Origin of the sequence: Roseibium sp., assembly GCF_051016195.1 — a bacterium.
Classification (GTDB): Bacteria; Pseudomonadota; Alphaproteobacteria; order Rhizobiales; family Stappiaceae; genus Roseibium.
Genome location: NZ_CP134616.1, coordinates 5,427,038 through 5,484,708, shown reverse-complemented (window position 1 = coordinate 5,484,708; position 57,671 = coordinate 5,427,038). Strand labels below are relative to the sequence as shown.

The window sequence follows — 57,671 nt, the reverse complement described above, 5'->3', positions numbered from 1 at the left end:
GTAGGAACGCGGTCCTCTCTTGATAGCCCGGCCGAGCGACAGAATTACAAGGGACAGCGTCGTTGCAAAGGGTTTTCAGTTGATATTTGGTGGCCCGCCACATTCAGAAGATTCGCTGCGCGAGTTGGTGAGTTCAAAGGCACCTTTGCGGAAGGTTATCCAATTGCGGTGATGGTCCGACAGACAATAATTAATCAATATCAGAAATAGATGCGTGTATCTGGCGCTGAATGGCGTGTACCGCCAGTTTAAAGCGTGCAGCAACGGAACTTATAGAGTATATTAGCGGTTGTGAAGGCTGCATCCGCCGTACTTTTGTGGCTGCCGTGAAGCAAGCTGCTGCCAATACGGGAAATAGCTAAAATTTTACTGGAATTTAACAGTCTTCATTTTCCAAATAAGTTCCAATTTATGGTAAATTCGCAGTTTTTTTCTAGTCAAAACAGCGAATAGGGAATAATACTGTGTCTGTGAGGTCCGGAACGATCCTGTTTCAGGATTAGAGTGGCTTCTGGTGTCGGCTCTCCACGGAACACCGTTAGGAATATCATCCTGTTCATTTCTTGCTGATCGCAATGATGCGGACCTGCGACTTTACGTAATTGGGGGGTTCCTTGGGACCTGAAGACGTTTCGATCTTGTTCAATGCGTATTCAGCATGCCGGGCCAGGCTCTACGGGCTTGGTTGCACGGCCCGTGTTCTGCGGGATTTCAGTGAAGTCATTCCGGCGCTTGAAAAATGCGGCAAGGATGTCACGCCGTTTTTCCAGACCAGGTTCTTTGACTTCAACGGTCACAACGGTTTCTGCCATGTGGCCTTTGCCGACGAGGAACCCGTCTCATTTTATTGCAGCCAGCTCTTCGACACCGGAGCAATGCAATACCTTGACTATCACAGGGTGCAACTGTCCCGGATTTACGGACCGGAGTACCCGGTCGACGAATCCTGGATATGCCCGCCGATGAAGGAAATCCAGGGCAAGGTCATTTATTCCGGCGATGCGCTCAATGTTTCAGGACACGGATCGGCCAGGTTGTCGCTGGAACGGTTGGCGCTTATCGCCAGAATGAACCTTTATCTCGGCCTGGCCACGTGGCACGACGCCAATGCATGTGTCGGCCTTGCAAGGGCGGACAGGGTGCGAAAGTCGCTTGGAGACATTTATGGTGCGTTTCACAGGTATCCATATGCAACGCGATGGCTCAAGCCGCCGGAGGACAGGAAGCAGGACGACATGTTCCTGTTCAACTGGCCGTCAGACGTTCTGTATCTTGCAAAAATAGATGCTCATGAAACTGTGCCGACGTCGGCAGGGTGAGGTTCACCAGGACCGGCTTCGGCGTACCGAGCCATAGCCGTTCGATCAGACGGTAATAGCTGACCGGAATGTTGGTGAGCGCGCCGGGAGGCGTCACCTCCATTTCGACGAGTTCGAAAACCCTGTCACCCTGTGCAGCTCTTGCGAACCCGCCGGCAACGGCCTGGTCGAATTTGGGGTCCTGGCTCCGGATGGCCGACGCGAAATCGCTGCCGAACTGCCCTTCCATGACTTCCTTGATGTAGCTGCTCTGGCCGACATATCCAATCTGCGGGATATGATCGCCATTGGCGGCAATCGATGTAAAAACCACGCGATGAAACTGTGGCATGTCCGGCCGGAAGGATCCGTCCGTTGCCCTGAGGAACGCTTCAAGCTCCTGTATGTGCTGACCCGCCAATCCTCTCATGTTCGCCGGATCGACGCTCTTGATATGCATTCAGTTTCCTCCGCGTGTCACCGGAAATTCGTCGGCCCGTGACAACTCAGAACGATCCGCTGGATGCCTTGTCGGCAATGCTCTTTTTATAGACCTTCACCGCAGCATTGGAAGCCGTGCGATGAAGTCACTCTTAATATAGCCATTTTCGATCAAGTTTGCATCAATATCGGATGGAGTTAAGAAAGCGAAGTCTGCGGCATCGTAACGTTATGGGAGGCCTTTAATTCCATTTTGGCCGCGCTGAAGCCGGAATTGCACGGGCCTGACGTTGATCGGTCTGATTCACCGGACAAAAAGACCACGGAAACCGGACGATTTTGTGCCGACCCGTTAGCGAGCGTCGACGACCTCGACATTGCGTGCATCGATCCCGTCGCGAAAGTCCGATTCATGCACTATCAGTTTGCCTTCGCCGTCGCCCTCCCTGGAAACGCGTATACCTGTATCGTCTCCGTCGTCGTTTCCTTCCGTCGTTGCCCTGTAGACATTGACCGTGACGGTTCCCTGGTCCGCCTCGTCAAACCGGAGACCATTCCCGCCGTTTTTCCAGGCGCCGACTTCGTACACAAATGCGGTCAGGTCGCCCGGGCCCGATTCTGACGTGCGAAAACCGTCATCCGTGTTGTGATCGGCAAACGACCTGACATGGGAGATGACGGCGTTGCCCGCGTCTTCCTCGTCCAGATCGACACCCTCGTCGAGATTCCCGGTGATTTCACTATCCGTCATAGTCATGACTAGATCGCCGTCACCTGCTTCATCGATGTCAATACCGTCATCGAGATCGATGGAGAATTCGTACTCTTCGACGGATCCTGACCCATAGAGCGAGACTTCGCGCTCAAAACACCGGTCGTCCGGTGAACCCGTCACGTTCGCCGGGAGGCCCGCTTCGTTCATCTCACCGTCATCGAATGCGCCGTCCGGTTCATCGGGAAGAAAGGTATGCAGGATTTTGGGGTCGCAATAATCGCCATTGTCCAGAAACCGGTTCTCGATCGTTCTGGCACAAACGCTTCCGGCATCGACCTCATCAAGCTCCACACCGTCCGCGCCTACCTTGCGGAAGACGGAATTGAACGAAGCGAACGCGATGTCTCCGTCGCCCCGTTCATCGATCCGGATCCCGTCGGCGTCGAATGCGCCGAGGCCGACCCTCTCGATACTGACATTCGTAAAACGCGCTTCGATGGAAGCCGGAGCACCATCGCCGCCACCGCCACTGCCGCCACCGCAATCGTCGGCGAGGTCGCAGTCCGACACGTGGATGCCGTGATAGGCGACACCGGAAACGGTGACCTTTTCGAGAACCAGACGCACGACCCCGGTCTGATCGTCTCTCACATCAACAAAAATCCCTTTTCCGCCGGAGCCCTCCCTGTCTCCCCGATTCTCGATGCTGAAGCCTCCGGGTCCTTTGAAATGGAGTTTCGAAACGGTGAGGTCAGCGCTCTCGGAGATTGCCAGGAGCGTCACATTTTCACGTGCATGAACCGTCTGACCGTTGCCGTAGATCTCAAGTGGCGCGCGCCCCGAGTAGACAAGAGATGTATCGATGTCGATTTCATCTCGCGTCACGACGAAGATCGATCTTGGCTGCCAGTCATTCGAAGCGGCCTCGAGCGCCGCGCGAAACGACCCTTCGCCGGAATCGGCACCTGACGTGACCAAGAGTGGCGAAGCGGAAGATGACGGCGATGCGGCGACCGTAAGCAAGATCGGCGCTAGTGCGGTGAATTTGAAGTTCGCATCATTGCTTCTGCAGACTCCGAAGCGAACTTCAAATTCGTAAACCGCACTCGAAACATAGACTGGCTAGTCACCTTCTTGAATCTGAAGTTCGTTCGAAGACCGCTGCAAAATGAGTCGAACTTCAGATTCAGGTGACTAGGGTTCTGCCAGCGTTGGACAACAGGCGTTCTTTCATTGTGGTCACGACGAAGGCTCCTTTTCCATGTCACCAACCTTATCCGGCGAATGCCGCTGAACAGACCGGGCTTGGCTTGGTCATGCATCGGCTGTCGCGGCGTCGGTTGAAACAGCCTACACCACAGTCCCTGGCAGCACTAACCTGCGTTGCTTTGACAATTCCGCGTTGCAGGCGATTCCATTGAGCGAAGCTTGCAGTTCACGCTTTTGGCAACTGGCGCATTAACCATAAAGCATAGAGAGACGCCGCGTAAGGTTGGCAGAGGTCTGAAACCCGTTGACACATCAGCCACTAAGCAGTTACGAAGCGACGGAAATGATAAAAACTTTAATCAAAAAAGAGATATTTTGATGCTTGGAAATATGCACGCTGCGATTGCGGCAGGGTTTTTGTTCGCGAGTTCGGTCTCCGTCACTGCGGCACCGATGTGGACCACGGTCGGATCCGGCGGCTTCGACAACGGTTATGCGTCATCCATTACGTATGACGTAAACGCAGCGCGCGGTAGCGCGAACGATCGCGGCAACGCACAAAATGCACTCGGTGCGGCCGACACTTCCTTTTTCGAAATTGGCTTTGGCAGCTACATTGATCTGACTTTCGGAACACTCTTCGACACGAGCGTGTCCGTTTTCGAAATCACGTTCGGAAATGTCTTGAGCTGGCCCGAGTCCGCCGGGATCTTCGTGGGTGATGGCATCGACTTTCAACTCATCGCGTCCATCGACAATACCGATGCGCAAGGCGGCGGGGTCTTTCCGATATCACTGGTCGGCACGTTCGACACGGTACGCATCAAGGATACGTCCCCGACCCGCGGCCTGTCGACTGGCGGTTTCGACGTCGACGCTGTGCGTGTGACACCTGTACCGCTGCCGGCTGCCTTGCCGCTTCTGGGAGCCGGGCTGGCGGTGCTTGGCTTTGTCGGCTGGAGGCGGCGCCAGGCTGCATAAGCCGGCGTTTCGGTCGAAAATTCGGACCCGCTCGGTCTTGTAAAGCCGGGCGGGTCTTTTCTTTGCGCGGTGGGTCGTCCGCTCTGGATGGAGATATGCGCACAGGGGCGATGTCCGGACCCGAATGCGCTGACATGGTCTCTGCGTAAAGCGGTTGCTAGGTTGGGATTTCCCTGTCGTCAGGCTTCAATTCGAAAACCTCGATAGCGTCATCGTAACCCTTGATATGAGCTTCGCCCGCCGAACGCACCGCAATGCGGCCTTCGACCCGTTTCGCGAGCTCTGCGCTGATCAGAATGCTGGTCTTCTTTTCCCGGTTGAGGCCTTCGAGCCTGGACGCAAAATTGACCGTATCTCCAAGGGCCGTGTAGTTCAGCCGGTCCGAGCTGCCGACATTGCCGACAATGGCCTCTCCGGCATGAAGGCCTATCCGGGTCCTGAGCGGCAGAATATCCTCGTCCGACCAGGAATCCGTTTCGGCCTTGCAGGCATCGATCACCGCAAGCGCGGCACGGCAGGCTTTCACCGGATGATCGTCAACAAGGTTCGGCGCATTCCAGAATGCCATGACGGCGTCACCGATAAACTTGTCGATCGTCGCTTCGTGCTCCAGAAGCGTCTGGGTGACGACTTCGAAATACCGCGACATCCGGTTCATGACCTCTTCAGGCGGGAGCTTCGACGACATGGCGGTGAAGTTCTCGATATCCATGAAGAGGACAGTCACGTCGCGCTTTTCGCCCCCGGGCTCGGGCGTCTCCTGCCGCTTGATCATCTGTTGAACCAGGGCCTTCGGCACATATCTGCCGAAGGTAACGAGCGAGGTGCGCATCTGGTCCAGGGCGGTTTCAAGCTGGAAGACTTCGTTGACGACGGACGATTGTGAAAACGGCTTGTCGAGATCGAAGTTCCGGATGCGCCGCGTTCCTTTCGCGAGCGTCTTGAGCGGACGCGACAGGGAGCGCGAGACAAGCCAGATGACGGGAATGCTGCACAGCGCGATGAGAATGGAAACAAGGATCGTTCGTTGCGATGCGCGGGTTATTTCTCCGATCACCTCGCGCGAGGGCATGGCGATCGCCAGGTTTTCACGTTCACCGGCGCCAAGCCCGATTGCGGATATATGCGTCATCCAGGGATGGCCGCTCACTTCGACGGTCTTGATCTTGTCGCGGTCCGGGTTGCGCACCTGTTCCTGCAGGGCGGAAAGGGCAGCGTAACGGTCATCACCCTCGGGATTGTCTTTCAGGGAGGAATGCGCGAGCAGTGTGCCTTCATGGCTGATGATCGCCAGAACGCCGGATTTCGCCTGGGGTTCGGAATCCAGAAACGAACTGAGGTCCGACAGGGTGATATCGACGCCGACCACGCCGCGCGCATGCCGTTTGCTGACTGTCAGGCCGGGTCTTTTTGAGCCGGTGAAGAGATAGACGTCCGTCCGCTCCACAAGCGGGCTGTCGATGGCCTGTTCGTACCAGGGCCGCTCCCGCGGATCGTAGGTGATCTCGTCTTCGTTTGAATTCGTGTGCAGCGTGACACTGTTCTCGTCCAGAAAGCGTTCGATCTGAACCGGACGGTCACGATCGCCCCGCAATATGATCTGCTCGCGGAAGACGGTGCCTTCCGGTGCGCCCATCTCCTGCAGCCGGGCTTCGGGCAGGGTGCGTGTGGCACCGACAAGGTAGTTGCTGCCGTCCTCGTAGCCGATATAGATGTTGGCGATCTGCGGCATCGCCGAAAGAAACGAAATCAGCCGTTTGCGCGCCGGATGGCCACTCGCCTTGGGTTCGACATTGACGTCGAGCCAGTCTCCCGAATACTGCGCGATGGCGTTGATCGGCTCGATCAGGGACGCCGTCTGCAGCCGCACGACTTCGGCGGACCGTTCCATGAGTTCCCGGCCGGCTGTCAGCGCAGAGGCCCGGTTGGCATAGTGGGTGTAGGAAATGATCGACGCCGCCAGCGCAAGGGCAATGCTCAAGGTGACCGTGAACAGGCTGACGGTTATGGAAAATCTTGAAAGTGGTTTCATCGCCCCCGATCACCGCCCCACGACGCACACCCGCGTCTGGCGAGCCCTGTCGAAGCTATTGGCCTGACAACACCTTTGCAAGGGCGGGACGGGGGATAAACGGCTCAAGCAACAGGAGATGTCATCTGTTTGCTGTTAGATGCCCGACCTGAGACATAGGTGACAAAGCGTTCCGGACACATAGGTAACACTTTCCTTTTTTCGGGAGGTGTCGATGCCGTGGATGGAAGTGTCCATTATGGAGGAACGTCTTCGGTTATCATAGAAGACTGAATGAATTCAGCAGCTTATCGCAGTCTACGATCTTCCATTCGCTCCTGCAAGACCAAAACATCTTCCTCTCACTTTGCACCTGTTGTGCCAACAGTGTGCCAAAGGTTAGAAAGCATACAACCTGTCCCCCCAATCGGTCGAAATTTGTCTATTCCAGGAGTAAAGATGGGTGGAGATGTTGCCACTCCGGGGGTAGGGAATATCGAATATTCCCCCGAATGAATTTCGGTGTCCAATACCGGCGAAATCCACAATATGCGACACATATGTGAAAATTGACGTAACGTTAACTATTTTCTTGCGTCGCGAAATTGCAACTGTTAGGGTTATTTCTAGTTGTGTTGTTCAATTGGGGGGGGGGGGCTCATTTAAATGACTTTTAGCTTAGATTATATGCAACAAACTTTTCGTCCGATTACAGGTGCCTTACTCGGAGCTCTGATTGCGGTTTCAAGCACCAGTGTCATGGCCAGCACCGTAAATGGTGGCTCGCTACTTTCCAGTTCAGATGCGGACCAGCTAGAAACATGGCTAGGTGTGGGCCCGCAAGACTTCACGAACATCTGGTCTGGCGGAATCGGTGCAACGGCTGCCAGTTTTCACGCTGCTGCTGACGACGCAGGGCCGACAATTTCGATTTACAGCATCACACATAATCAGCTCGGCAATATGAGGATAGGCGGTTACACCACACAAAGCTGGGGGTCTGATTTTGCGATCTACAAAAGTGACCCTGATGCATTTATTTTCAACCTGGATAGCGGAGAAATACAGAGACCAACCGGAGTTTATAACGATTTATATGCGATACTCGCTTACGAAGATTATTTTCCTACCTTTGGTGGCGGGCATGACTTATATGGAGGCCGGGTTACATTGGGTGGTAGCACCCCTTATTCTTATTCGTACACATATGATACTAGTCAAGGCCAGATTACTGTTGCCGGGGATAGCGGTGCCTACCAGGGCGACAGTGGGTACAGTTACTATGGTTGGAGTGTAAACTCGCTTGAGGTTTACACATTTCAGTCAGCTTCAACCGTCGTCCCACTCCCATCAGCCCTGCCTCTCCTTGCAGGTGCGCTCGGCATCGTTGGTTTCATGGGATGGCGCAGGAAGCGCTCTGTAGCTTAGGTCTCTCAAGAGTGCGAAGGTTTACGAGGCGGTCCTAAGGGGCCGTCTTTCTCTTTTGCCGTCGAGTGCTTGGGTCAGTCAAAAGTTGTAAGGAAATCACTTGTAGGGTGCCATCGCTTTCTTCCCGAAATCTGTTCACAGGGTTGCCGTATAGTGACATTCGTCCGAGTTCGTCAGCAACAAAACAACCTACATGTTTTTTGAAAATCACTCCCAGCGTCCGTTTACATGAATCCGATACCCTATCCACTCAAGCACTGTCGTGTTTGCCACCGTTCTTCACCTTGTCGTTCACGAAATCCCCTCTACGCTGAGGTTCATCTGACGTGAACTTGATACTATCCGTTGCACTTTCTGATAGAAGCCATGATTGAACCTGCTGTGCCAAGAGTGTGACAAGCAGCTTTGTCCAATCGGAATTCTATGATGCAGGAAGAGTAAAATAGACAATTTATTCAACTGTCTAGAATGGTCGGGCAGGCCGGATTTGAACCGACGACCCCTTCACCCCCAGTGAAGTGCGCTACCAGGCTGCGCTACTGCCCGAACGGGTTCTACCTATCTTGTTCGCTTTCCAAGCGCAAGCGGCTTGTTGGGGTCAGGTCCGGCTTTGTCCACCCGTCCCGTACCCTGCTGCGAAATCGGCGCGGGATCGGCGGGTCTCGAGCCTGTCGGCTGCAATCATCCCCCAGGCGAGGCCGTAGAGCATGTACATGTGCCGCCAGCGGTCGGTGTCGATGATCACCGACAGGATCAGGTGGGCGACGAAGACGGCGAAGACGCAATGAAGGAAACCGGTCCAGGGGCGGGACTTGAAAAGAAGCGGGACCATGGCCGCAAGGGTCCACAGCGCCAGCACGATATAAGTGACGCCGCCGAGCCAGCCATACGAGGTGAAGCTCTTGAGGTAGACATTGTGGGTGTCTTCCGGGAAGTAGTTCCTGAACCCGAGCGGCCCGAGGCCGAGCGGGTGTTCCATCACCAGCTGAAATCCGAGTGCGTAGCGGGCAAATCGGCCGAGCCGGGCGCTGTCATAATCCTGTACAAGGCGGGCCCGCTGTTCGAACATCTGGGAGACCGTATCGACCGAAAGCGCGGCTGCCAGAAGGGCAAAAACAGCCAACACGCCGGCAAATCCCAGCATGATCAAACGCAGTCTGCGCCGGTTGCTGCGCTCCGTGACCAGAGCAAGGAAATAGATGACCAGCGTGCCGGCAAAAAGAACGCCCCAGGCGCCCCGGGAAAAGCTCAGGAAAATGCCAAGCAGGAGCACCGTGAGCGGTATCAGCAAAAGGACGTTTTTCAGAACCGAGTCGCGCAGGAGCTTTTGAATGATCAGCAGCGTTGGAAGAACGAGAAACGGCCCGAAGACGTTCGGGTCCTTGAAGGTGCCGCGCGCCCGGTCATAAAGCGTGAAATAGTCTGCGCCCGGGAACAGCTGTAAATAGCCGGCAATGCCGATCAGGGACACCAGCACCGCACTCACCGTGTAGCCGTTCTGGATGATGCCGAACCGCTCGGGCTTTTCGGCCAGGATCGCGGCATAGAAGACGGCGGTGATCGCCAGAAACCCCGACACCGCCATATACATGGCTGCGTCGCCGAAATCCTTCGCGATCGGGATCGAGGCAATACCGCCGGTGATGTAGAGCATCAGGCAGATGATCAGCGGTCCGAACTCGCGGCGCAGCTTCAGCCCGCATGCCAGCCAGACCACCGTAAGCAGTGCCATGTAGAGTTCATAGGGCGCCGGTTCCTCGATCACGAAACCGGACAGGAACGCCGCGAGCCAAAGTGCGCCGTTGCCCAGGCTCTTGACCGGCAGGCCGATCGGCGCATGTTGTCCGAATGCGCCAGCATATCCGGCGGCCGCGCTCAATAAGCGTTCTCCGTATTGAGCAGGCGGAACGGTGTCAGCAACAGGATCTTCAGGTCAAACAGGATCGACCAGTTCTCGATGTAGTAGACATCGCATTCGACCCGTTTTTCGATTTTTTGCTGCGTATCGACTTCACCGCGCCACCCGTTGATCTGCGCCCAGCCGGTCACGCCCGGCTTGACCTTGTGACGGGCGAAGTACCCGTCGACCACATCGTCCCAGGTGGTGTTGTCGGTATGCGCGTTGACCGCGTGCGGCCGCGGGCCGACAAGCGACAATGTGCCTGCCAGGACGTTGAAGAGCTGCGGCAACTCGTCGATCGAGGTCTTCCTGATGAAACGGCCGACCCGCGTGACGCGTGGGTCGCCCTTTGTCACGACCTGTTTTGCATCGGGATCCGACATCTCGGAATACATGGACCGGAACTTCAGGATCTCGATGATCTCGTTGTTGAAGCCGTAGCGTTTCTGGCGGAACAGGATCGGCCCTTTGCTGTCCAGACGGATCGCGATCGCCGCCGCGACCATGAGCGGGAACAGCGCCACGATCGCCGCCGAAGCGAACACGAGATCAAAGATGCGCTTGCCGACCATGTCCCAGTTGGCAATCGGTTTTTCAACCACATCGACAAAGGGCACCGTGCCGATGAACGACGTGCCGCGATTGCGAAAGCGCACCTTGTCCGTGTGTGCCGACAGGCGGATGTCGACGGGCAGGATCCAGAGCTTCTTGAGCAGCTGCAAAACGCGCTTTTCTGCGCGCAAGGGAATACAGACGATCAGCATGTCGATCCGGGCGAGACGGGCAAACTCGACAAGGGCGCTGATATTTCCGAGTTTCGGATATCCGGCGACAACCGGGGGAGACCGGTCGTTGGCGCGGTCATCGAAAATTCCGCAGATCCGGATGTCGTTGTCTGGCTGGGCCTCGATCTCGTGGATCAGTTCCGCCGCTGCCGTTCCCCCGCCGACGATGATCGCGCGGCGTTCGAGCCGTCCCCGGGTCATCCAGTGGCGGACAAGGGAATAGACGACAAAGCGCGACAGGCACAGCCCCGTCAGCCCCAGCGCGAACCAGGCGCCGATCCAGGGGTCGGGCAAACCTGTGCCGATCCCGGTGGTTGAACGCAGCAGCGCAAACATCGCGAACACGAGTGTCCACCCGGCCGCAACGCGTCCGAGTTGAGACAGTCCCTGCCGCATCACCGAAACCTGGTAGACATCGGCGGCCTGGAAGAAAGCGAGGGTGAAAAGAACGGCGGCGATTGTGGAAAAGACACCGGACCAGCCGACCGAGAGTTCGCCGCCGCCCGCAAAGCCGGCCACTGCCGCACTTGCCATGATCAGCACGACATCGGTCAGCCTGACGAGACCGGTCAGGACGGGAACGGAGATCCCTTTTCCGCCGAGGCTCTGGGCAAGCTGCAGCGCGGCGACGGAAAGGCCGTTCTCACCTTTGGGCAGGCCGTGAAAGTTCTGCGGCCCGATCGCGTCGTTGACGCTGTGCCTGAACTGCTTTTCCAGGTTCTGCCGCAGATCGATACCGGCATTGTTCTCCGCTTCCCGGGTGTCGATCTCGGAGCGTTTGAAGGCTGGATTGCTCATTATCGGTTGCTCGATCTGGCATAAACGGATTGAGGCCTTGCGCGCGCCGCGACAGCGTCATTCGCACCTGAAACAGATACGTCCTGAGGTTTGAGGCCCTTGAGCTCCTGATAGAGCGTTGTGATCCGGTCGCTCATGAGCTCAACGGAGAAGGTCTCTGCGAGGCAGTTTCGAAGCTCCCTGGCATCGGCGGCCATTCTCTCTGGTTCCGACAAGGCGTTCTCCATCGCGACCGTGAGCTTGCCGATATGTCCGGGTTCGATCAGACGGTCGGCATATTTTCCGAAAACCTCCGGAATGCCGCCCACACGCGTTGCGATCAGGGGGCGTTGCGCGGCCACGGTTTCCAGAATGATATAGGGCATGGCTTCCGCGCGTGAAGGTACCACGACGGTTCTCGCGAGCTGGAAGGCCGCAGATGCGGGCAGGGCGCCGTGAAACGTGATGGACTTCTCCAAACCGAGCGAGGACACCAGTTTCCGGTAACGTTCCTCGTCCGGTCCCTCGCCGACGATATGGGCGCTGGGCGCCGTACCGGTTTTCAGGCGGATGTTGTAAAGGGCCTCGATGAAGAGATCGGGTCCCTTGAGATCACGCAGCATGCCGATATAGAGAAAGTCTCCCGCATCCGCGCCAACCGGGACCGGAGTGAATTCTGCGGGCGTCAGACCGTTATAGACCATGCGCGTCTTGGCTTTCGGCAGGCCGACCTTGCTTTCATACGCCGCCGCTTCGTAATCGGACACGAAGACGATCCCGTCGGTCAGGCGGCCGAGGAGATTTTCCAGGGTGTGATAGACACGGCCCTCGAACCGGTTCGGGTCGTAATGGAGGCTGCCGCCGTGCGGGCAATAGACGCGTGCAACCTTGTTGCCGCGCAGCCGCAACACCGTGCCGATCAGCCGGGCGTAGGCTCCGCCCTTCGCGCCGTGCCCGTGTAAGACGTCGGGTCGAAGATCGCGCACATGCCTGTAAAGGGCCAGTGCCGCGGACATGTCCTGGATTGTGAGCTGCCGCTGCATTGGAAAGCGAGCCAGGCCGAGTGAAAGTCTTGGCCGGATCTCTTCCACGAGCCTGTTGTCGAATTCGCTGCCCGTACTGCTGTCACAGATCACGCCGACATCGTGTCCGGCTTCCGACTGCGCGGTTGCCAAATCGCGTATATGACGGAAAATTCCGCCAATAGGCGAACGGACACAATGCACGATCCGCATTGGGGTCGTTGTCATGGTGCAGTTTCCCTGTTCTTACCCCCGGGTTTCTTTTTGAACCCGTAAGGTATTGAGGCTGCACCGTATCAAACGGAGATGAGTCCACAGTTAATGGGGGGAGCTTTAGAAATAGCGTTCCCGAACGTAAATGGTGTCTCCGGGGCGGATCGGGTCCGAAATGGGAACACGTCCGTTTAGAATTTCACCATTAAGCTGCCGGGTGATATCCACATTGGTTTGCTGCGCTCTTGAGCTGAAACCGCCCGCCGTTGCAATTGCATTCTGTACGGTCATGCCGGCCACGTAGTTGTACTGGCCTGCGTTTTGCACCTCTCCCATGATGAAGATCGGGCGATAGGTGTCGACCTCCACGGATACGTCCGGATTGCGGATGTATCCCTGCCTCAGTTTGGCGGCGATTTCGGACGCGAGTCCCTGCTGGGTTTTCCCTCTGGCGGCAACGCTTCCGACAAGCGGAAACGAAATATATCCAGCCTGATCAACGACATAGGTATTTGAAAGGTCGTCCTGACCAAACACGATGATGCGCAGCCTGTCGCTGGAATCCAGGCGATAGGGCTGTGTCAGCGTTTCATGAAACGCCGTTGGCGGCTGTCTGTATCCACTGCACGCGGCAAGGCCCAGGCACAAGGCCAGAACAACAAGCGCTCTCGTTCGCATCAGCGACTCTCCTACAATTCCGGGACAGCATCGCGTGTTATGGTTAATTGAGCGTGAAGAGCGTTCCGCACGGGTCTTGTCAAAACAACCGGGTCCGACGCAAAGATTAACGCCGGCGAACATGCAATTGCAGAAAGCTTAACCGATCGCTTACCCTAATTCGCGATAGTTTGCCGGAATGTGGAGACAAAACCCAATGAATGCTGATCGGCAGACACATCCCGAAGACGACATGGCGCTTGATCTTGGCGGATTGTTGCGTGCGATCGGCCGCGCTTTGGGATGGCTTTTGCCCTTGACGCTTCTCGTGGCGGCTGCCGTTTTCGTCGGATTGCAGTTTGTCGCTCCCAAGTACAAGAGCGAAGCCAGGGTCCTGATCGAGAGCACCGACAACAAGTTTCCCGGTGCATCGCGCGGCATTGAAGAGGAGCGGGCGCTTCTGGACGCAGAAGGTGTCGCCAGCCAGGTCCAGTTGCTCATGTCCGCGGATCTCGCCCGCAGGGTTGCCTCCAAGCTGAACCTCGCAGCGATTCCCGAATTCGACGCCAGGGGAGACGGATCTCTTGTCGGTGATCTTCTGACTGCCATCGGATTGAAAAGCGACTCGTCCGGCAACAGCGCGGAGGAGCGGGTTCTCAAGCACTTTTATGAAAACCTCGACATCTACCAGCTCGAGGGCTCGCGGGTCATCGCAGTGGATTATTCCGCGCAAAATCCCGTCCTCGCAGCCAAGATCGCCAACACCATTCTGGACGAATATCTTTCGTTGCAATCAAGCGCCAAGCGCGAAACCACGGAGCTGGCGTCTGCCGCGCTGGAGCCGCAGATCATCGAACTGCGCAAGGAGGTTCAGGCAGCACGCCAGGCGGTCGCGGATTTCAGGGCGCGTGCGGATCTTCTGATCGGTGCCGACAACATCCCTTTGAACCAGCAGCAACTGGCTGAAACCAGCAGTGACTATTCGGCAGCGCAGGCCACGAAGGCTGAGGTTCAGGCGAAAGCGAATCTGCTGAGAGAGCTGCTGAATTCCGGGGGATCGCTTGAAACGGCGAGCGACGTGCTCAACTCGACCCTGATCCAGAGGCTGCGGGAACGGCAGGTCGAGATCCAGTCGAATATTGCCGAATTGTCGATCACGCTTTTGCCGAATCATCCTCAGCTTCGATCCCTGGAGTCTCAGCTCGCCGACTATGACCGGCAGATTCGCTCGGAGGCCGGCAAGATCCTTCAGGGCCTGGAGAATGACGCCAAGGTTGCCAACCAGCAGGCGCTCGCCCTGGAAGCACGGCTGGAGGAACTGAAAAAGGCAGCGGCCCGGAGCAATGCCGACCAGGCACGGCTCAGCGAACTGGAGCGGGAAGCGAACGCCAAGGCCGCCCAGCTTGACCAACTCATGCTCAGCTTCCAGGAAGCCGACTCCCGGCTGCGTGCACAGGTGCTGCCGGCCGATGCACGCATCATTTCGCGGGCTAGCGTTCCCGTGGAGCCTTATTCGCCCAAGATCATTGCGACCACGATCATCGCCGCCCTCGTGACCTTCATACTGGGCTGCGCCCTTGTGCTGATGCGCGCCTTTCTCTCGGGGGAAGCACTTTACAGAGTCAATGCCTCCGGTGCCCCGGTATCGCGGCAAATGCACGGCCAGCCGGATCGGCGGGCGCCCGCCATGGAACCTGCGACGAACGGGCAGTTCATGAGTGCGAACCTTTCCGCGCGCGATCCATTGGGGTGGTCGCCGGGATATGGTGTTGGCTCGGCAAGTTATGACCTTTCTCCGGAAGTGCGGCGTGAAGACCGGAGCGAACAGGTGCCGGGATCAGATCGTGTCGTTGAGCTTGCAGATGTTCCGCCGTCACCTCTTCGGACACGTACGCGCCACCAGGGCGAACCGGTCGATGCGAGGAGTGACTACGATCAGGACGTGTCGCCTGACTGGCTGGAAAATCTTCGTGGCAAAGAAGACGAGCCTTCGCAAAGGGATGAGCCCAGGCGAGCGATTGACAAGGAAACCGCTCTGGAATCGCTGGCAGACAAGACACCAAGCATCCCCTGGAAAAAGCAGCCCAAGGCTTCTTTTTCAAAGGATATCGATGTCACCGGACGGATCGTCGTATTGAGCGTTGACGATGAGAGCCTGTCGCACGACCTTGCCTTTGATCTTGTGCGCAAGGCGGCAGGCAACGGGGTGTCTTCCCTGGTTGTCGAAGTCTTCCCCGATCAGGCCGACAACCGGGCCGCGGAAGGGTTCTCGGATGTCGTGTCCGGCCGAATGCCTTTTGCAAAGGTGGTTTATCGGGACGCGGTGTCGAAGGCGCATATCATCGAATCCGGCCGTTTCGCCATCACCGACGACATGGTCAGCTCCGATCGCTTCAGGCTCGCCCTTGATGCGATCAAGTCGACCTACGAGGTGGTTGTCGTCGATCTCGGCGCGATTGACGGGTCGCTTGCAAGTGCCAGAATGCTGAGCTTTGCAGACCGCGTGTTCATTGCCGCCAGCGCACCGGACCACGGTCATGAGCTGCAAAGCGCTGCCAATCTTCTGGCGCACAACACGGGTGCCAGGGTGGAAGTCCTGATTGCAGGGGACATGAGCCCGGACCCCCGCCGCAACGGTGACGGTCACGCCGCATGAGTGGGGTGCCGCTCTGACATTGCGTGCCATCGGCAAGACAGCCCACGCCTGCGGCGCGATGCGTTGAGGTCAAGGCAGGCAGGAAGCCGGCCGGTTTCCCGGGAACTTACGATCCCCCACTGGTCGATTTCCAGCGTCGCATCTGCCGCACCAGCGGCCACAGGACTTCTGAGTTCCGAACTGCCGATTTCGCCTGCATTCGAAGGGCTTCCAGGCTCTTTTTGACATTGCCCTTTAAGGATACGGCCAGTCGGCTGTCCTTGAGAGACACCGGTTCGGCCCAGGACGTCTTGTACCGCTCTTCACCCAGTCCGAGGTCGAGTTCCGTCGTCTTCGGGTCGGCACATGCGTGCTCGATGATTTCCTTTATCAATACGAGGCCGGGGCTGTTGGGCAACAACTCGTCATGTGCCACGCTGTTGCTGTAGGCGTGTATCGTGCCGCCGTCCTTTGCACACAGGTATGTTGACCGGATTTTTCCGTCGGCCTCCAGGAACCAGAGATCCAGTTCCTCGTGGGCGGGCTCGGCAATCGTCAAGCCGAGGAGTCTTTCCAGGAACTGACGCGCAGCGTCCTTGGCAAATACGTTCGGGATTCCGGCCTCTTGCGCACGTTTTGACCTTTGCTCGATGAAGGCTTCAAATCCTTTGCGACGGTCGATTTCGGTTTCCGCCCTGACCACACGGTAACCGTTGACCGATTGCAGGTGCCTTTGCTTGCGCACCAGGTTCTTGCGCGACGATTTGCTGTGCGTCTCACGAAAGAGCGCGTCGAAGTCGTCGGGAAGGCGGCGCGAGAAGATGGGGCTTGGGCTCGATGTCGCATCCGCGAGGACAAGCGGATGCGGTCGCCCGTGCCACGTTTCCGGGACGTTTTGCAGAAGCAGCAGATCGGCTTGCGCGTCTTCGCAGATTTGCGAAAGGATTTCCGAAATCTGCTTTTCCGTCACGGCCAGGTAGAAATCGCGGTCCCAGATTGCCGTGTTCTGATTGCCGTTCTGATGTCCGAGGAAAGACAACGTACTCGTGCCTGCCGCGGTTTGAAGTCCGAGTGGAAGAACAACAACAGGTTTTTCTTTCTCCATCACGGTCACGATTACAGGCGTGACACCCAGTTCCTTGCCGATCGTTTCGCTCCAGGCGGAGAGCCAGCCGGGTGACTGATAAGGATTGCTGAAAGCACCGGCCGCCATCTCTTGCCAGCTTGATGCCGAAGCTTGAATGTCGTCCGACAGAACGATCTGCAGATCAGGAGATTGCCGCGCGAATTTGCCTTCAGCTTCAGAGCTTGAGTTGGTCGCATTTGCCGCTGACATACAGGTAATCCAATTTAAACGAACATTGACGAAAGCTTTGGGTTGTGCTGGTCGACACGTCTCAGGCTCGGTAGACTTAACAACAATTGTTAAAGAATACGTGCCTTAATGGCGCTTAATTCATGAATGGGCACCGCCGCCATATGGGCATTCGTCAAAAAGCTGTTTCACGTGCATTCCGGGTCCTGAAGGGGTCTGGCCTCGGGCGTGCGATGGCGCCGCTGACCCAGGGGTGCGGAGCCGTTTTCATGATGCACCACGTTCGCCCGGCACGGGACGAGGATTTTCAGCCAAACGCCCATCTGGAAATCACGCCGGAGTTTCTCCGTCTCGCGGTCGAACGGATCCGTGCAAACGGCTATGAAATCATATCGCTGGACGAGGCGGTTGATCTTCTGAAATCGGGCTACGGTCACCATCGTTATGCCGTTCTCACCTTCGACGACGGCTACAGGGACAATCTCAAGGTCGCCTATCCGGTGTTGAAGGAGCTGCAGGCACCGTTTACGGTCTTTGTCACCACCGGGCTGGTCGAGCGCACCAGCGAACTCTGGTGGCTGGCGCTTGAACGGATTATTGCGGCGAACGAGTCGGTTGAATTCACCCGGGCGGGCGAGCAAAGCGGTCTGCCATGTGCCTCGACGGCAGAAAAAAATGCCTGCTTCGACCGGATTGTAGACTATCTGACGCTTGAAATCGGGGAACTGGACCAGCGGAAGATCATTCGGGCGCTTGCCGGGAAATACAACCTCGATCTTGTGGACCTTGCGGACGAGCAGATGATGACCTGGGACGAGGTTCGTGAGCTGGCCGGCGATCCCCTCGTCACCATCGGGGCGCATACGCATGACCACTTCGCGCTTGCGCGGCTCGACAGCTCATCGGCGCGTGCCGATGTCACCAAGGGTGTCGGGATTCTGGAGAAGGAACTCGGCCGAAGGCCCAAGCATTTTGCCTATCCATATGGCAAGTCTCACGCGGTCAGCCTGCGCGATGCCGAATTACTGCGGGATATCGGATTTTCGTCTTCGGTGACCACGTTGCCGGGGGTATTGCAGTCAGTGAATGCACGCGATCCCATGATGTTGCCGCGCGTCTCGCTGAACGGGCGCTTCCAGGATCCGGCTGTTGTTGATCAGTACCTGACAGGCGCCCCTTTTGCGCTTTATCGGGCAGCCCGCTGGGCCGCGTCCGGATTTGGGGTCAGGTCCGGGTTTTCCCGCCTTTTTCCATCCACCAGATAATGGCGCCTGCCGGGATCACCCATAAAAGGCCGGCAATCGCAAAGTAGATAAAGCGGACAAGGTTCGAGGCCTGCTGAAGTTTCAGGTCCCCGATCACCATCGCTGCGAACGCGTAGACGATCACGAAAGTAACAAGAAAGACCATGCCAACAAATTTACGAAACGAGGGAACCATCGTCGGGTGTGTCCGTTTTAGCGACTGATCGGCGCGGAATTCGAGACTGATTGACGCAAAATGTCTCAGTCCGCTTGCCGTTGTGTCATTGCACCTATATCTCCGCACACCAAAGGTCAAATCGGCGATGCAAATAACCGGGACGGTTTTATGAACGTGATTGCAAACGGCGAGGGCGTGGCCAGCGTCCATATTCCGCCCGCAAAGCTGGAACGGATCAGACGTAGCCGGACAATGATCCGCTGGTGGCTTTATTTTGTGTGCCTGCTCATCCTGGCGATGGTGGTGGTTGGCGGCGCGACACGATTGACCGAATCCGGGCTCTCCATCACCGAGTGGAAGCCGATACATGGCGTCATCCCGCCGTTGAGCGAAGCGGAGTGGGAAGAAGAGCTCGAAAAATACCGCCAGATTCCCGAATACCAGCTCATCAACAAGGGCATGAGCTTGGAAGAGTTCAAGTTCATCTTCTGGTGGGAGTGGGGGCACAGGATGCTCGGCCGCGTCATCGGGGTTGCTTTCTTCGTGCCCATGGTGGCGTTCTGGGTTGCCGGCCGTGTCGAACCATGGCTGAAGCCACGGCTCTTGCTCGGGCTCGCGCTCGGAGGCCTTCAGGGCTTCGTCGGCTGGTGGATGGTTGCGTCCGGGCTCGTGGACCGTGTCGACGTCAGCCAGTACCGGCTTGCAACTCACCTGACGCTCGCCCTGGTCATATTCGCTTATCTCTTCTGGATCGCCCGGCGACTGACGCCCCTTGAAGACCCGTTACCGGAAGAAAAAGACAGGTTGACCGGCTTGAGCACGGTCGTTCTTGCCATTGTATTTGTGCAGATGTTCCTGGGCGGCCTCGTCGCCGGACTGAACGCGGGGATGACTTTCAATACCTGGCCCCTGATGGATGGCCAGTTCATCCCTGACGGCCTGTTGCTGCTTCAGCCGGTGTGGCTGAACTTTTTCGAAAATGTTCTGACCGTGCAGTTCCAGCACAGGATGACGGCCTATCTTCTGATTGGGTTGGCACTGATCCTGACGTGGTCAACATTCCGGGTGAGCGGGCGCAGTTCCCTGCGCCGCGCCGGCGCGCATGTGGGGGGCTTTGTCGTGCTGCAGGCGGTCTTTGGTATCCTGACGCTGATTTGGCAGGTTCCGTTGTCGATGGCACTCGTTCACCAGGGCTTTGCCGTCTTTGTCCTCGCCGCCTCGGTGGATCACCTCGCGGTTCTGAAAGGCACCTATCCGGTCAGAGCCTAGCGATCAGAACTCGAAATAAGCCGCACAAGACCGCGTCAATGCAGGACGTGACCCTGCAACCCTGCCTTGGACTCTCATCCCTTTTTGGCTTCAGCAACGAAGCGGCGTATTTCTGTCTGTTTCCAAGTCGGGGATACGGAATTGTTTCCAGGATTTGTCGTCCCGTTTGCCGGTTAAGCGGCAAGGCCGGGATCCAGTAGCCACCGTGGCCGGAGGGCATAAGAAAACGGTGGATCAAGTGGTTACCGGGTTCCGGCCTTCCGCTGTGCTTCAGCCGGAATGACAAGTCTTCTGATTTGAAATGGTTCTACCTAGGCAGATTTCGGGAAAGGGGAGGTCTTCAACGCGACGGACGGTTCCGCAACAAAAAATGCCCGCCGGTGAGGCGGGCATCTTGCATTGGCATCCTTGGTCTCAGTCGGACAGCGCCTGATCCAGATCGGCGATGATGTCGTCGACCTCCTCAAGGCCGACTGAAATACGCACGACGTCCGGCCCTGCGCCGGCTGCCGTCTTCTGGTCATCCGTCAGCTGTCGGTGCGTTGTGGAGGCGGGGTGAATGATCAGGCTGCGCGTGTCGCCGATATTGGCGAGGTGCGAGAACAGTTCGCACTTGGAAACAAGCGCCACGCCCGCATCGTAGCCGCCTTCGACACCGAAGGTGAAGACGGCGCCGGCTCCCTTGGGCATGTACTTCTGCTGGAGTGCGTGATGCTTGTCTTCCGGCAGTGCCGCGTAGGAGACCCAGCTGACCTTGCTGTGCCCGGACAGATGCAGGGCAACCTTTTTGGCATTGTCAGAGTGGCGCTGCATGCGCAGCGGCAGCGTCTCGATGCCGGTCAGGATCATGAACGAATTGAAAGGCGAAATCGCCGGTCCAAGGTCACGCAGCCCGAGCACGCGGCAGGCGATCGCGAATGCGAAGTTGCCGAAGGTTTCGTGCAGGACGATGCCCTGATATTCAGGTCTCGGCTCGGACAGGAGCGGATACCGGCCGCCGGCTGACCAGTCAAAGCTGCCACCGTCAACGATGATACCGCCCATGGAGTTGCCGTGTCCGCCCATGAACTTGGTCAGCGAATGCAGCACGATGTCGGCACCATGCTCGATCGGGCGGCAAAGGTATGGCGTTGCCATGGTGTTGTCGACGACCAGCGGGATGCCCTTGGCCTTGGCGAGCGCGGAGATCGCCTCGATGTCCATGACGATACCCCCGGGGTTCGCCAGGCTCTCGATGAAGATCGCCTTGGTGTTCTCGTCGATCGCCGCCTCGAATGTGTTGAGATCGTCCGGGTCAGCCCATTTGACGCTCCAGCCGAAGCTCTTGAAGGAGTGGTTCAGCTGATTGATGGAGCCGCCATAAAGCTTGTTGGCTGCGACGATGTTGTCGCCGGGCTGCATCATGGTGTGGAAGCAGAGCAGTTGCGCGGAGTGGCCGGATGCGGTCGCAAGCGCGGCTGTGCCGCCTTCCAGGGCTGCAACCCGCTCTTCCAGAACGGCGGTCGTCGGATTGGTAATGCGCGTATAGATATTGCCGAAGGCTTGCAGGCCGAACAGCGAGGCCGCGTGATCGACGTCGTCGAAGACGAAAGATGTCGTCTGGTAGATCGGGGTGGCGCGTGCGCCCGTGGACGGATCGGGTGCGGCACCGGCATGAATGGCCAGCGTGGAAAACCCTGGAATATTTTCGCTCATAAACAACCTCCCTTTGGAATTTCGCGCAGTTTGACCGAACCTTGAGGGGAGGTCAAAGCAGGATTTTTCGAATTGAAGCGCCTCAATGGAATACCGATGTCAAAGGCTTGAGCGTGCCGCAGCGTCTTTTCTGATCATCCGGCAGGGTCAGCTTTCGGTCTTGCCGGTCAGCCCGCGATGCTGGAAACCCGACTTGAGCGTCGGGCGCCTGGCGGAAATTGTCTTGGAATTGACGCCGGCCCAGCCGATCTCGCCGGAGAGCCGCCCGTATTCGATTTTCGGACAACGATCCATCACGACCTTGATGTCGGCATCCTCGGCGCGCTTCGCCGCCTCGTCGTGGCGAACTGTCAGCTGCATCCAGATGACTTTCGGCAGTCTGCCGCTTTCAAGAACATGATCGACAATCTGTCCGGCAGCTTCCGAGTTACGAAAGATATCGATCATGTCCGGGACGTCCGGAAGGTCATCCAGCGAGGCGTAGACGACCTGGCCGAGTATTTCCTTGCCCGCCTGGCCCGGATTGATCGGCCAGACGTCATAGCCTTTTGAAAGCAGATATTTCAAAACGAAATAGGACGGGCGCACATTGTTCGCCGACGCACCGATCATCGCAACGGTTTTGACCTCATCGAGGATGCCCTTGATGTAGGTGTCGGAGTAACTGTCGTGATTCATGCTTCGTGATCCTGAGAAAATGTGCGTCATCCAATGTCAGTTAAATTGGCGATGCAAGCCCCCAACGCGAAAATTCTGAACCTTGCCCAAGTCGGGGCAGCACGATTTTGATGTATAAACGTAAGGGTTGTGAAGTCATGAGGTTCTATCTGATCAAGAGCGCTTCAACTGAAGGCGCGCGAAGAAAGTAGGTTGAGCAAAAAAATGTTTGTAAGATTTGTTCGCGCGAAAAAACTGAGTGGCGGCGCAGCCAGAGAGGGGTTCCTCAGCGCAGCCTATGACCTGCATGCCGACATACATCTCGATCCGCTCGCACACGCCAGGCTCCAAGATCTGCTGAGCTGGTTTAGCGACCATGTTCCTGTGCCAGACAGGTTCAATAAAACCAGCTCAAAAGGATGGTATCGAATAAAAACAATGGGATTGAGTTGGTTCAAGCCTACTGCTCAAGACGCATTGTCAAAGTCTTTTGAACTCGTGCACCTTTTGCGGGACAACGGTCATTTTACCGAGGTCATCCGCACTGACCGTGTTGGCTACGTCGTCTACGAAGACAATGTTCAGGTCATCGCCGAGCCCTACAGCGACACACCCGTGTAAGTGCCGCTGCTCAGCTGTCCGTCCAGTCGGGCTTGCGTTTTTGCAGGAACGCGGAAATGCCTTCTTCGGCATCATTCGCCAGCATGTTTTCCACCATTGTCTGCGCGGCGAAATCATAGGCTTCGGACAGCGGCATTTCCAGTTGGCGGTAGAAAGCTTCCTTGCCGATCTTGAGCGTTTTCAGGGACTTGGAGGCGATCGTTTCGGCGTATTTCTGAATAACCTGATCCAGGTAGTCCCGCGGCACGATCCTGTTGATCAGCCCGAATTCCTTAGCCGTCGAGGCGTCGATGCTCTCTCCGGTAAGCAGCATTTCCATGGCGTGTTTCGGGGCGACATTACGGGAAAGCGCAACCATCGGGGTGGAGCAGAAGAGGCCGATATTGACGCCCGGCGTGCAGAAGGTGGCGGTATCTGTTGCAATGGCGAGGTCGCAGGAGGCAACCAGCTGGCAGCCTGCAGCCGTGGCAACCCCGGTGACGACCGCGATCACGGGTTTGGGCAGGCGGACGATCTGCTGCATGAGGTCGGAACATTGGCCCATGATCCGCTGATAGATGGCCTTGCCTCCATCGGCTTCGGCGCGGGCGGCGGTCAGCTCCTTCAGATCGTGACCAGCACAGAAAACCTTGCCTTCGGCTCCCAGAAGGATCACCCGCACGGCCGGGTTCTGGGCGGCTGCGTCAAGTTCCGCCGACAGCGCCGCCATCATCTCCGAGGAAAGTGAATTCATGCGGTCGGGCCGCTGCATGACGATCCAGTAGACACCTTCATGCAGAAGCGTGCCGAGCATCGGCTTTTCGGTTTGGTCGTTCGCGGCAGTTTCAGACATGGCCGGTTCCTGAAGCATTGGTTTTGCGGTTGTTATAGCTGAACGCAGCGCCAGCGCGATAGCTGAAAGTGTCTCCGGGCCGAATGTTTCACGCAGCCTTTATCGACCATCCGAACCTCTTCGCTGCGAACCGCCGTGTTTTCAGGTAAGATGAAGGCATGTGGAGAGCGGCACGCACACCCTTCCTGTTTTCCGCCGCCCTTTTTGGGGCGGTTTTCCAGTCGCAGGCGAATGCACAGGAACAGGTTGACGTTGCCCTCGTGCTGGCCATCGACGTCTCCCGGTCCATGTCCCAGGAGGAACTGGAACTCCAGCGCAGGGGCTATGCGGCAGCCATTGCCAGTCCGGAAGTGATCAGGGCCATCGACCTCGGCGCGCGCGGCCGGATCGCGCTCATGATGTTCGAATGGGCAAACGACAACCATCTGCGCGTGATCGTGGACTGGACGCTGATCGACGAAGCGGCCGACGCCCGGGCCTTTTCAGATCAGGTACTGGCGGACATGTCCTTCAGCCAGCGCCGCACGTCCATATCCGGCGCGATCACCCATGCCGCCGAGTTGCTGGAAGATGTGCCGTATCGGGCCGACCGGCATGTCATCGACATTTCCGGCGACGGTCCGAACAATCACGGCCGGGCTGTCACGCTCGCCCGGGACGCGGCGCTGGAAAAGGGGATTACAATCAATGGTCTGCCGTTGATGACAACGGGCGGGCCGGGCTCGCAGTTCAACATTCCCGATCTCGATGTCTACTATCGCAAATGCGTCACGGGTGGCCCTGCAAGCTTCGTCATACCGGTGACTGACTGGGCCCAGTTCCCCGACGCGGTGCGCCGCAAGCTGATCCTTGAGATTGGAGGTTACGAGCCGGAACAGCCGCGCGTCCAGCCCGTGCAGTTCACCTTCGAGGAACCCTATGACTGCATGATCGGCGAAAAGATCTGGGATCAGCTGCGCGAGCAGTTCTTTCTCGATCCCTGACAGCGGCAATCCCGGATCTACGTGGATCGCCGAATTGGCGCGGCCCCGGAACATCGTCAGAATGGCCGGATGAATGCACCGGACAAAACGGGGGCAGGCAGGCTCAAGCGGACGCTATCCTTGCCCTGGCTGGTCTTTTATGGCGTGGGTGTCACGATCGGCGCAGGAATCTTCGCCTTGATCGGAGAGGTGCTTGCGCTCGCCGGCGACCGGGCGCCGCTGGCCTTTCTGCTCGCAGGTCTGATTGCGGGCGTGACCGGCGTTTCCTATGCATCGCTGATCAAGCGATTTCCAAAGGCAGGCGGCGAGGCCGTGTTTGTGAACCGGGGCGTCAGCGGTGCATTCGCGCGCTTTGCCGGCTACGGCGTCGTCGCGACCGGCACGATTTCAAGCGCCGTCATCTCGATCTCTTTCGCCGGGTATATCCGTGAATTCGTCGACTTGCCGGAGTTCGTCCTGGTGGGGCTGGTCATCTGCGGCCTGTCGGCCGTGGCCTGGTACGGCGTGCGCGAAAGCGTCGTCTTTGCAGCGGCGGTCACGCTGATCGAACTGGGAACGCTTCTGGTCGTCATCGCGTTCGGAGCGCCGTTGCTCACCGATCTGCCTGAAGTGGCACGGACGTTGTCTCCAACCTTCAATATCGCCGTCCTGAGCGGCATCCTTTCCAGCAGTGTGCTCGCGTTTTTTGCCTTCATCGGTTTCGAAGACATGATCAACATGTGTGAAGAGACGGTTGCGCCCGAGCGAACCGTCCCGCATGCGATCTTCTGGACGCTCGGTATAACGCTCTTTGTCTATGCGCTGCTTGCCATCATTGCCGCGCTGGCCGAAGGGAGAGAGGCGATCGTGGCGTCGTCCGCGCCGATGGCACGCGTCTTCGAGGCCGTGTCGGGACTGTCGGGAAAACCAGTAGCCGCCGCAGCCTCCATTGCCATGGTCAATGGCATCCTGGTCCAGATCGTCATGGCGAGCCGCGTGCTCTACGGCATGGGAAACGAGGGACTTGCACCCAGGTGGTTTTCAAATGTCGATCCGGAGCGGCAGACCCCTGCAAGGGCAACGGTCTTCGTTGCTGCGATGGTGCTGGTGCTCGCGCTGCTCTTTCCGCTCGTGCAGCTTGCTTCGGCGACCAGCCTTGTAACCTTGGGAGTCTTCGCGCTGGTCAATCTGGCGCTCTTCAGGCTGGGCACAAGTGAGGCGGCAGGGAACCTTCATGATCGGCGCTGGTGGGGATTGGCCGGAGTGATCCTGTGCCTGAGCATTGCCGGTTTCCAGCTTCTGATCGGGGTAACCGGCGGCCATTGAGCACACCGCCCCGGGCCTCGCTTCTTATCCGCGCCTGCGTCTGCGCCGGCGCTCGCCGCCACCAGCTTCGTCCGCGACCGGGGCCTTGCGTTCAGGCAGGTCTACCGAGGCGCGCAGATGCGGGAAGGGATCGACCTTGTTGGGCAGGGCCATCGCATTGACGAAATGTTCCTGGAACTTCGGTTCCAGCGCCGTTTCGATTTTTTCGATGTCGCGCACCGTCTGTTCGATTTCGCGCCTGTAGCCCCGGTTCAGGAGCGCCATGCGCGCGCCCGTTCCGGCGGCATTGCCGACACCCGTGACCCCGTCGAGCGGGCAATCGGGAATAAGACCAAGCACCATGGCGTATTGTGGATCGATGTAGCTGCCGAAGGCGCCCGCCAGCCGGATGCGATCAAGCGAATAGGTGCCGAGCTTGTCCTGAAGGAGCTTGACGCCCGCATAGAGCGCGCCCTTGGCAAGCTGGATGGCGCGGATATCGGTCTGCAAGATCGAGATTTCGACATCCTCATCCGCGATCAGGTAGGAAAAGGTGCGCCCCTGGGCCTGGACACGCGGTGTGCGGGCAGCGAGGGCTCCATCAATGACCCCGTCTTCGGTGATGAGGCCCGCCAGGTACATTTCCGCAACCGCTTCGATGATCCCCGAACCGCAAATGCCGGTCACGCCGACGCTGTCGATCTTTTCCGCAAATCCCTCTTCGTCGGACCATTCGTCGACACCGATGACCTTGAAGCGCGGTTCCAGGGTGTCCTTGTCGATGCGGATACGCTCGATGGCCCCCGGCGCTGCACGCTGTCCGGAAGAGATTTCGGCGCCTTCAAAGGCGGGGCCGGTCGGCGAGGAAGCGGCCAGGAGCCGGTTTTTGTTGCCGAGAACGATTTCCGCGTTCGTGCCGACATCCACGAGCAGTGTGATTTCGTCGTGGCTGTAGGGGCTTTCGGACAGCGTGGCCGCCGCCGCGTCCGCCCCGACGTGCCCGGCGATACAGGGCAGCATATAGACCCGCGCGCCGGGATTGAGTTCCAGTGACAGATCGCGCGCCGTCAGCACCATGGCGTCGGAGGCGGCAAGCGCGAAAGGCGCGCCGCCGAGTTCGACCGGGTCGATTCCGAGGAAGAGGTGATGCATCACAGGATTGCCGACAAAAGTCGCGTCCAGGATGTCGGATCTTTCCGCGCCGACGTCGCCGACGAGTTTGCCAACCAGCGCATTGATCGCCTCGCGCACGGCCCTGGTGAGGTCCGGCAGCTTCGACGGGTTCATCTGGACGTAGGACACCCGCGACATCAGGTCTTCGCCGAAGCGGATCTGCGGGTTGGAGGTTCCTGCCGACGAGACGGTACGGCCGTTCTTCAAATTGCACAGATGTGCTGCGATGGTCGTCGAGCCTATATCCACCGCAAGGCCATAGACCGCTTTCTTCTCGCCCGGCCAAAGGGCCGTTATCGTCGGCTGCAGCGCTTCATCGGCATAGACGGCGGCGGTGACTGTCCATTTGCCTTTGCGCAGGACCGTCTGCACTGATGGCAGCAGGATCGAATCGACTGCAAGATCGGTCAGGCCGGCTTCGCTTGCGAGCGCTTCGCGCAACCGGTCGATGTCGCCGCGCGGCGTCTCCATGTCCGGCTCGTCAATGGAAACGGTGATCAGCGAGATGGCGCTGTCGGCATCGATATGTTTTGCCTCAGCGCGCTTTCTCACCACCTGGCGGTTGGTCTGGGCATCGGTCGGAACGTCGACCACCAGGTCGCCGAGGATCTTCGCCTGGCAGGAGAGCCGCCGGTCGGAGGCAAGGTTGCGCAGCGTTGCGTAGCGTGTTTCCGCTTCCGTCGCGCCCTCGAGATGATCGGCGGAACTTGTCAGGTTTTCCTTCGCATAGGTGCCTTCTGAAACCGAAATCTGACAGCGCCCGCAGATCCCGCGTCCGCCGCAGACGGATTCGACATAGACACCCAGCGACCGTGCAGCGTCGAGCAGCGGCGTGCCGACCGGAAAGGATCCCCGTCGCCCGCTTGGCTGAAAGACGACTTTTGCAAGTTTGGCCTGTTCGTTCATGCTTTCGCTTCCGTGCCACAACCCCTCCTCACGAGGGGGAGGGGATTGGGGTGGGGTAAAGGACCCGCGCCTTCAAGCAGCTCCCATTTGGTTCAGAGCGGCGGCAACAAACACCAAATCAGTTATCCCGCAGACCTTCGCGCAGCACGGCCACCCCTGCGCCGTCCACCGCCGGAACCGCCGGCCGCTTCCGCGGGCGCTGGGGCTGCGCCGCCGGCTGCGGGCTGGTGATCGCGATAAGTCATGATCCACTCCTGGCAGTTCGGGTCGGTTCCGTTCAGAACGTTGGCGGCGCGCACGGCTTCCATTTCCTGCGGGCGGCACGGGTTCATGATGGCGGATGTCATGCCTGCGCCGATGACCATCGGGATGAAGCCGGCATTGATGCCGTGCCGGTGCGGGAGACCGAACGAGACGTTGGAAAGGCCACAGGTCGTGTTGACCTTCAGTTCGTCGCGCAGACGGCGCACCAGCCTGAACACTTGCTGACCGGCCGTGCCCATGGCTCCGATCGGCATGACCAGCGGGTCGACGACTATGTCGTGCGACGGGATGCCGAAATCGGCCGCGCGCTCGACGATTTTCTTGGCGACCGCGAACCGGACGTCCGGATCTTCCGAAATACCGGTCTCGTCGTTCGAGATCGCAACGACCGGTACGTCGAATTTCTTGATCAGCGGTAGGATGGCTTCAAGCTTTTCTTCCTCGCCGGTCACCGAGTTCACCAGCGGGCGGCCTTTGGTCACTTCAAGACCGGCCTTGATGGCTTCGGTCACCGATGAATCGATTGATAAGGGAATGTCAGTAAGCTCTTGAACGATCTCGAGAGTCTTGACCAGAAGCGGCGGTTCGGTCTCGTTCGGATTGACCGCCGTCACTCCTGCATTGACATCGAGCATCGTTGCGCCTGCGGCCACCTGCGCGAGTGCGTCCGACTTCACGGTTTCAAAATTGCCTGCAACCATTTCTGCCGCAAGCTTCTTGCGGCCGGTCGGATTGATCCGTTCGCCGATGACACAGAACGGTTGATCGAAACCGATCACGATTTCCCTGGTGGCGGATGCGACGACTGTGCGTGTCATTTAGGCGCTCTCGTTGGCAGTCATGGATGATGAGGATTGAAAAGACCAGCTCCCGCGGCCATGCAGCCAGTCTGCAGTCTTCTGGATGCCGCCAAAGGGATAGACATGGATCTGGGCGAGCTGAGCGTCGGGCTGGCTAGTGACGCGCGCTTCCAATGGCTCGACCATGGTCTCCGGGTCGTAGCCGGCGAGCATCGATACGACGGCGCCGCCGCGCTTTTTCAGGAACTTCAGCGAATTCTCGACGCCGGCAAAGGCGGCATATTTCAGGAGCGTTGTCATCTTGGCCGGGCCTGCAACGCCGATGTGAACAGGGAAAGCATTGCCCCACTCACGCAGTTCGTCCAGCCACAGGCTGACACGGTGCGGATCGAAGCCGAACTGGGTTACAATGCGGAATTCGGCATCGCTTTCAGCAGCCAGCTTATGCTTGCGCATCAGGAATGACCGGATTACGTCGGGCGCGATGTCCGGAGCGCCTTCGGGATGGCCGGCAACCGCGATCTTGCGGATGCCGAGCTTGTTGAACAGTCCCGTCTCGAGAAGAGCAACCGACGAGGTGAGGGGACCGGCCGTTTCGGCTTCACCCGCAATCGCGAGCACCTCGGTTGCGCCGCCTTCGTTGACGAGGCGCGTGATCCGGCGCTCGAAGGCCTCGTGCGAAGGGTAACGCCGCGCCGCCATGTGCGGAACGGCGATCAGCTTGTTGTCGGTCAGGGTGCGCACCGCGTCGACGATCATGTCCTCCGAAACATTGCCGAGATCGGTGACATAAACCTGCGTGCCAGCCGGGATATTCGCAAGCAGTTCTGTCTTCTCGACCACCTGCTTCGGCGACATTTCGGTGGAGGCGGCAAAGCGCCCGGTGGCCAATAAGCGCTGTTCAGTCATGTTCCGTGCCTCCACTTGCGAGCAGGGTTTTCAATCTGTCTTTGGGATAAGCGACAAGCAGCTCGCTCAGGGCCGTTTCCGCTTCTGTTTCAAGATCGTCCGAGACTTCGACCGGGTCTGTGCGGCGCCACTCTGCCATGTAGGCTTCGCTGTCCTTTGCACCGATCCGCATGGCGCAGGCGTCGATCGCTTCCATGAAAACGGCAGGCAGTTCGCGGCGTGCGGACTTGCGGCCCTTTTTCACCAGGATCTGTGCCGGGATATCCCGCCAGAATACAATGATCTTTTGCGCCATGTGCTCATCTTCCTCCGAGAGCATGATTGCCGGATGCAATTCGATTCAGGTCGCCTGATAGCGGCATGCGAGCGTGAAAATCCGACTTGCACGGACCGCGCGTCAACGCTCTGCCTCTGCGCCCAGAAAACCGGAAAGAAGACCATAGCCGGTTCGCCTGATCTCGAAGGTGAGCTCCAGCCTTTCGGCAGCTTCGCGGGCGGCTCTTTCAAGATCCGGATTGTCGGTCTGTGCGAGATACACAAGGCGCTTGTAATGGGCGAAATACATGTCCCTCAGGTGGGGGTGCCAGTCCAGACCGAGCGGTTCGATGACCATCGACTGGAAGTGGCGCGCGAGGAAATCGGTGAGGTAGAAGGTACCCAGTTCCTCTTCCGCCAGTTTGTCGAATTCCTCCAGGCCGGAAAAGAAAGCATAGCAATGCGCGCCTTCGATCCGCTTTGCACCTGTTTCCTCAAGCACCTTGTCGAGGAGACCGCCAGTGCCGCAATCGCCATAGCCGATCAGGATTTCCGAGTACGCGTCCTTGTGCAGCAGGATCGTGCGCCGCACTTCGTCGGGAATCTTGTCTGGCGTGTTGTGAAGCTGTGCCGGAAGGCAGGTGAGATCAACGTGATCTAGACCGTTCAGATCGCGCACCGCGATGATTTCCCGTGCCAGCGCACCGCAGGCAATGATGAGGACGCGACCGAACTTGTCGTTCGCGTCCTCGTCGTTCTGGATCGGGAAAAGGGGCTCGTCCACCTGCATCCCGGCAGCCCCTTCGAACACCGTCTCAGCCTTTGGCGGCGAGCTGGTTGTGGCGGCGGGCAATCAGGTCCTTCGCCATTTCAACGGCCACAGCCGCGTCGCGGCAGTAACCGTCCGCTCCGACCGCTTCACCGAACTCTTCGTTGAGCGGCGCACCGCCCACGAGAACGATGTAATCGTCGCGGATGCCCTTGGCCTTCATTTCGTCGATCACGACCTTCATGTAAGGCATGGTGGTGGTGAGAAGCGCCGACATGCCGAGGATCTCGGGCTGGTGCTCTTCAAGCGCGGCGAGGTAGTTCTCGACCGGGTTGTTGATGCCGATGTCGATCACCTCGAAACCCGCGCCTTCCATCATCATGGAAACAAGGTTCTTGCCGATGTCGTGAATGTCGCCCTTCACGGTGCCGATGACCATCTTGCCGACCTTCGGTGCACCGGTTTCCGCCAGCAGCGGACGCAGGATGCCCATCCCGGCCTTCATGGCGTTGGCGGACAGGAGCACTTCCGGCACGAACAGGATGCCGTCGCGGAAGTCGATGCCGACGATGCGCATGCCTTCGACAAGCGCCTTCGTCAGGATGTCATAGGGTACCCATCCGCGTTCCAGCAGGATGTTCACGGCTTCAACAATCTCTTCCTGCAAACCGTCATAAAGGTCGTCATGCATCTGTTCGACGAGTTCGTCGTCGGAAAGGGACGCGAGATCGATATCTTCTTCATCGGACATGGGCAGCTCCAACAGGGCGCAAGTGACTAGAACTTAGTATAAAACCTTATGCCTGAAGGCTGATTTGCCGATATCTTCAATGCGACACGGCAAGTCGCTTACGCGACAGTGCCGGTAAACCGGCGGTCACAAAGAAAAGGGCGGGTCGATTGACCCGCCCGAGTTAGCTGTTCTGGTCCGGACAGATCAGAACAGACCTTCGATCTGGCCGTTGCCGTCCAGACGGATGTGGTTTGCCGACGGAACCCGAGGCAGACCGGGCATGGTCATGATCTCGCCGCAGATCGCGACAATGAAACCGGCACCTGCCGACAGGCGAACTTCTCGGACCGGCAGGCTGTGCCCGGTCGGTGCGCCGCGCAGCTGCGGGTCAGTGGAGAAGGAATACTGCGTCTTGGCCATGCAGACGGGCAGGTCGCCGAAGCCGTCGGCCTCCCAGCGCTTGAGCTGGTCGCGCACGGATTTGTCGGCGAGCACTTCGTCGGCCCGGTAGATCCGCTTGGCGATCGTCTCGATCTTTTCGAACAGCGACAGGCTGTCTTCGTAAAGCGGTGCGAACTGCGCGGCGCCGCTTTCGGCGAGCTCCGAAACGCGCTTGGCCAGCTCTTCCGTGCCTGCGGAGCCGTTCGCCCAGTGCGTCGCCAGGATCGCGTCGACGCCGAGTTCTGAGCAGTAGTCCTTGACCGCCTGGACTTCGGCTTCGGTGTCCGCGGTGAAGTGGTTGATCGCAACGACGGCCGGAACGCCGAACTGTTTGACGTTCTCGATATGCCGGCCAAGGTTGGCGCAGCCTTTGACGACCGCATCGACATTCTCGGTGCCGAGATCATCCTTGGCGATGCCGCCGTTCATTTTCAGCGCCTTGATGGTTGCGACGATGACCACCGCGTCCGGGGAGAGACCCGCCTTGCGGCACTTGATGTCGAAGAACTTCTCGGCGCCGAGATCGGCACCGAAGCCGGCTTCGGTGACAACGTAGTCGGAAAGCTTGAGAGCCGTCTGGGTCGCCACGACGGAATTGCAGCCGTGCGCAATGTTGGCGAACGGGCCACCATGAATGAAGGCCGGATTGTTTTCCAGCGTTTGCACCAGGTTCGGCTGCAACGCTTCCTTGAGGAGAACGGTCATGGCGCCGTCTGCTTCGATGTCGCGTGCGTAGATCGGCGTACGGTCGCGGCGATAGGCGACGATGATGTCTCCGAGGCGCTTCTGAAGATCTTCCAGATCGGTTGCAAGGCACAGGATCGCCATGATTTCGGAGGCAACCGTGATGTCGAAACCGCCTTCGCGCGGGAAGCCGTTGGCGACACCGCCGAGCGAGCAGACGATTGAGCGCAGGGCACGGTCGTTCATGTCGAGGACACGGCGCCAGGTCACGCGGCGCTGGTCGATGCCAAGTTCGTTGCCCCAGTAGATGTGGTTCTCGATCAGGGCCGAAAGCAGGTTGTGTGCCGACGTGATGGCGTGGAAGTCACCGGTAAAGTGCAGGTTGATGTCTTCCATTGGTACGACCTGGGCATAACCGCCGCCGGCAGCGCCGCCCTTCATGCCGAAGCACGGGCCGAGAGACGGCTCGCGCAGGCAGATCATCGCGTTCTTGCCGATCTTGTTGAGACCGTCGCCGAGGCCGACCGTCGTGGTGGTCTTGCCTTCGCCGGCCGGCGTCGGGTTGATCGCGGTCACAAGAATCAGTTTGCCGTTCTCGTGCTCACCGAGAGCATTGATATAATCGGCCGAGACCTTGGCTTTCGTCCGGCCGTAGGGCAGGAGAGCCTCGTCCGGAATGTTGAGGCGCTCACCGATCTCCTGGATCGGTTTCATCTTGGCTGCACGGGCAATTTCGATATCGCTTGCCATTGGGTATCTCCGCGGCATGTCCTTGAAAACTGGATCGGGTCAGTCGGGACGGGGCCGCTGACAGTGCCCGGAACGCTATGTGAGAGCGCAGTGCAGCATCTGTTCCGTTTGCGACAGGATGCACTTTGGAAACGACGATGGCTCATGGACATCGGGCAACACGTCAGGAAACGCCTCGTTCCGCAAGCACATGCCGCAAAAGAGCAATTGCAATGGCGCGCGAAACTGACTTTATTTCCGTTATGACAGATTCTGATATTCTCTCCCGGCTGCCTGAGCGCCTGAAGCAGGCACGACGCGCACAGGGCCTCTCTCTGGAAGCGGTCGAAAAGATCTCCGGTGTTTCGAGATCGATGGTCAGCCAGATCGAGCGCGGCGAGTCCAATCCGACGGTCGCGACACTGCTCAATCTCACCCGGGCGCTGAATGTCGATTTCGCAGGTCTCCTCGGAGAGGAAGTTGCCGAGGACCGGGTGGAAATCCTGCACGAACACCAGACGCCTGCACTCGACCGGGCCGGTGACGGCTGCAAGATCCGTATCCTCTCCGCTCCGCAGGATGCAGGCAAGCTCGAGGTCTACGAACTCGTCTTCAAAGAAGGTGGCAAGCTTGACAGCAAGCCGCATGCGCGCGGCACCCGCGAACAGCTGATTGCCCAGGAAGGCCGTCTCGCGGTGACATCCGGAGTTGCCAACGGCACAATCAATACCGGTGACACGGCCCGCTATGCCGCGGACGTTCCGCACGCCATCGAAGCCATTGACGGCCCCGCACGCGCGATCCTCATGGTTGTGAAGTTTTAGAACTCTCCTGCCTCGGATCAAAAATCCGCTATACCGGACGTGATCGCTTTCTATTGAAGGAAAATTCCGATATAGTGGATAGAGTGTCCACTTTATCGGAGCTTCGCCGTGAGCAACGCTTTCCTGTCCCACATCTCTGGCATCCTTGAAGAAATCGAGGCCGAGGGCCTTTACAAGAAGGAACGGGAAATTTCATCGCCACAGGGCGGTGTGATCGAGGTGAACGGGCGCGAGGTCATCAACCTGTGCGCCAACAACTATCTGGGGCTTGCCAATCATCCGGCGCTTGAGGAGGCCGCGCGCAGAGCGCTTGAGCCGAGGGGATACGGCATGGCATCCGTGCGGTTCATTTGTGGCACGCAGGACATTCACCGCGAGCTGGAGCAGCGGCTGGCGCAGTTTCTCGGCAAGGACGATTCTATCCTGTTCGCTGCCTGTTTCGACGCCAATGGCGGCCTGTTCGAACCGCTCCTCGGTCCGGAGGACGCGATCATATCGGACGCGCTCAATCACGCCTCGATCATCGACGGCATCCGGCTGTGCAAGGCCAAGCGTTACCGTTATGCGAATTCCGATATGACGGATCTTGAAGACAAGTTGAAGGAAGCGCGTGCCGATGGCGCCCGTCATGTCATGATCGCCACCGATGGTGTCTTTTCCATGGACGGATATCTCGCGAAGCTTCCCGAGATCACGGCGCTGGCGCAGACGTACGATGCGGTGGTGATGGTCGACGACTGCCATGCCACCGGGTTCATGGGGCCGAAGGGCGCTGGAACACCGGCCCATTTCGGCGTCGACGTGGACATTCTGACTGGAACGCTCGGCAAGGCGCTGGGCGGAGGCATCGGCGGCTATATCGCCGGCCCGCAGCCCGTCATCGACCTGCTGCGCCAGCGCGCGCGGCCCTACCTCTTCTCAAACTCCCTGCCGCCGGCGGTCGTCATGAGCGGGCTTGAGGCGATCCGGCTGGTGGAGGAGGGCGACGATCTGAGGCGTCACCTGTTCGACAATGCGGACTATTGGCGCTCGGGCCTTGAAGCGCTCGGGTTTGAGCTTCTCGCCGGCGAGCACCCGATCATACCGGTCATGCTGGGGGACGCGAAACTGGCGCAGAAAATGGCCGCGAAGCTGTTCGAGGAAGGCGTCTACGTTGCCGGATTCTTCTTCCCTGTCGTGCCGCGCGGTCAGGCGCGTATCCGCACCCAGATGAACGCCGCTCTCACGCATGAACAGCTTGACCGGGCCCTTTCTGCTTTTGAAAGGGCAGGCAAGGCGACAGGGGTTCTGTCATGAGCAGCAACCAGATGAAGGCGCTCTCCAAGCAGGAGCCGCGAGAAGGCCTCTGGATGACCCGCGCTCCAGTGCCGGAGATCGGACCCGATGACGTTCTGATCAGGGTTCACAAGACCGGCATTTGCGGAACCGACATTCATATCTGGAACTGGGACGACTGGGCCGCGAAAACAGTGCCGGTTCCCTTGATCACGGGACACGAGTTTGCCGGCGAAATCGTCGAACTCGGCAAGAACGTCACCGAGTTTGAAATCGGCCAGAGATGCTCCGGCGAGGGGCATCTGATCGGCAAGCAATCCCGCCAGTCACGGGCGGGCAAGTTTCACCTCGATCCGGAAACACGTGGGATTGGTGTCAACGAGCAGGGCGCTTTCGCGGAATATCTGCGTTTGCCAGCGTTCAACGTGGTGCCGCTGCCGGATGAAATCGACGACGAAATCGGCGCGATCCTTGACCCGCTTGGCAATGCGGTTCACACGGCTCTGAGTTTCGATCTTGTGGGCGAGGATGTTCTGGTGACAGGTGCCGGACCCATCGGGATCATGGCGGCTGCCGTTGCGCGCCATGTCGGTGCGCGCAATGTTGTCATCACCGACATCAACCAGGCGCGGCTCGATCTGGCGGCGAAAGTCACGGATGTTGTGCCCGTGAATGTTGCCGAACAGGACCTGAAGGGGATCGAGCAGAAACTGGGCATGCGCGAAGGTTTCGACGTCGGGCTGGAAATGTCGGGAAGTCAGGCCGCACTGGATCAGATGGTCGAAAATCTTGTCATGGGCGGGCGCATCGCGCTGCTCGGCATTCCGCCCGGCAAGTCGCCCGTCGACTGGTCCCGGGTCGTCTTCAAGGCGATCACGATCAAGGGCGTCTATGGCCGCGAGATCTTCGAGACCTGGTACAAGATGATCGCCATGCTCCAGAACGGTCTCAACGTGCGCAACGTGATCACGCACCGTTTCGGCGTCGATGACTTCGAAGCAGGCTTTGCCGCCATGAAGTCGGGCGAGGCGGGTAAGGTGGTCCTCAGCTGGATGTGACACGGGGCAACGCCATGCGGCAGAACCGATCTGCAAACTATCTCATCCTGAGGTGCGATGGCTCAGCGGGGCCAGATCGCTGATCCCCCCTTGCGCAGGGATGACAAGCCAACATGGACGAAACCCTCCTTCACGGTTTTGAGACCAACACGGGAAATACGGAGAGTGGGACGGTCCCTACCGCCGTCATTCCAGACAGGTGCGGCGATGCCGAACGACGATCTGGAATCCGGTAATATGCGTGAGCGAAGCGAACGCGAACGCCAAGACTAAAGCCGACAGACGCACCTTCGGCGCGAAATACATCTGGTTCCCGGATCGGCGCGCAGCTGGCACTGCGCTTGTCCGGAATGACGGGTCCCAGGCAAGCAACAACTCAGATCCCGGGCCGGGGAGGCGCGGCGGCGCGCATGGGTGTTCCGCCAAGGTTTGCCTTCGTCTCCTAGGCCGTCGCATTCGGCTTTGTCCGGGAAGACAGATTGTTGCCTGGACGAGGGAGAAACTGGTCCGCCGGTTCAGGCGAAACCCGACTTTTGCGGCAGACCGAGTTTTTTCAGGATCATCACGACCGGGCACAGCCCCGTAAAGGAAGCCTGCACGAGATGCGCCCCGAGGATACCAGTGAGCCAGAGCCAGTTGAGATTGATGTACACCGCAAGCAGCACGGAGGCGACAATCAACGTACCGACCACAAGAAGAATTGCGCGTTCAACAGTCATTTTCAGCTCCTTACATTCATAATTTCGCAAATGTGAATATAAAGGATCGATGCTTATCGCACCAGTCCGAAAACCCGGATTTTATCCTCGTCACGCGGAAGTGTACACGCATCAAAGGAGCGGCACTTTTTCAGGCGGATAGGTTGCAGGTCGTTTGCCCGGGCGCGTCTTTACGAGCGTGTGCTCTCGTTCTTATCGCCGCGAAAAAAACAGGGCTCAGAGCGCCGGGTCCGAATTTCTCTGCCAACCCGGATCGAAACCGACATCCGAACAGCCGCTGAACCGGGCCATTCTCTGAAGCTCTGCTTCCAGTTTGGCGAGCCGTCCCTTGCTTGCCCTGACGCCTTCTTCGGGCCAATAGGCGCGAACCTGAAGCCGATCTTTGTCCCGCTGCGCCTTTATGTCGATCCGCCCGATCAGACGATCGCCCTCCATCACGGGGAAAACGTAGTAGCCGTAACGCCGCTTGGGCTCGGGAACGAAGATTTCGATCCGGTAGGCAAAGCCGAATAGCCGCTCCGCGCGCTTGCGGTCGCGCAAGGCAGGATCGAAGGGCGACAGGATCCGCACCCGGGATGGGGGCTCCGGAAGATCGTCCAGTTCGGCAAGCGTTTCCGGAAAAAGGAAAACGCGCCGGAAATCGCCATGTTGGCATTCAATCTCGGCTTCAACGATGGTCCCGTCCGCAAGAGCGTTCTGGCACCAGGTCTTTGCTTCCTGCGGCGATATCAGATCCCAGAAAGCGGCAATCTCTCCGGACGTCGCGAACCCGAGCCTGGAAAGTGCCGACCTCGCGGCCCAATCGATCGTATCCTCGGACTCGTGGATCGTGTTTCGATGGCCATCCGGGATCACGCGCTCTGTCAGATCATAGACCTTCTGAAACCCCGTGCGCCGGCAGACCGAGAGCTCGCCGGTGCGCCAGAGAAACTCCAGCGCGGTCTTGGACGGATGCCATTCCCACCAGCCGCCCGAACTGCGGTTTTCGTCTTCTCCAACGCTCGCGGAGGTGACGGGGCCGTGGTCGCTGATCCGCTTCAGGACATCGTCCAGTTTCTGTTCGAATTCGTTCTGGTGCCAGTTGCGCCATCGTTTGATCAGCCGCTCCCGGTCGCGTTCAAAACGCAGCTGCCAATGGGAAAAGAACTTCGTCGGGATGATCGACGCGTCATGGGTCCAGTGCTCGAACACAAGACGATCCCGCTCCAGGTGGAGTTTCAGGTTCTTTTCCTTGTAGGCAGGCCGTCGTGCAGCAAGAATCATGTGGTGTGCACGCGCGACCGTATTGATGCTGTCCACCTGAACGAAGCCGAGTTGATCAAAGACTGCACACAGATCGTCGCCCTTGCCGTTTCCCTTTGGAGGCGTGCAAAGACCGTGTTTGTTCAGAAACAGTCGGCGGGCTTTTGAGTTGGATAGTCTTGGCAGGGGCGTGGCATTCATGGAGAGCACAGTAACACCATAGTGGTGGCTGCGAAATCCGATTTCAGATCGTTTACACCGCCATCATTTGTACTGTGGCCGTTGATGCCGACATTGCGGCGCGTATCGACACGCACTAAAAGTCGTGACGACAGGTGAGCACAAGGGCGGCAGGACACGGGTGTGAGTGATTTGTTTGGACTGAGCCCGGGCCTGATCGCAATCGCGGGGCTCGTCTTTGTTTTTGCCGGCTTTGTGAAAGGGCTTGTCGGGTTCGGCCTGCCCGCGATTGGTCTGGGACTGATGACCGTTTTCGTCGGGATCGAAAAAGCCATGCTCCTGATTCTCTGGCCGTCATTTTTGACCAACGTTTGGCAGGCCCTGTCAGGTGGATATCTCAAGGTGTTGATCGGAAGGCTTTGGCCGTTCCTTGCGACCGCCGTCCTGACCCTGGGCGCGGGCACTTTCATTCTGACCAGGGTACCGGAGGGCGTGGCCGATCTGGTTCTGGGCTTGCTGATGGTGGCCTATGCGCTGCCGATGCTCGCCGGATTCTCGTTTCTGCTTCAGGACAGGCATGCCGTTCCTGTCGGGATCGCCGCCGGAATGGTGAACGGCGTTTTCTCGGGCCTGACGGGTGCCTTCGTCGTTCCGGGCATCATGTATCTTCAGGCGCTGGGCCTGCAGCGGGACGCGCTGATTCAGGCAATGGGCCTTCTGTTCCTGCTGTCAACCGTTGCCCTGGGGTTGTCCCTCGGCGGGTTCGGTCTCATTGGCGGCGTTGAAATGCTGGCCTCCATCGCGCTGGTTGTCCCGGCCTTGACCGGTGTATGGGCCGGCCGGCGTTTCCGGCGCCGTTTCTCCGACACGGCGTTCCGCAGATTGATTCAGCTCGCGATTCTTGCGCTTGGGCTTTACCTCGTTCCCCTTGGTGTCTTGCGGCTTGTCCAATGAAAACGCCGCCCGGGAGGCGGCGCTTTGAAATCCAGGTCTGTTTTGGACCGTGCTACTTCGCAACAAGTCGCATGGGCGCTGCGGTGCCGACACCCGACGTCGTCTTGGTGTTGGCCCATTGGTAAGACTGCCGTTCCTCGGTCGGCGTGCACAGGAATCGCTCCCGGTAACACTTGGTGAAGTGCGAGGTGGACGCGAAGCCGCAGGCGAGGGCAACGTCGAGCACCGGACGGCTGGTGCGCCGAAGCAGATCGCGGGCCGTCTCCAGGCGCAGGCGCAGATAGTACTGACCTGGCGTGCAGTTGAAATGCCGGCGGAACAGGCGTTCCAGCTGGCGAGGCGACAGACTGACGGTCATCGCGAGCTGCTGACAGCTGAGCGGGTCTTCAATATGCAGATCCATGATGCGGATTGCGTCGAGGATCTTCGCGTTCGAGATGCCTGTCCGGGCCTCGATGTCGTGCCGCTGCGCGGATTCGCCGGAGCGCATGTTCTGGTAGAGCGCAACCTCCGCGATTTCATGCGCGAGATACGCGCCATGCTGGATCGCAATCAGGCGCAGCATCATGTCAAGCGAGGCCATGCCACCCGCGCAGGTGATGCAGTTCCGGTCGATGGCGAAAATGTCGGACGTCACTTCGACATCCGGGAACTCTTCCCTGAGGGATCGCAGATTTTCCCAGTGGATGGTGCAGCGTCTGCCATCGAGAAGGTTGTAGCGTGCCAGAAGATAGGCGCCCGTGCAGATCGCGCCAAAGGTGCGGCCCATCGCATTCAAACGCCTGAGTTTGTTCCCAAGGTCCGCATCCAGCGGAAGCCGCTCGACATCGATGCCGGTACATAACAGTGTAACATCGGCATCTATAAGTTCACGAATAGATTTATTGGCCATGACTTCGCAGCCATTGCTGGCTACGACTGAATTTCCATCCAGCGAATAAGTAGTCCACTCGTAATACTCGCGGCCGAGAAGCCGGTTTGCTAATCGCAGCGGCTCAATGACACTGGCGAATGCATTCATGGAGAACCTGTCCATAAGCACAAATGCTATGGACTGGCCTGTTTCTTCGTGCGTGCGTCCGGACATTTACTTTACCTCATTGGAAGGTATTATTATGCTTTGTTTTATTTGATCAGTAATTTTTGCTTTTTTTATTTGTCTGTCAAATAAAAAAAATCGATCTCAAGCAACTTTGCGGGAACGTCATGTGAATGTCGCCTTCGCTGCTTCCTCGCCCGACACCCGTTGGTGAAGTAAGCGACCATGATTTACATGCCGGAAACTGGGCGCCGGTGCTCTCGTGCGCTATGCACGTAAGAATACGGATGCACAACGCAAGACGTCCGGATCGGGGTTTTCCTGTGCGATCTTTTGGAAGGGCGCGTGCGACTTTGGAGAAGCTGGACTCGCAAACCAATTCCCGCGCAGGAGACGGATGATTTCCAGAGCCGAACTATCCGTGGAGGCCTGTAACTGATGACGTTTTACTCGGACTGTCTGTTGAGCTATTTTCCCGTCGAACAGACGCTCGCGATCGTCGCTTCGAAACACGATTTCGCCAATTCACTAGTTTCAAGGATCATTTTAGAATGTTTTTTTTGCGAAGCGGACAATTCGTGGATTTGCGTTGCTTCAAGTCAATGCGGCCGTGGTCTACATGGAGCAGAACCCCTGATGCGTGAAGACCTACGGATTTCAAAAGATATGAATGTACTCGCCAAACCATCTGATCTTGAAGCCGCCGTTCCTGCGAATGTCTTCGTTGAAGAAGTGAAAACGGTTCAGCATTACACCGACCGCCTGTTCCGGTTCCGCATGACCCGTCCCGCAAGCTTCCGCTTCCGCTCCGGCGAGTTTGTCATGATCGGCCTCATGATCGACGGCAAGCCGCTTTACAGAGCGTATTCGATCGCCAGCCCTGCATGGGATGAAGAACTGGAGTTCTTTTCGATCAAGGTTCCGGACGGCCCGCTGACCTCTCATCTTCAGAAGATCCAGCCGGGTGACGCGATCCTGATGAAGAAGAAGCCAACAGGGACACTTGTGAACGATGCGCTGATCCCTGGCAAGCGCGTCTACATGTTCTCGACCGGCACCGGCATCGCGCCGTTCGCGAGCCTGATCCGTGATCCCGACACCTACGAAAAGTTCGACCAGGTCATCCTGACACACACCTGCCGCGAAGTTGCCGAGCTGAAATACGGTGAAGATCTTGTGGCGGAGACCATCAACGATCCGCTGATCGGGGAGTTCGCAAAGGACAAGCTCGTCCACTATACCTCTGTCACTCGTGAGGACTTTCCGCGCCAGGGCAGGATTACCGACCTCATTGAGAGCGGGAAGCTCTTTGATGATCTTGGAGTGCCGCCTTTGGATCCGGCCGTAGACCGGGGCATGATCTGCGGTTCGATGGACATGATCAAGGACACCAAGGTCTTGCTTGAAAAAGCCGGTCTGACCGAGGGCGCCAACAACAAGCCGGCGGAGTTTGTCGTCGAACGCGCGTTCGTCGGCTAAACCGCCGGGGCGCTCAAGGCGCTCAGGGCAGTTGTCGGAAGCGCCGGCCTGCATGAGGCCGGCGTAGCACTGAGCGCCTCCCAGGCGTGAGCGGGGCCGGTCCGGTCCCTGCGGCCGGGCCCGTTGATGAACCGTGATCCCTCGTCCGGAGATCCGCGAAGACCGCTTCTGTTGCGGCGGGAAATATCGTGGGAAAAGTACTTTTATGTATTTGTATCCGGGAGCGTTTTACTGGACTGTTGTCGCTGGAGTGACAGTGACATTTAGACCAGTGTTGGAAGCAAGCCCGGCTCATGAAACTTGATAGCGAAATCCAGGTTATCGCGGAAATCGGGTGCAATCATCTTGGCGACATGGATATTGCCTGCCGGATGATTGAAACGGCAGCCGGATATTGCGGCGCTCACGTTGCCAAGTTTCAAAAGCGTCACAACAGAAGCCTGATTCCGCCCGATATCTACAACAGGCCGCATCCCGTTCCCGCAAATTCATACGGGCGCACATATGGCGAGCACAGGGAGTACCTCGAGTTCTCCATAGGGCAGCATAGCGAATTGCAGCAGGAGTGCCGCAGGCGGGGGATCGAGTACTCCACGTCGGTGTGGGATCTGACTTCCGCTCAGGAAGTAGCGGCTCTCAAGCCTTCGATGATCAAGGTGCCGTCGGCAACAAACCTGAACTACGATGTGCAGGAGTACCTCTGCAGAAATTTCGACGGCATGATCCACGTTTCGACCGGAATGACCACCGGACGTGAGCTGTCTTCAACTGTCGAATTTTATGAAAAAATGGGACGCGCACGCGATCTGGTCGTCTATGCCTGCACATCCGGATATCCTGTTCCATTTGATGAAGTCTGCCTGCTCGAGATCAATCGCCTGCAGGACCTCTACGGCGAGCGAATAGCAGCGGTTGGATTTTCCGGTCACCATATCGGCACGGCGGTCGATATGGCGGCCGTCGCGGTCGGCATGAGCGGTGAAGCACGCTTCAGGCGCGGTCCCTTCAGATATATCGAGCGTCACTTCACGCTCGATTGCAACTGGAAGGGAACCGACCACGCGGCCAGTCTCGAACCCGATGGCCTTCGCCAGTTGTGCGACGGTGTCCGGGAGGTTTCGGCGGCACTGAATTACAAGGAAAAGGAAATACTCGACGTCGAGGTGGCCCAACGTCACAAACTCAAGTGGCGCGAATCCAGCGCAAACGAGACCGATCGGTTGCTGCTGAACAAGGTTTCCTAGAGGTGCAGGGCGCAGCGGCGCGCGCGCAAATTAAGGCGCTCGTAACCGATTTCGACGGCGTGCACACCGACAACACGGTACTTCTCGACATGGACGGACGGGAGTTCGTCCGATGCAGCCGGGCTGACGGCATGGGTATGGAAATGCTGCGCGTGCGCGGGGTTAAACTTCTTGTTCTGTCGAGGGAAAGTGACGGCGTGGTCGCAGCACGTGCGCGAAAGCTTCAAATGGAGTGCGTGCACAACGTCAAGGATAAGCTGCCGGTGCTGGATGACTGGAGGCAGCGCAACGGCTTGTCGTGGCAGGAACTTGCCTATATCGGCGACGACATCAACGATCTTGAATGCCTGGCGGCCAGCGGCTTGCCGGTCGCACCAAGCAACGCACGTCCGGAGGTCAAGGACATCTGCAAGATCGTGCTGCAATCTGCGGGGGGAAACGGTGCCCTGCGCGAATTGTGTGATCACTTGATCGAGCGCGAACTGGTATCGGAGGTTTTGGATTGAGGGGACAATGGTAGCTGTGTCTATGGGCTCGGACAGGCAAACACTTTTTCTGGGTGGAAGCGACAAGGAGCGGCTTTACCTGAAGGACGACGAATTCGTAAGTGAAAGCGGCGAGAGGGTCGTCGTCAACGCGACCGATATTCCGGGCGTTGACATGAGGGATACCGTGGCTCGCCACATGGCGCGCTACTTTCAGCTCGGACTGTTCTGCCGCCCGGATCTGCGCGTCCTCGATTTCCCCTGCGGCAGCGGGTATGCAGCCGAAATTCTGAGCCCTCTGCATATCGTCTACCAGGGTCTCGATTTCGACAAGACCACGGTCGAATACGCAAGACGCGTCTATGGCCGCTTTCAGGCCGATTATGGTTTTGGCGACCTTTGCAATCCCGATCTGGCGCGCGAAAGCTATGATGTTGTCGGATGCATCGAGGGGCTGGAACACATCGAAATTGACCGGCAGGACCGCTTGATTGGTTCGCTCAGGGATGCGCTGGTTCCCGGCGGGGTGCTTGTGGTGAGCAGTCCGGAAGCCAGAAGCGGCGTCTCGGGCCCGAGTGAAGACAATGCGTATCATCTCGGTGAACTGACGCGCGCAGATTTCCTGTCACTGCTGTCCCGTCATTTCAGGCCATCCGATATCGAAGTGGTGACGCAGGAAGCAACGCTGACAACCGGCTTCAAGAACACATGCCTCTTCGGCATTTGCCATAAACCGCAATAGGGCTGCCGCTCGACCGCCCAATCCTCTGATTTATCTCGGCTGCCGCCAGGTTGAAGCAAAAACCGGCTCGTTCCTAAGACTTTCGCGCGAAAGCGGGTTGTTTGTAGAAAGGCAGCTTTTCGAGAAAAAGGCCGTGCTTTTCGATAAAGCTATCCGCCGCAATGGTGGCGCCAACGGTGGCCTGGTAGTCGTCGAAAACAACCAGCCCGTTCTTCACAACGCGGCTGTAAAGCAGATCGAGCGCGAATTCGGTGGGCTCCAGAACATCCATGTCGAGGTGCAACAGGGAGATCCGAAGCGCCGGATTTGCCTTGAGGTATTCCGGCAGGGTTTCAAAGACATTGCCTTCCACCAGCTCGAAATTTGCAAAGCCTTTCTGCTGCAGAATTCCATCAAGCTCGGGTTTGGAAAGACCGTCGCCTGCCTGTGATTCATAGGCTTCGATGAATCCCAGGTCCTCAGACCGCGAAAGTCCGGTGCGCGGAAACTTTCCAAACGCATCGAAACCGATGACACGGCGGGAAGAAACATCTTCGAGCGCTGCGCGAAAGGTCGCAAATCGAATGAGGGAAAGACCCTTGAACACACCCAGTTCGACGACATCGCCCGGGAGGCCAGTGATCATTTTGTAAAGCTCGTAGTGGGCCAGCGCCTTGTTCAGGCGTGTCGGGTCAGAGAACCAGTGGTAACCATTCTCGAAGTCCCACACATCTTCGGCCGAAATGCCCTGAACGATGCGCGCGCTCGCAGAAGTCATACGCGTTCCTTCTCCAGTTACAAAAGCTGAACACCAAACGCATTGCATTTTCAACGATATTACTCAATTGCACTCTTTCCCGACAGTTTTCGTTCTTTCAATTATCAACAGTTTTACTCGGTCGCTGTTCTATTGCATGGTTTGAGCAGTTTAATTTCCATTTTGAAAATCATTTCAACAGTTAAACTCGGTTTTATAATCGCGTTTCACTTGTAGTCTCACGACTCGCGTGTGATCCTTTCCGGAAGAAGAGAATCATACGGCAAATTGCCCTTTGGAAACTGTTCAGCGTAACTCCAAATCTCCACACCGGACGAGGATCGGCCGCGATCGCGTCAATGGCCTTATCGGGTGCCGGATGTCTGGGCGAGCAACTCGGCCAAGGAATATCAATCAAACCAGACGGCTTGAAGAATGAACTTAGTTGCCACCAACAGTTTCCTGAACAGTTTGCAGCCCGACGCTCTCAAGGGAGTAAAGGCGACACTCATCAATATGCCGATCCGGGAACAGGCCAAACCCAACAACCCGCCGGTCGGACCCGCATTGCTCGCCGCCAGATTGCGGGAATATGGCGCAGAGCCGGCAATCATTGATCTGAACATCTATCGTATCAGGGACGAAGATGCCGCGCGGCGGGGCCTGGATACAGGCCGTTCCTTGACGATCGCCGAAGCCCGCGGCTTGATTGGCCGCACGTTGGAAAGAGCCGGCGGCCAGCATCTGATCGGACTGTCCGGACTGATCACGACACTTCGCTGGCAGACGGAAGTCGCCAGGATCGTGCGCGAACTCGACCCGGATGCGATGCTTGTCAGTGGCGGTGGTTTGGCAACGCAGTTCCGCGCTGATCTCTTAAACTGGATTCCTGAACTGGATGCGGTGGCACACAGCGAAGGCGACGACATTGTCGTGAAGATCGCGCTGGATGCCAAGGCAATGAGAGACAAGGGCTTCGAACGGGCGTTGAACGCAGGCCTGTTATCGCCGTTCTACCGTGAAACGAGGGACGGGCGGCCGCGATTTGTCTATCACGGCGGCAGACCCGCGAACCTTGATAGCCTGCCATTGCCTGCCTACGACCTGATGCTGGAGGATGTCGACGGCTTCAAGGTGCTTGAGGAATACCTCAATGTCCCCGTGTGGGGTGGCAGCGCCAAGAACAGCTCGGCGACCAGTTTTGAAGTCAAACGCAGCATCTCCACGGTATCGAGCCGCGGGTGCCCGTTCGAATGCAAGTTCTGCTTCCGTGGCGCGCAGGGAGAACGCAACTACGGTGTCCGCAGTGCCGAAAATCTTGCGACCGAGTTCGTAGAGTATCAAAGCCGTTATGGTGTCGATTTCATCGGCCTGATGGACGACAATTTCATGGTGAGCCCGAAACGCATTTCGGCCCTCGCCGATATTCTCGAGCCCTATGCGGCGCGCGGACAACTGCGCTGGGGCGCACATGGCAGGCTGGATGAAGCAGCCGATCTGCGGCCCGACAGAAACGGCGGCTATCGCAGCGCGAAGGTACTCCGGGTCAGGGAAATGCGGCGGGCCGGCTGTATTTACATCGGGTTTGGTGCCGAGTCGGCGTCTCCTCAGGTCCTTGAGGACATGGGCAAGGGTGGCTTCATGCTCTCCAGCGGCACGGAGATGTACAATGGCTTCGAATTTCCCAGAGCCATGACACAAGGTATTCGCAATACGCTTGAAGCCGACATTCATGGCAACTGCACATGGATCATGGGCTATCCGGGTGAAACGCTGGAGCAGCTTCAGACAAGTCTGGGTTTCATCAGGTGGCAGCAGGATCTCGTGACGGAGGGCCTGACCACCGGCACGCCTGACTATGAAGATGCGATTGCTTCTATCAACACTTCCATCTTTACCGCGACCGCATATCCGGGCACCGAGATGTTCCGGCATCCGCGCGTCCGGGCGACGCTTGGCGACGTGTTCAACCTCAAATTCGATCGGAAAACAGGACAGCCTGTAGGCGACGACAATTTCAGGCTATACGTGCTTGAACTGAACGACGCTACGAAAATGATCACGAACGAAAGCGGCAGACCCCTGAACTTCAGCAGCTTGTCTGACGACGACTTTGTTTATGTGCGCGAGAAACTCGACGCACAGGATCATGACGCTGTTTTGGGAATGTAATGACCAAGAAGTTCGTAGCGATGGTGCCCGCGCGCGCCGGCAGCCAGGGTCTACCCGACAAGAACGTCCGCTCCCTTGCCGGCAAGCCATTGATGGCACACAGCATTCGTCCCGCGCTTGAATGCAGCATGATCAGTGAAACATTCATCAACAGTGACAGCGATACCTATCTTGAGATTGGCAAGGCGGCAGGCGCCGTTGCGTACCGGCGTCCGGATCATCTGGGGCGGTCCGACACCACGATGCAGGCTGTCGTCGCAGACTTCATCAGCTCACGCCGGAGCCAGGGCGACGAATTCGATGCCGTGCTCGTGCTCTATCCAACCTATCCGTTTCGGACGCCGGGGCTTCTGGAAGACTTGCTCCGCTACTATCTGGACAACCCCGGATGCCACAGTGTCATCGGGCTGAAACAGCCGGAGACCCATCCCTTTCTGTGTGCAAAGCGGGAAACCGACGGCTCTCTCAAGACATTCGTGGAATATGATGGCAACAGGTACTACCGCCGCCAGGACTATCCGGAATGCTTCGAGCTTACATCATGGGCAATGGTGATTTCAGCCGATCATGTCGGCTCGTTGAATGCACACATGATGTCGCCGGAAACGGTTGGATATGTCGTCCCCGATACCGTGCGTATCGTGGATATCGATACGGAAATCGACTTCTACTTCGCAGAATTCCTGATGGAAAAGAACTATCTCTGAGCGGGAAAAGAGCCGACAATCTGTTAAATGGCGTTACGCCCGCAACCGTCACCCCAAGCGAAACCTGACACTCCAAACCTGCGTGTCAGCCTGTTCCGGTGCCGAGTTGAAGCCGCTCGTTGCGCCGTGACGGGTCGAAGTCCTTGAGATGCTCCTCGAGCGTTTGCCTGATTGTCGGAACCATGTCGACCGCAAGCTTGTTTTCATCCATGCGCAGGTAGGTTGTCGACGGATGCCAGGGAACACCGTCCTGACCAAGCGTCAGCGCTGCTTCCTGTGGTCCGAAGCGTATGGTTGGAACATCCAGCACGCCTGAAATCTCCGTGACGCTGACATTGGCTGAAACGACGACATCACAGCAAGCCGTCAGGGCCGCAGCCGCTTCCAGATCGTCGAAAAGATCGACATCCTCGAAATTGACAAACGCACCCTTCGATTTGGCTTCGAAGAACTCGATCTCCTTAAGTGCGCTGAGATACTGCAGGTTGACGAAGGTGACGTCTTCCATGTCGATGATCGGATAAAATTCGGGGGCGGAGAGGTAGTACCGTGCGCGGTAGATCTCGAGGTTCCGTGACCGCCAACCGACGCCGACAATCGGCTTGTCAGCTCGGCTCTTCAAACGTTCAAAAAATGTGCGCGCGAGACCGAGATCGAAGGAAAATGAGGGATTGCTGGCGTTTCGAAACGACTGCAAATCCGGACGGAAAAACTTTGCGATGTCTACAACATTGGCTGTGAGATCGAAGTCGTTGTTATCCGTTGAAAGATCCGGGTTTATTTGGGCCGCTCGCACTTGGGCCGCTGGAAACGAGCGTTGAAACCACGGTACGGCCTTCGGCGCGACTTCCAGAATGACCTTCCCGGACCGCTCGATCAATTCCTGCAACATGGTGCAGCCCCGAAGAGCGTCGCCGAGTCCCTGATCGCACCAGGCAAGCACGGTTTTGCCGGAAATGTCTTCGCCTTCCCATTCGGGAACGTCGAATTGCCGTTTGTTTGCCGTGGAATTTTCGTCGCCAAAGCGGGCGTGATGCAAGGCCCAGCCGTTGGTCAAATCGCCTACCGAGAGATAAGCAAGAGAGAGGTTCCAATTGATTCCGGAAGCGCCTTCCGGAGCCAGTTTCTTTGCGTTCAAAAATGTGTCGACGGCTTCGCGACCGCGTCCCAGCATGAGATACTGGACGGCAAGCGTCACCAGGCGATGGTAGTTATTTGGGTTGTCTGCAACGGCTTCTTCCGCGTATTTCACACCCACATCAGTCCGTGAGATTGAAAACAGCACCCTTGCGGCTTCATGCTTGAGCTCCGCATTGTCCGGAAAGCGCTCGAGTGCTTCAGCGAGCTCTGCTTCAGCGATTTTGAACTCTCTCTGTTCGTGGCGGCAACGCGATCTTTCAATATAGTTTTCAGGATTATCGGGGTTGAGCTGAACGGCTCTGTGAAAGAACGCGATGGCCTTCTTGTAGTCCTTGTTCTCTCTCAGCAGCAGGCCGTAGTTGCGGTAGGCGTCCCCGAAATCCGGATACCTGACAAGCAACTGCTGGAAAATTTCTTCTGCTTCTTCCGACTGTTTCAGGCGAGTGAGGGCGATTCCCTTGATGTTGAGCGCTTCCTTTTCTTGCGGGTTGAGCGAGAGAGCCTTTTCAGAAACCGCGAGCATGCTCTCCGGGTCGGTGCCGACATCCATCATCGCTCGTGCCAGGTTGGCATAGAACGGCGCTTGGTTGGCATTCACTCCGATGGCTTTCTGAATGTATTCAATTGCGCGCTTTGGATACCCGAGCTGCCGATAGGTGACGCCGAGCAAGTGAAGCGCATCGGCGTTGTTCGGCAGCTTTTTCAGAACCTGTTTGTAGCAGCGCTGTGCCTTTTCGATCTCGCCAGACTTCTGATAGCCGAGCCCCTTGAGCATCTTCTCGCGTGTCGGATTTGGCGCTGTCTGCGTTGCCATCGTGGTTTTATCCCGTTGGAATCAGGTAAAAGACAGCATATCAGCCACGCAGCGGCATGCGCAGGACCGGGCGCCCCACGACGCAAATACGCTGGGGATAGTCCGGTGAGAAGCCGGTCTCACGCAAAGTGTGCGGAAGAGGCGGCGTTTGGTGCGGCTGGAATACGTTCGCCGATTGGGTATTCAGGCTCTTGTCACCTCGGCGATCGCTGCCGGTAGCTCGTCAAAATGTGAGATCACCTTGTCTGGTCCGAGTTCGCTCACCGGGACGGGCGTGTAGCCGAAATCAACCGCGATCACGGGAATGCCGGCGTTGCGCGCGGCATTGATGTCTGTGCCGCTGTCGCCAATCATGACGGACCCCTGGATCGATCCGCCGGCGCGCTCGATCGCCCCATGCACGGGTTCGGCGTCCGGTTTGGATACGCGGAATGTGTCGCCGCCGACGACTGCGTCAAAGTGTTTCGCAAGATTAAGTTCTTCGAGAAGCGGAAGCGTCAGCCTTTCCGCCTTGTTGGTGCACACGGCGAGCTTCCATCCTTCGCTCCTGAAGCGCTCAAGTGAGGGAACAACGCCGTCGAACGCACGCGTGTGCACCGCGATGTTGGCGGCGTAGTGCTCGATGAACTGGTCAAAGAGCGGCAGGATGGTGTCCTCGGTCCAGGCGGTTTCATTGTAGTCCAGTCCGCGTTGCAGAAGCACCTTGGCACCCATGCCGACCATATGGACGACCTTCTCCTGCGGAACGGCCGAATGACCGTTCGAGGTGAGTACGGCATTGAGCGTGGCGACAAGATCTTCCATCGACGACACAAGCGTGCCGTCGAGATCGAATACGAGAACGGACATGAGACCCTCAGGACAGGATGACGAGGCTTTTCCCTAACCTCAAAGGTGAGGAGAGGGCAAGCGGGAACAGCCTGTCAGAGCTTGTAGGCCGTGCGGAAACCACCCCAGTGCCTGCCATCGATGAGGATTGGTGCATCGACTTCCTTCATCCAGACAACGTTGCCGCCACCCATGTCGCGGGCATAGGACTGGATCAGGAACGGCCGGGTGTTTCGGGCCGCACTCAAGCCCGCACGGTCGTCGAAGATGCGTCGGTTGCGGCAGTTCGCCGTGTTCCAGACGGGGTCGTCCGGGCGCTGCGGATTGGAAAAGACCAGATTGTGAACAGGCAGATAGCCGTTTCGGTCGACAGAGGCGCAGAAAGCCATTCCATGCGGTTTGCCCTCCGAAAGAATCTCTTCCTGAATATCAGGAATGACGGTTTCAAGATGGCGCAGCGCTCGGGTTGACACCTGTTGCGGGTTCGTTCCTTCGATTGGCGCGTAGTCGGTGTCGAAAAGATCATCTATCGACATGATACGGATCGAAATGAGTCCCTGCATTGCAGCCGCAATTCTGGCGGCTCCGGTCCGGGCGCACTCAACTTCGCGTGCATGACTCTCATGGATGGAAGCGATTTTTCGCTGCAAGGCATTTTCGAAGGCCGGATCAGGGTCCTGAAAACAGCAGTGAAAGCCATTCTCTGAAACCGCAGCCAGCTTCGCCGTGACATTGCCCAATCCGCTCAGTTCGATCTGCAAGAGGTCGTTCGCGCGCAGCGTGACGTCTTCCGATGTCTTGAAGAGGCACCCGCCTTCGGAAATGTCGAGCGTCTCGCCACGCCCCGAAGCGCTGCCATTGGAAACTGTACCCGCCAGTTTCACCGGCAAGCGGTCGTGTCTGCGCCTGTTGCCCAACTCGGTTTGCCGGATCATCATCGTGAAGCGGCTCTGGAGAGACCTGGACGCGACACTCATCTGCGAGCCCGTTTCGCGGGCGCGCGTACCACCTTCCTCTGCGGACGCAGCACTGTCGGTGATCGCCTGCGCCTTCTGCACCACGATCTGTGCGAATTCGGCGGTTTTGTTGGCCTGTTCACCGATGAGGTTGGTCGTATCCACCTGGGACCGCACGGCGTCCTCGACGGCCGAAAAGCTCGGTCTTATCTTGCCGATGACTTCGATGATCCGGTTCACGGAGCCGAGGCTGTGCTCCGCGGACAGGTTCAGTTTCTCGATGTTCGAAACGATCTGTTCCGTCGCCGACTGCGTTTCAACCGAGAGAGCTTTGACCTCGCTGGCAACCACCGAGAAGCCTCTCCCGGCCTCGCCGGCCCGGGCCGCTTCGATCGTTGCGTTCAACGCGAGCAGATTGGTCTGTTTGGCAATGTCGGAAATGAGGCTGACGACATTTGCGATGTCATCGATCGCGCTTTTCAGCTCCAGAACGCCTTCATTGGCCTGATCGGCAATTTCCCGGGCCTCGTCGGCGAGTTCGTTCGATACACCGACCTGGGATCCGATCTCGCTGCTGGAGGCGGACAGTTCCTGGATTGAGGAGGCGAGACTGGAGGCGTTTTCGTCGGCGACGGAAGACTGGTCAGACAAGGAGCGCGTGTCGTGGCGGATTTTCGCAAGGGTGTCCATCTGGCTGACGAGACGGTCCTGGACATTTTCCGCCGCAACATTGATGGTCTTCGCCGCAACCTGCAGATCATCTTCCAGACTGTCGAGAACGAATTCCAGCTGTTCGGGTGCTTGTGCGTCTTCGGTTTCGGGCGAAGGTTCCTCTGCGTCCGAATCGGGCGCAGCCGGTTCCTGCGTCAGATTTTCGGAGCGATTTTGCTTTAGTTTGAAGAGGTTCATGTGTCGCCGCGCATGTCAAAACCACAGATAGTAGGGTTCAAGTTCGCAAATCAATCTAAAGTCATGGTTAATGAATTCGTTCTTCCCTGACGAAGCCAAGCTTTCTGGTAAGTCGCGAGGAATGTCACTGGACCGTAAGAGGTCGGCCATGGTAAGCACCCGGCGGTCAATAAAAAGAAGCGGTCACGCCCCATCCGCTCGGGCGGAGGCTGAAGGAATTCGGATGAGCGATCAGTTTAAAAAACAGGCAGCAGAACGGGCAGCGCAGGACGTCACATCGGGGATGCGCCTCGGGATAGGGACCGGTTCGACCGCGGAATTCTTCGTGCAGGCACTGGCCGAGCGGGTTTCAGATGGACTGGATGTGATCGGGGTTCCGACATCGGAACGCACGCGCAGTCTTGCTTCGGAACTCGGCATTCGGCTGACGACCCTCGACGACCTGCCCGAACTGGATCTGACCATCGACGGCGCGGACGAATTGGACGCCGGCCTGTCCCTGATCAAGGGGGGCGGGGGCGCGCTGCTGCGGGAAAAGATCGTCGCTTCGTCTTCCGCGAACATGATCGTGATTGCCGATGGCAGCAAGGAAGTTACGACGCTCGGTCGGTTTCCCTTGCCGATCGAAGTTGTGCCGTTTGGATTGAAGGCGACCATGAACGCGATTGCAAAGGCTCTTGAGACCACGGGCCTGCCGCAAAAACTCGTCTTGAGAGGTGGTGTTCAGGATCCCTTTGTCACCGATGGCGGGCATTACATTCTGGACGCGCATCTGGAGGCTATTCCGGACGCGCAATCCCTTGCCGGGGAGCTGGTCGATATTCCTGGCGTTGTTGAACACGGCCTCTTCATAGGGCTGGCAACAAAAGCTTACGTCGCGGGTACGAATGGGGTAAAGACCGTGGTACCTGCCTGAATTATTGTATTTGGTGTCCGAACGCGATTTCGGACAGCCACGTAGGAGTAGAAGTATGACACTCACGAGAGCTTTGCCGCGGGCCGCTGTTTTTGGCGCCGTAATGACAGCAACAGCTTTGTTCGCCAACGCCTCCCTGGCGCAGGACGCGATCTCGGAAAGCCACATGGCGGCAGCAAAACGGGTTGCTGAAGTAACGAAAGTCCTGGAACCGTTCGACGAGATTCTGCCAATCCTTGCAGAGCAGACCCGCACAGCGTTCATCCAGGCAGAGCCGACCCGCGCTGAGGAAATCATCGAGGTGGTTCAGGAAGTTGCCCTGCAGCTTGCTCCCACGCGCGGCGAGTTGAACAAGCTTGTGTATGAGGCCTGGGCGGTCAACTTCACCGAAGATGAACTCAACGATCTGGCAGCGTTCTACCAGACAGATCTTGGACAGAAGCTGACCCAGACCTTGCCGCGTGTCACGCAGCTTTCCGTCGGAGCGGCGCGGGAATGGCAGGACAAGACGTCGACCGAAATGGTCACGATCGTTCAGCAGGAACTCCAGAAACGAACCCAGGCGCAGTGATTGCCGGCTGTAACGGCAATCGCACGAAGAAGTGAAGCTGGTGCATGAAACCGGCGAACGGGCCGCGAAAGCGGCCTAATTCGTTACAAAAACACCGTTTTGGCGATGCTGGGCGGTGCTCTCCTTCGGGGCCTGCCTTGCATGGTGATCTGCAGCGCCTATCTGGGGCGGGCTTGGAACTCTCCGGGGGCAGAGAGCAGGCGAACTCAAAAAGAGGCGAAGATGACCGACTACGACTACGATCTTTTTGTTATTGGCGGCGGATCGGGTGGCGTGCGCGCCGCGCGCATTGCCGCGACGCATGGTGCACGGGTCGGGATCGCCGAAGAATACAGATATGGCGGAACATGCGTGATCCGCGGATGTGTGCCGAAAAAGCTCTTTGTCTACGCATCCAAGTTCTCCGAGGAGTTCGAGGACGCCGAGGGTTTCGGATGGTCCGTCGGTGAACGCAGTTTTTCCTGGGACAAGCTGATCGCCGCAAAGGATCAGGAGATCACACGCCTGGAGGGACTTTACCGGCGCAATCTCGAACGCACCGACGTGGAAGCGCATGACAGCCGTGCCGTCATCGAGGACCCGCATACGGTTCGGCTTCTGTCCACCGGCCAGACCCTTACCGCGAAGTACATTCTTGTCGCGGTCGGGGCTTCTCCGAATGTCGACAACTCCGTGCCCGGCATGGAACACGTGATCACATCCAATGAAGCGTTCCACATGGCGGAGCTGCCCGAAAGCATCGTGGTTGCCGGCGGAGGCTATATCGCCGTCGAATTCGCCGGCATATTCAACGGTCTCGGTGTTGACACCACCTTGATCTACCGCGGCGAGGAAATCCTGCGCGGCTTTGACATGGATCTGAGGACAACCGTCCGCCAGGAAATGGAGAAGAAGGGGATCAAGGTTATCCTTGGGGACACGTTTTCCAGCATCGAAAAACGCGACGATGGCAGCCTTGTCGGGCAAACGAAAGGCGGCAAGGACCTTGCCGTCGACAAGATCATGTTCGCGATCGGACGCAATCCGCACACGAAGGATCTCGGTCTGGAACAGGCTGGCGTCGAGACAGACCGGATCGGTGCCATCAAGGTGAGTGCGGACTCGCAGACAAACGTTCCGTCGATCTACGCGGTCGGTGACGTTACGAACAGGGCCAATCTGACCCCGGTCGCCATCCGCGAAGGGCATGCCTTTGCCGACTCGGTGTTCGGCAACAAGCCCTGGACAGTCGATCACAGCCTGATTGCGACTGCCGTGTTCTCTCAGCCCGAAATGGGAACGGTCGGTCTGACACAGGACCAGGCGCTGGAGCGAACGCCCAACCTGGATATCTACAAGTCCACTTTCCGGCCCATGAAGCACACCCTGTCCGGCCGCGACGAAAAGATGCTCATGAAAATGATCGTCGATGCCGACACCCAGAAGGTTCTGGGGGTGCATGTGGTTGGTCCGGACGCCGGTGAATTGGCGCAGATTCTCGGCGTGACCTTGCAGATGGGCGCTACCAAAGCCGATTTCGACCGGACGATTGCCGTTCATCCGACGGCGGCCGAAGAACTCGTGACCATGCGCGAGCCGACCGAACAGCTGCGCGGCTAGCCACTGCTTCCGCGTCAGGGAAACCGGACCTGGAAGCGGGTCCGGTTTTCGTTTGTCTATCCGTGCGCTTTTTTCAGCTCTTCCGTTGGAGCAGGAACATCGCCGGCCAGTTCGGCTGTCCATGCGCCCTTAGCTGCGGGCGTTTCGGAAAAAAAGGAAAAACGGCTGCGGCCGAGTGCTTTGGAATGATAGAGCGCCGCGTCGGAGAAGCCGACGAGTTGCTCCGGATCGCGGCCGTCTTCAGGTGCTCTTGCGATACCGATGCTGAGCCCGACCGCGGTCTGTTTGCCGGCGGAAAGCTCCACCGGTTCCTGGGCCGAGGCAATCAGCCTGTCGCAAAGGGCCTTCAGGTGCGACCTTGTCGTCTCCTTCCTGTAGATGACCATGAATTCGTCGCCACCGATCCGGCAGACGAGCCCCTGCCGTCCAACACCGGCATTCAGCCGCTCGGCGATGGTCTTGATCACGGTGTCACCCGCTGCGTGTCCGAAGGTGTCGTTCACGGACTTGAACTTGTCGAGGTCGCAATGAAGAACGGCAAAGCGTTTTTCCGGCAACTCCTTGGCGGATGAATCGAGCACCCTGTTGAACAACAGCCGGTTGCCAAGACCAGAAAGCGTGTCGTGAAGGGCAAGATACCGGTTTTGCTGTTCGCTGGCCTGCAGAGACGTCGTCAGGCGGCCGATCCGCCACGCGATACCAAAGGCAAGCGTGCCAAGCGCAACGCTCAAGATGGCGATCACGGGAATAATCGTCGGCCAGATCGAGGCCGTGGCGGATTCGCTCTTCCACCGGAATACGCCGATCGCTGTGTCCGATTGATCTGAAATCAGATGAAACGGTCCATCAAGCGGCGAGGGAACGCTTTCGTGGAAACTGAAGGCACGAAATGCGGGCTGCGCATTCAGCTTCTTCTGCAGCGCATCGTCGATGAAGAATGCGGACAGGAGGATCGTGGGTGCGCCATCGGGCAGTGTCGTCTCGTACCGGTCGGGCATGACCGGCATGGCGCCGTAAAGAGCAGGCTTCCCGTCAATGCGCACGAAGCCCATCATGGCAAATGCGCCCGCGTCGAGATCCTGCAGCGACCGGTGACCGAACCCGCCCGGCACACGAACCCGGTTGAGCATGAATTTTGTGGTCAGTTCGTCAACCACAGGCTCCAGTTCCGGAGTCTCTGAAAGAGGACGCATCACGATATGCGTGTAGTCTTCGAAGGACTCTGCGAGGACGTGCCGGTCGCCGGAAATCAGCATCAGCTTGTCGTGC

General features: G+C 58.1%; 49 protein-coding genes and 1 tRNA gene (1 of these 50 cut by a window edge). 22 read left to right on the top strand and 28 right to left on the bottom strand.

Going from position 1 to position 57,671, the window contains the following annotated elements:
- Nucleotides 1-614 precede the first annotated feature (614 nt).
- Complete coding sequence (locus RDA78_RS24950; protein ID WP_434052461.1) at nt 615-1,319, top strand: hypothetical protein; 705 nt, start codon at nt 615-617, stop codon at nt 1,317-1,319.
- On the opposite strand, the gene RDA78_RS24945 is transcribed toward RDA78_RS24950, so the two are convergent.
- Nucleotides 1,246-1,758, bottom strand: coding sequence for a hypothetical protein (locus RDA78_RS24945; RefSeq protein ID WP_434052460.1), 513 nt, complete (start codon nt 1,756-1,758; stop codon nt 1,246-1,248). The genes RDA78_RS24950 and RDA78_RS24945 overlap by 74 nt on opposite strands.
- A gap of 333 nt (nt 1,759-2,091) precedes the next feature.
- A complete protein-coding gene (locus RDA78_RS24940; protein WP_434052459.1) occupies nt 2,092-3,477 on the bottom strand; it encodes a hypothetical protein in 1,386 nt (461 codons plus the stop codon).
- A 564-nt stretch (nt 3,478-4,041) separates the two neighbouring features.
- On the opposite strand from RDA78_RS24940, the gene RDA78_RS24935 reads away from it, so the two are divergent.
- Nucleotides 4,042-4,644, top strand: a complete 603-nt coding sequence (locus RDA78_RS24935) for a VPLPA-CTERM sorting domain-containing protein (protein WP_434052458.1) — start codon at nt 4,042-4,044, stop codon at nt 4,642-4,644.
- Nucleotides 4,645-4,801: 157 nt separating this feature from the next.
- Here RDA78_RS24935 and RDA78_RS24930 read toward each other — a convergent pair whose 3' ends face one another.
- Complete coding sequence (locus RDA78_RS24930; protein ID WP_434052457.1) at nt 4,802-6,676, bottom strand: adenylate/guanylate cyclase domain-containing protein; 1,875 nt, start codon at nt 6,674-6,676, stop codon at nt 4,802-4,804.
- A gap of 645 nt (nt 6,677-7,321) precedes the next feature.
- On the opposite strand from RDA78_RS24930, the gene RDA78_RS24925 reads away from it, so the two are divergent.
- Entirely contained in the window at nt 7,322-8,083 is a 762-nt protein-coding gene (locus RDA78_RS24925) for a PEP_CTERM-anchored TLD domain-containing protein (protein WP_434052456.1), read from the top strand.
- A gap of 469 nt (nt 8,084-8,552) precedes the next feature.
- Here RDA78_RS24925 and RDA78_RS24920 read toward each other — a convergent pair.
- The 5 genes from RDA78_RS24920 to RDA78_RS24900 all read right to left on the bottom strand — a co-directional run bounded on the left by RDA78_RS24920 (nt 8,553) and on the right by RDA78_RS24900 (nt 13,458).
- Nucleotides 8,553-8,629: transfer RNA gene (locus RDA78_RS24920), tRNA-Pro, on the bottom strand.
- Nucleotides 8,630-8,681: 52 nt separating this feature from the next.
- Nucleotides 8,682-9,962: an O-antigen ligase family protein gene (locus tag RDA78_RS24915; protein WP_434052455.1), complete on the bottom strand. Its 1,281-nt coding sequence runs from the start codon at nt 9,960-9,962 to the stop codon at nt 8,682-8,684.
- Nucleotides 9,959-11,566 carry an undecaprenyl-phosphate glucose phosphotransferase gene (locus tag RDA78_RS24910; protein ID WP_434052454.1) on the bottom strand — a complete coding sequence of 536 codons (1,608 nt, stop codon included), beginning with the start codon at nt 11,564-11,566 and terminating at the stop codon, nt 9,959-9,961. The genes RDA78_RS24915 and RDA78_RS24910 overlap by 4 nt, the downstream gene beginning before the upstream one ends.
- The gene (locus RDA78_RS24905; protein ID WP_434052453.1) at nt 11,566-12,795 is read right to left on the bottom strand and encodes a glycosyltransferase; all 1,230 of its coding nucleotides are present in this window, start codon (nt 12,793-12,795) and stop codon (nt 11,566-11,568) included. Before RDA78_RS24905 ends, RDA78_RS24910 begins: the two co-directional genes overlap by 1 nt.
- 105 nt (nt 12,796-12,900) lie before the next feature.
- A complete protein-coding gene (locus tag RDA78_RS24900; protein ID WP_434052452.1) occupies nt 12,901-13,458 on the bottom strand; it encodes a polysaccharide biosynthesis/export family protein in 558 nt (185 codons plus the stop codon).
- 196 nt (nt 13,459-13,654) lie between these two features.
- Here RDA78_RS24900 and RDA78_RS24895 point away from each other — a divergent pair, with 196 nt between their 5' ends.
- Complete coding sequence (locus RDA78_RS24895) at nt 13,655-16,093, top strand: Wzz/FepE/Etk N-terminal domain-containing protein (RefSeq protein WP_434052451.1); 2,439 nt, start codon at nt 13,655-13,657, stop codon at nt 16,091-16,093.
- Between the two features lie 106 nt (nt 16,094-16,199).
- On the opposite strand, the gene RDA78_RS24890 is transcribed toward RDA78_RS24895, so the two are convergent.
- Nucleotides 16,200-17,408 carry a GNAT family N-acetyltransferase gene (locus tag RDA78_RS24890; protein ID WP_434052450.1) on the bottom strand — a complete coding sequence of 403 codons (1,209 nt, stop codon included), beginning with the start codon at nt 17,406-17,408 and terminating at the stop codon, nt 16,200-16,202.
- A 248-nt stretch (nt 17,409-17,656) separates the two neighbouring features.
- Between RDA78_RS24890 and RDA78_RS24885 the strand changes: the two genes are divergently transcribed.
- Nucleotides 17,657-18,652 carry a polysaccharide deacetylase family protein gene (locus tag RDA78_RS24885; protein WP_434052449.1) on the top strand — a complete coding sequence of 332 codons (996 nt, stop codon included), beginning with the start codon at nt 17,657-17,659 and terminating at the stop codon, nt 18,650-18,652.
- Here RDA78_RS24885 and RDA78_RS24880 read toward each other — a convergent pair.
- The gene (locus RDA78_RS24880) at nt 18,612-18,797 is read right to left on the bottom strand and encodes a DUF2842 domain-containing protein (protein ID WP_434052448.1); all 186 of its coding nucleotides are present in this window, start codon (nt 18,795-18,797) and stop codon (nt 18,612-18,614) included. The genes RDA78_RS24885 and RDA78_RS24880 overlap by 41 nt on opposite strands.
- Nucleotides 18,798-18,977: 180 nt before the next feature.
- Here RDA78_RS24880 and RDA78_RS24875 point away from each other — a divergent pair, with 180 nt between their 5' ends.
- Nucleotides 18,978-20,078 (top strand): COX15/CtaA family protein, encoded by a 1,101-nt coding sequence (locus RDA78_RS24875; protein ID WP_434052447.1) that lies wholly within the window; start codon nt 18,978-18,980, stop codon nt 20,076-20,078.
- A gap of 414 nt (nt 20,079-20,492) precedes the next feature.
- On the opposite strand, the gene RDA78_RS24870 is transcribed toward RDA78_RS24875, so the two are convergent.
- Both RDA78_RS24870 and RDA78_RS24865 read right to left on the bottom strand, forming a co-directional pair.
- Nucleotides 20,493-21,773 carry an O-acetylhomoserine aminocarboxypropyltransferase gene (locus RDA78_RS24870; protein ID WP_434052446.1) on the bottom strand — a complete coding sequence of 427 codons (1,281 nt, stop codon included), beginning with the start codon at nt 21,771-21,773 and terminating at the stop codon, nt 20,493-20,495.
- 147 nt (nt 21,774-21,920) lie between these two features.
- Nucleotides 21,921-22,451 (bottom strand): CoA-binding protein, encoded by a 531-nt coding sequence (locus RDA78_RS24865; protein WP_434052445.1) that lies wholly within the window; start codon nt 22,449-22,451, stop codon nt 21,921-21,923.
- Between the two features lie 192 nt (nt 22,452-22,643).
- Between RDA78_RS24865 and RDA78_RS24860 the strand changes: the two genes are divergently transcribed.
- Nucleotides 22,644-23,051, top strand: a complete 408-nt coding sequence (locus RDA78_RS24860) for a hypothetical protein (RefSeq protein WP_434052444.1) — start codon at nt 22,644-22,646, stop codon at nt 23,049-23,051.
- 10 nt (nt 23,052-23,061) lie between these two features.
- On the opposite strand, the gene RDA78_RS24855 is transcribed toward RDA78_RS24860, so the two are convergent.
- Entirely contained in the window at nt 23,062-23,883 is an 822-nt protein-coding gene (locus tag RDA78_RS24855; RefSeq protein ID WP_434052443.1) for an enoyl-CoA hydratase, read from the bottom strand.
- Nucleotides 23,884-24,041: 158 nt separating this feature from the next.
- Between RDA78_RS24855 and RDA78_RS24850 the strand changes: the two genes are divergently transcribed.
- Both RDA78_RS24850 and RDA78_RS24845 read left to right on the top strand, forming a co-directional pair.
- Nucleotides 24,042-24,866 carry a DUF1194 domain-containing protein gene (locus RDA78_RS24850; RefSeq protein WP_434052442.1) on the top strand — a complete coding sequence of 275 codons (825 nt, stop codon included), beginning with the start codon at nt 24,042-24,044 and terminating at the stop codon, nt 24,864-24,866.
- A gap of 69 nt (nt 24,867-24,935) precedes the next feature.
- Nucleotides 24,936-26,171 carry an APC family permease gene (locus tag RDA78_RS24845; RefSeq protein ID WP_434052441.1) on the top strand — a complete coding sequence of 412 codons (1,236 nt, stop codon included), beginning with the start codon at nt 24,936-24,938 and terminating at the stop codon, nt 26,169-26,171.
- Nucleotides 26,172-26,195: 24 nt separating this feature from the next.
- On the opposite strand, the gene RDA78_RS24840 is transcribed toward RDA78_RS24845, so the two are convergent.
- The 7 genes from RDA78_RS24840 to RDA78_RS24810 form a co-directional block, all read right to left on the bottom strand.
- Nucleotides 26,196-28,229, bottom strand: a complete 2,034-nt coding sequence (locus tag RDA78_RS24840; RefSeq protein ID WP_434052440.1) for an ASKHA domain-containing protein — start codon at nt 28,227-28,229, stop codon at nt 26,196-26,198.
- Between the two features lie 122 nt (nt 28,230-28,351).
- Complete coding sequence (locus RDA78_RS24835; RefSeq protein ID WP_434052439.1) at nt 28,352-29,311, bottom strand: methyltetrahydrofolate cobalamin methyltransferase; 960 nt, start codon at nt 29,309-29,311, stop codon at nt 28,352-28,354.
- Nucleotides 29,312-30,202: a methylenetetrahydrofolate reductase gene (locus tag RDA78_RS24830; protein WP_434052438.1), complete on the bottom strand. Its 891-nt coding sequence runs from the start codon at nt 30,200-30,202 to the stop codon at nt 29,312-29,314. It abuts the gene before it with no gap.
- Complete coding sequence (locus RDA78_RS24825) at nt 30,195-30,497, bottom strand: virulence factor (protein WP_434052437.1); 303 nt, start codon at nt 30,495-30,497, stop codon at nt 30,195-30,197. Before RDA78_RS24825 ends, RDA78_RS24830 begins: the two co-directional genes overlap by 8 nt.
- A 102-nt stretch (nt 30,498-30,599) precedes the next feature.
- Complete coding sequence (locus RDA78_RS24820) at nt 30,600-31,310, bottom strand: DUF1638 domain-containing protein (protein WP_434052436.1); 711 nt, start codon at nt 31,308-31,310, stop codon at nt 30,600-30,602.
- The gene (locus RDA78_RS24815) at nt 31,273-31,977 is read right to left on the bottom strand and encodes a corrinoid protein (RefSeq protein ID WP_306145139.1); all 705 of its coding nucleotides are present in this window, start codon (nt 31,975-31,977) and stop codon (nt 31,273-31,275) included. Before RDA78_RS24815 ends, RDA78_RS24820 begins: the two co-directional genes overlap by 38 nt.
- Before the next feature lie 186 nt (nt 31,978-32,163).
- On the bottom strand, nt 32,164-33,834 hold the full coding sequence (locus RDA78_RS24810; RefSeq protein ID WP_434052435.1) for a formate--tetrahydrofolate ligase: 1,671 nt from the start codon (nt 33,832-33,834) through the stop codon (nt 32,164-32,166).
- 212 nt (nt 33,835-34,046) lie between these two features.
- Here RDA78_RS24810 and RDA78_RS24805 point away from each other — a divergent pair, with 212 nt between their 5' ends.
- The 3 genes from RDA78_RS24805 to tdh all read left to right on the top strand — a co-directional run bounded on the left by RDA78_RS24805 (nt 34,047) and on the right by tdh (nt 36,970).
- Nucleotides 34,047-34,637 (top strand): helix-turn-helix domain-containing protein, encoded by a 591-nt coding sequence (locus RDA78_RS24805; RefSeq protein ID WP_434052434.1) that lies wholly within the window; start codon nt 34,047-34,049, stop codon nt 34,635-34,637.
- Between the two features lie 108 nt (nt 34,638-34,745).
- On the top strand, nt 34,746-35,933 hold the full coding sequence (locus RDA78_RS24800) for a glycine C-acetyltransferase (RefSeq protein WP_434052433.1): 1,188 nt from the start codon (nt 34,746-34,748) through the stop codon (nt 35,931-35,933).
- Nucleotides 35,930-36,970 carry an L-threonine 3-dehydrogenase gene (gene tdh / locus RDA78_RS24795; RefSeq protein WP_434052432.1) on the top strand — a complete coding sequence of 347 codons (1,041 nt, stop codon included), beginning with the start codon at nt 35,930-35,932 and terminating at the stop codon, nt 36,968-36,970. Before RDA78_RS24800 ends, tdh begins: the two co-directional genes overlap by 4 nt.
- 515 nt (nt 36,971-37,485) lie before the next feature.
- On the opposite strand, the gene RDA78_RS24790 is transcribed toward tdh, so the two are convergent.
- Together RDA78_RS24790 and RDA78_RS24785 are read right to left on the bottom strand one after the other, a co-directional pair.
- Nucleotides 37,486-37,689 (bottom strand): YgaP family membrane protein, encoded by a 204-nt coding sequence (locus tag RDA78_RS24790; RefSeq protein WP_434052431.1) that lies wholly within the window; start codon nt 37,687-37,689, stop codon nt 37,486-37,488.
- A 216-nt stretch (nt 37,690-37,905) separates the two neighbouring features.
- Nucleotides 37,906-39,132 carry a winged helix-turn-helix domain-containing protein gene (locus RDA78_RS24785; RefSeq protein ID WP_434052430.1) on the bottom strand — a complete coding sequence of 409 codons (1,227 nt, stop codon included), beginning with the start codon at nt 39,130-39,132 and terminating at the stop codon, nt 37,906-37,908.
- Nucleotides 39,133-39,294: 162 nt separating this feature from the next.
- On the opposite strand from RDA78_RS24785, the gene RDA78_RS24780 reads away from it, so the two are divergent.
- Nucleotides 39,295-40,065: a sulfite exporter TauE/SafE family protein gene (locus RDA78_RS24780; RefSeq protein WP_434052429.1), complete on the top strand. Its 771-nt coding sequence runs from the start codon at nt 39,295-39,297 to the stop codon at nt 40,063-40,065.
- A gap of 52 nt (nt 40,066-40,117) precedes the next feature.
- Here the strand turns inward: RDA78_RS24780 and RDA78_RS24775 are convergent, their stop codons facing one another.
- Nucleotides 40,118-41,152, bottom strand: a complete 1,035-nt coding sequence (locus tag RDA78_RS24775; protein WP_434052428.1) for a GlxA family transcriptional regulator — start codon at nt 41,150-41,152, stop codon at nt 40,118-40,120.
- Between the two features lie 618 nt (nt 41,153-41,770).
- Here RDA78_RS24775 and RDA78_RS24770 point away from each other — a divergent pair.
- From RDA78_RS24770 to RDA78_RS24755, 4 genes are all read left to right on the top strand, one after another.
- Nucleotides 41,771-42,583 carry a ferredoxin--NADP reductase gene (locus tag RDA78_RS24770; RefSeq protein ID WP_434056205.1) on the top strand — a complete coding sequence of 271 codons (813 nt, stop codon included), beginning with the start codon at nt 41,771-41,773 and terminating at the stop codon, nt 42,581-42,583.
- A gap of 293 nt (nt 42,584-42,876) precedes the next feature.
- The gene (locus tag RDA78_RS24765) at nt 42,877-43,827 is read left to right on the top strand and encodes an N-acetylneuraminate synthase family protein (RefSeq protein WP_434052427.1); all 951 of its coding nucleotides are present in this window, start codon (nt 42,877-42,879) and stop codon (nt 43,825-43,827) included.
- Between the two features lie 2 nt (nt 43,828-43,829).
- Nucleotides 43,830-44,333, top strand: a complete 504-nt coding sequence (locus RDA78_RS24760; RefSeq protein WP_434052426.1) for a KdsC family phosphatase — start codon at nt 43,830-43,832, stop codon at nt 44,331-44,333.
- 7 nt (nt 44,334-44,340) lie between these two features.
- A complete protein-coding gene (locus RDA78_RS24755; RefSeq protein WP_434052425.1) occupies nt 44,341-45,054 on the top strand; it encodes a class I SAM-dependent methyltransferase in 714 nt (237 codons plus the stop codon).
- A gap of 73 nt (nt 45,055-45,127) precedes the next feature.
- On the opposite strand, the gene RDA78_RS24750 is transcribed toward RDA78_RS24755, so the two are convergent.
- Nucleotides 45,128-45,811: a TylF/MycF/NovP-related O-methyltransferase gene (locus RDA78_RS24750; RefSeq protein ID WP_434052424.1), complete on the bottom strand. Its 684-nt coding sequence runs from the start codon at nt 45,809-45,811 to the stop codon at nt 45,128-45,130.
- Nucleotides 45,812-46,225: 414 nt separating this feature from the next.
- Here RDA78_RS24750 and RDA78_RS24745 point away from each other — a divergent pair, with 414 nt between their 5' ends.
- Entirely contained in the window at nt 46,226-47,962 is a 1,737-nt protein-coding gene (locus RDA78_RS24745; protein WP_434052423.1) for a B12-binding domain-containing radical SAM protein, read from the top strand.
- Nucleotides 47,962-48,669 carry a cytidylyltransferase domain-containing protein gene (locus RDA78_RS24740; protein ID WP_434052422.1) on the top strand — a complete coding sequence of 236 codons (708 nt, stop codon included), beginning with the start codon at nt 47,962-47,964 and terminating at the stop codon, nt 48,667-48,669. The genes RDA78_RS24745 and RDA78_RS24740 overlap by 1 nt, the downstream gene beginning before the upstream one ends.
- A gap of 85 nt (nt 48,670-48,754) precedes the next feature.
- Here RDA78_RS24740 and RDA78_RS24735 read toward each other — a convergent pair whose 3' ends face one another.
- The 3 genes from RDA78_RS24735 to RDA78_RS24725 all read right to left on the bottom strand — a co-directional run bounded on the left by RDA78_RS24735 (nt 48,755) and on the right by RDA78_RS24725 (nt 53,316).
- Entirely contained in the window at nt 48,755-50,623 is a 1,869-nt protein-coding gene (locus RDA78_RS24735) for a tetratricopeptide repeat protein (RefSeq protein WP_434052421.1), read from the bottom strand.
- Nucleotides 50,624-50,806: 183 nt separating this feature from the next.
- On the bottom strand, nt 50,807-51,472 hold the full coding sequence (gene gph / locus RDA78_RS24730) for a phosphoglycolate phosphatase (RefSeq protein ID WP_434052420.1): 666 nt from the start codon (nt 51,470-51,472) through the stop codon (nt 50,807-50,809).
- Between the two features lie 74 nt (nt 51,473-51,546).
- Entirely contained in the window at nt 51,547-53,316 is a 1,770-nt protein-coding gene (locus RDA78_RS24725) for a methyl-accepting chemotaxis protein (protein WP_434052419.1), read from the bottom strand.
- A gap of 223 nt (nt 53,317-53,539) precedes the next feature.
- Here RDA78_RS24725 and rpiA point away from each other — a divergent pair, with 223 nt between their 5' ends.
- The 3 genes from rpiA to gor all read left to right on the top strand — a co-directional run bounded on the left by rpiA (nt 53,540) and on the right by gor (nt 56,402).
- A complete protein-coding gene (gene rpiA / locus RDA78_RS24720) occupies nt 53,540-54,232 on the top strand; it encodes a ribose-5-phosphate isomerase RpiA (RefSeq protein ID WP_434052418.1) in 693 nt (230 codons plus the stop codon).
- 103 nt (nt 54,233-54,335) lie between these two features.
- Nucleotides 54,336-54,803, top strand: a complete 468-nt coding sequence (locus RDA78_RS24715; protein ID WP_434052417.1) for a DUF2059 domain-containing protein — start codon at nt 54,336-54,338, stop codon at nt 54,801-54,803.
- A gap of 222 nt (nt 54,804-55,025) precedes the next feature.
- Nucleotides 55,026-56,402: a glutathione-disulfide reductase gene (gene gor / locus RDA78_RS24710; protein ID WP_434052416.1), complete on the top strand. Its 1,377-nt coding sequence runs from the start codon at nt 55,026-55,028 to the stop codon at nt 56,400-56,402.
- Nucleotides 56,403-56,458: 56 nt separating this feature from the next.
- Here the strand turns inward: gor and RDA78_RS24705 are convergent, their stop codons facing one another.
- On the bottom strand, nt 56,459-57,671 hold the 3' portion of the coding sequence (locus tag RDA78_RS24705) for a diguanylate cyclase domain-containing protein (protein WP_434052415.1). 332 nt of this gene lie beyond the right edge of the window; only the last 1,213 of its 1,545 coding nucleotides appear in the window; its start codon lies off the right edge, out of view; the stop codon is at nt 56,459-56,461.

Coding starts and splice junctions, on each gene's coding strand:
- RDA78_RS24945 (WP_434052460.1), bottom strand. CDS start 1,758: ATGCATATCAAGAGCGTCGATCCGGCGAACATGAGAGGATTGGCGGGT.
- RDA78_RS24935 (WP_434052458.1), top strand. CDS start 4,042: ATGCTTGGAAATATGCACGCTGCGATTGCGGCAGGGTTTTTGTTCGCG.
- RDA78_RS24930 (WP_434052457.1), bottom strand. CDS start 6,676: ATGAAACCACTTTCAAGATTTTCCATAACCGTCAGCCTGTTCACGGTC.
- RDA78_RS24925 (WP_434052456.1), top strand. CDS start 7,322: ATGACTTTTAGCTTAGATTATATGCAACAAACTTTTCGTCCGATTACA.
- RDA78_RS24910 (WP_434052454.1), bottom strand. CDS start 11,566: ATGAGCAATCCAGCCTTCAAACGCTCCGAGATCGACACCCGGGAAGCG.
- RDA78_RS24905 (WP_434052453.1), bottom strand. CDS start 12,795: ATGACAACGACCCCAATGCGGATCGTGCATTGTGTCCGTTCGCCTATT.
- RDA78_RS24900 (WP_434052452.1), bottom strand. CDS start 13,458: ATGCGAACGAGAGCGCTTGTTGTTCTGGCCTTGTGCCTGGGCCTTGCC.
- RDA78_RS24895 (WP_434052451.1), top strand. CDS start 13,655: ATGAATGCTGATCGGCAGACACATCCCGAAGACGACATGGCGCTTGAT.
- RDA78_RS24890 (WP_434052450.1), bottom strand. CDS start 17,408: ATGTCAGCGGCAAATGCGACCAACTCAAGCTCTGAAGCTGAAGGCAAA.
- RDA78_RS24885 (WP_434052449.1), top strand. CDS start 17,657: ATGATGCACCACGTTCGCCCGGCACGGGACGAGGATTTTCAGCCAAAC.
- RDA78_RS24880 (WP_434052448.1), bottom strand. CDS start 18,797: ATGGTCTTTCTTGTTACTTTCGTGATCGTCTACGCGTTCGCAGCGATG.
- RDA78_RS24875 (WP_434052447.1), top strand. CDS start 18,978: ATGAACGTGATTGCAAACGGCGAGGGCGTGGCCAGCGTCCATATTCCG.
- RDA78_RS24870 (WP_434052446.1), bottom strand. CDS start 21,773: ATGAGCGAAAATATTCCAGGGTTTTCCACGCTGGCCATTCATGCCGGT.
- RDA78_RS24865 (WP_434052445.1), bottom strand. CDS start 22,451: ATGAATCACGACAGTTACTCCGACACCTACATCAAGGGCATCCTCGAT.
- RDA78_RS24855 (WP_434052443.1), bottom strand. CDS start 23,883: ATGTCTGAAACTGCCGCGAACGACCAAACCGAAAAGCCGATGCTCGGC.
- RDA78_RS24850 (WP_434052442.1), top strand. CDS start 24,042: ATGTGGAGAGCGGCACGCACACCCTTCCTGTTTTCCGCCGCCCTTTTT.
- RDA78_RS24845 (WP_434052441.1), top strand. CDS start 24,936: ATGAATGCACCGGACAAAACGGGGGCAGGCAGGCTCAAGCGGACGCTA.
- RDA78_RS24840 (WP_434052440.1), bottom strand. CDS start 28,229: ATGAACGAACAGGCCAAACTTGCAAAAGTCGTCTTTCAGCCAAGCGGG.
- RDA78_RS24835 (WP_434052439.1), bottom strand. CDS start 29,311: ATGACACGCACAGTCGTCGCATCCGCCACCAGGGAAATCGTGATCGGT.
- RDA78_RS24830 (WP_434052438.1), bottom strand. CDS start 30,202: ATGACTGAACAGCGCTTATTGGCCACCGGGCGCTTTGCCGCCTCCACC.
- RDA78_RS24825 (WP_434052437.1), bottom strand. CDS start 30,497: ATGGCGCAAAAGATCATTGTATTCTGGCGGGATATCCCGGCACAGATC.
- RDA78_RS24815 (WP_306145139.1), bottom strand. CDS start 31,977: ATGTCCGATGAAGAAGATATCGATCTCGCGTCCCTTTCCGACGACGAA.
- RDA78_RS24810 (WP_434052435.1), bottom strand. CDS start 33,834: ATGGCAAGCGATATCGAAATTGCCCGTGCAGCCAAGATGAAACCGATC.
- RDA78_RS24805 (WP_434052434.1), top strand. CDS start 34,047: ATGGCGCGCGAAACTGACTTTATTTCCGTTATGACAGATTCTGATATT.
- tdh (WP_434052432.1), top strand. CDS start 35,930: ATGAGCAGCAACCAGATGAAGGCGCTCTCCAAGCAGGAGCCGCGAGAA.
- RDA78_RS24790 (WP_434052431.1), bottom strand. CDS start 37,689: ATGACTGTTGAACGCGCAATTCTTCTTGTGGTCGGTACGTTGATTGTC.
- RDA78_RS24785 (WP_434052430.1), bottom strand. CDS start 39,132: ATGAATGCCACGCCCCTGCCAAGACTATCCAACTCAAAAGCCCGCCGA.
- RDA78_RS24775 (WP_434052428.1), bottom strand. CDS start 41,152: ATGTCCGGACGCACGCACGAAGAAACAGGCCAGTCCATAGCATTTGTG.
- RDA78_RS24770 (WP_434056205.1), top strand. CDS start 41,771: ATGAATGTACTCGCCAAACCATCTGATCTTGAAGCCGCCGTTCCTGCG.
- RDA78_RS24765 (WP_434052427.1), top strand. CDS start 42,877: ATGAAACTTGATAGCGAAATCCAGGTTATCGCGGAAATCGGGTGCAAT.
- RDA78_RS24755 (WP_434052425.1), top strand. CDS start 44,341: ATGGTAGCTGTGTCTATGGGCTCGGACAGGCAAACACTTTTTCTGGGT.
- RDA78_RS24750 (WP_434052424.1), bottom strand. CDS start 45,811: ATGACTTCTGCGAGCGCGCGCATCGTTCAGGGCATTTCGGCCGAAGAT.
- RDA78_RS24745 (WP_434052423.1), top strand. CDS start 46,226: ATGAACTTAGTTGCCACCAACAGTTTCCTGAACAGTTTGCAGCCCGAC.
- RDA78_RS24740 (WP_434052422.1), top strand. CDS start 47,962: ATGACCAAGAAGTTCGTAGCGATGGTGCCCGCGCGCGCCGGCAGCCAG.
- RDA78_RS24735 (WP_434052421.1), bottom strand. CDS start 50,623: ATGGCAACGCAGACAGCGCCAAATCCGACACGCGAGAAGATGCTCAAG.
- gph (WP_434052420.1), bottom strand. CDS start 51,472: ATGTCCGTTCTCGTATTCGATCTCGACGGCACGCTTGTGTCGTCGATG.
- RDA78_RS24725 (WP_434052419.1), bottom strand. CDS start 53,316: ATGAACCTCTTCAAACTAAAGCAAAATCGCTCCGAAAATCTGACGCAG.
- rpiA (WP_434052418.1), top strand. CDS start 53,540: ATGAGCGATCAGTTTAAAAAACAGGCAGCAGAACGGGCAGCGCAGGAC.
- RDA78_RS24715 (WP_434052417.1), top strand. CDS start 54,336: ATGACAGCAACAGCTTTGTTCGCCAACGCCTCCCTGGCGCAGGACGCG.
- gor (WP_434052416.1), top strand. CDS start 55,026: ATGACCGACTACGACTACGATCTTTTTGTTATTGGCGGCGGATCGGGT.